The sequence below is a fragment of the Clostridium sp. AM27-28 genome (assembly GCF_003480955.1).
In the GTDB taxonomy this organism is placed as follows: Bacteria; Bacillota; Clostridia; order Lachnospirales; family Lachnospiraceae; genus Otoolea; species Otoolea fessa.
Map to the genome: position 1 here is coordinate 1 of NZ_QUJT01000007.1, position 57,671 is coordinate 57,671.

Here is a 57,671-nt window from a genome sequence, read left to right on the forward strand (position 1 = left end):
GGCAGAAAGTAGGGCTGCCGCCCAGCAAAAATATTTGCTAATGCGACAGCCCCGTATTTTCGCTTATTAGGGAAGGTCAAGTATCATTTTAGACACGTCATGGTCCATAACCATTTACCTATACGTCCATATTCGAAAGAGAGTTGGAACATTTTTGGTGGGAATGGTAAAGTAATGTCAGAAAGAAACAGAGAGCTTCAAGAGGTTGGGTTTCAGACGCTGAAACAAAATGAAAAGAAACAGACAAATAGAACTTCTGAAGAAGCAATCTCTGACAGATAAAGGAGGAAACCATATGAGATTTGCAACTATCAAAGTGAACGGAACAGAAAAAGCCGGTATCGTCTTAAAGAATGGAGTGCTTCCGATTGAGGCACTGAATGCAGCAAAGGGAACCGCATGGGCCGAGGATGTCATGAGTCTCATCCAGAAGCAGCAGATTCCGGGACTGACAAAATGGTATAACGCAGGCGGCAAGGAAGAGCTGGAAAGTATTCCGGGACTGGTTCCGAGCGAGAAAGTTGTATACGGACCGCTCTACCGCAACCCGAAACGTATCTTTGGTATCGGCCTTAACTATGCAGACCATGCCGGAGACATCGGTTCTGCAGCTCCGAAGGGATTTCCGGGAAGCTTCTTCAAGCAGGCAGACACCCTGATTGGTCCGGGCGATGAAATCCTGCTTCCGAAGTTGAAAGAAGCACAGAAAACCACCGCAGAGGCAGAGCTTGGAATCATCATGGGCAAGGATTGCAGAGATATATCCGAAGAAAACTGGCAGGATGCCATCGTCGGTTATACCACCATCCTTGATATGACTGAGGAATCCATCTTAAAGGGAAATGATTATGTAAGCGGCAACCCGAGATATTTAACCATCGTAAAGAACTTCCCGACCTTCTTCTCCTTCGGCCCGGAGCTGGTAACCCCGGATGAGGTACCGGATGTCAATGAGCTTCTGGTTCAGAGCGTTCACAACGGTGAAGTTCATGCAGAAAATGTAGTGGCAAACATGACCCACAGACCGCCACGTCTGGTATCTCTGCACAGCAGCATCCAGGGCTGGTACGCAGGAGACATCCTTTCCACCGGAACCCCGAGAGCGTTCCACATCCAGGATGGCGATGTAGCAGAGTGCCGCATCACTGGACCAGACGGATTCGAGATGACGCCGCTTGTAAACCCGGTTGTTGATTTAAAGAAACATCCGGAGAAAGAAGCGTAAAAAATGAGATTTCATCCGTGATGGATGGAGATAAAAATAGGCTGCATGGTGATTTCCCCCAAATAGAATCGCCTTGTAATATGTACCGGGGATGGCGTGAAAGCGCCATCCCAATTCCAAGAAACTGACACATATCAGATACATTTGGGAAATAAGATACTTCAAAAAAACGAAAAATTCAAAAAGAACATTCAAATCATTTTATATATTCATTTTAAGCAGGAGGTAGCAACATGGATTTAGGATTAAAAGACAAGGTAGTTCTCTGTATGGCATCAGCAGCCGGACTTGGCAAGGGAATTGCAACCGAGATGGCAAGAGAAGGTGCAAAGGTTATGATTTGTACCGCAGAACCGTTTAAAGATCAGCTTCTGGAAGCACAGGCTGAGATTGAGAAAGAAACCGGAAACCGTCCGGAGACCTTCCTCTGCGATGTCAACAAGGCGGAGGACATCGAGGCACTTGTAAAACACACCGTTGAGACACTGGGCGATATCTACGCACTTGTAAATATGTGCCCGGGACCGAAGCCGGGACCGTTCGTAAGCTTTGATGATGCGGCATGGGAGGGCGCTTTTGAGATGTGCCTGCTCTCCTACGTAAGAACCATCCGTGCGGTACTCCCGTCCATGAAACGTCTCGGCGGCGGCCGTATCGTAAACTCAACTTCTTCTTCCGTTAAGGATTGCCTGGATAACCTGATTCTTTCCAATACCATGAGAATGGGCGTTGTCGGCATGAGCAAGACCCTGGCAAGTGAGGTCGGCAAAGACAATATCTTAGTCAATGTCATTGGACCAGGTCGTATCGGTACCGCAAGAATCGAAAATCTGAACAAGATGCGTGCAGACAAGGCTGGCATCAGCGTAGCAGATTACGAGAAGGAAGACCTGAAGAAGTTCCCGATGGGACGCTACGGCACCATCGATGAATACGGACGTCTGGCTACATGGCTGTGCTCCGAGGCAAATACATACGTATCTGGTCAGACCATCCTGTTAGACGGTGCGATGACAAGAGCATACTAATTGCAAAACATGGCAAAGATGCATTTCCGGAATGCAGGACATCCGGAAGAGTTCACGGAAGGCATGTTTTGCAGGTGAATTGGGAAATTTACCCGGAACTGCAGATACCTCTCTCCCGGAGGACATTTGGGGAAATGAAATCTGGGAGAGAATATAGCATAGAGGAGGTTGTTTAAAGCAGGCACTTTTGAAATAGAAAGTGCTGTGAAACAACATGGTGGTCACATATGTGTGAACAGTAAGTGAGGGTATTGCATAAGAAGGGGAATATTCATGAAAGAAAAAAAGAAATTGAGCTTGGCGACAAAGACGTTCATCGGTTTTGGCCTTGGTATTGTCATCGGACTCGTATTTGGAGAAAAAGCAACCATTGTAAAACCTCTGGGAACCATCTTTTTAAATATGATTAAAATGATTGTCGTTCCGATGGTATTCTTTTCCATCACAGCGGGAGTCGCGAGCTTAGGAGACTTGAAAAAGCTCCGGAACATTGGCGTGAAGGTGGTTGGACTGTATGCGCTGACATCTGCACTCTGTGTAGGATTAGGGCTTATCATGGCAAACATCATCAATCCAGGAAAAGGATTTGATTTAACCGCGTTATCACAATCGACTGATTATGAGGCGCAGGCGATGCCGAGTATCATTGATACGTTAATTGATATGTTCCCATCCAACATTTTCACTTCTTTTACCAACACAAATATGCTGCAGATTATCGTATTTTCGGTATTCTTAGGCGTAGCACTTATCATGATGGGAAAAGAGGGGGAACGCCTTTTAGCAGGTGTACAGAGCTGTGCCAATGCAATGTATAAAATCACAGCCATTGTTATGGAGTTTTCTCCGATTGGTGTATGTGCACTGTTAGCAGATTCAGTTGGTGCATATGGTCTGAAAATCTTTGGACCGCTCGGAAAGCTGATTCTCACGGTTTATGCTTCCGATGTAATCCTTGTTTTACTGATGTATATTCCGATGGTAGCGCTTCTGGCAAAGTTCCCGGTAAAGAAATGGCTGCAGGGTATCTGGAAAGTATGGGTTGTAACGGCCAGCACCACCAGCAGCAGCGGTTCTCTTCCGATCACAACCTCTGTTACGAATGATGAGTTTGGCGTATCTTCCGAGTTATCATCGTTCTCCCTGCCGCTTGGCGCAACCATCAACATGAATGGTGGATGTATCTACTATGCAGCGGCTATCGTAATGACGGCACAGATTTATGGAATGAACCTGACACCGTCCGCATTGGTAAACATTATTATTTCTACTGTATTAGTAGCTATGGGCTGTCCGGGTGTTCCGGGAGGCGCGATCATCATGACCACGATTCTTCTGACGAACATGGGACTTCCGCTGGAGATTGTAGGTCTGATTGCCGGTATCTTCCGACTGATTGATATGGCAAATACAACCTTTAACGTAACCGGTGATGTGGTAACCACCATGGTGGTAGCACGTAGCGAGGGCATGATGCATACGCTGGGAACTGGTGCGGAAACCGAGACAAAGGCAGCGTAAGGGCTGGAGAACAGAAAAACGGAATTCCGGCCGGCTACCAGGAAAAATAAAATATTCTTGGAAAAGTGTCAGCAGATGCGGACCAATGAGAATCTGAGAGTATATGCAGAATGAAAAGGAGATTTTATTATGGATAAATTATTCGCAAAAAGAATGGATGAACTGGTTCCGTCTGGAATCCGTAAAGTAAACGAAAAGGCGCTGGCAATGGAGCGCGCAGGAGAGACGGTCATTCACTTTGAGTTAGGACGTCCGGATTTCGATACACCGGAATACATCAAGAATGCCTGCATCGAGGATATCAAAAAAGGCGATGTATTCTATACTTCCAACTTTGGTACCATGGAGCTGCGGGAGGCGATTGCCTGGAAATTAAAGACGCAGAACAATGTAGAGTACAAACCGACTGAGATCATCGTCAGTGTAGGTCTTTCCGAGGCAGTTTTTGATGTCATGGCAGCAATTCTCGACGAGGGCGATGAGGTTCTGGTTCCGAATCCGGGCTGGTTAAACTACTTAAATGTTCCGAAGCTTCTGGGCGCGGTTCCGATTACCTATACATTGAAAGAGGAGAATGATTACCAGATTGATCTGGATGAGATTCGTGCAAAGGTTACCCCACGGACCAAGGCACTCGTTCTTATCACTCCGAGCAATCCGACCGGCGGTGTGCTGGCAGAGGATGTGCTGAAAGAACTGGCAGAGATTGCTGTGAAGAACGATATCATGATTATATCAGATGAGGTATATGAGAGACTGTTATACGATGATGCAAAACACATCAGCATCGCTTCTCTTCCGGGCATGAAGGAGAGAACCATCACATTAAACGGTTTCTCCAAAGCATACTCCATGACCGGCTGGCGTCTTGGCTACGCAGCCTGCAGTGAAGAGATTGTCAAGACTGTCAATAAATTGCATCAGCATGTAGTTACCTGTGCGACTTCCTTCGTACAGAAAGCAGGTGTCGTAGCGCTGAAAGAAGAGAAGAACGAAGTAGCAGATATGGTCAAAGAGTATCAGAGACGCCGCGACTACGCAGTCAAAGCTATCAACGAGATCGACGGACTGAGCTGCCGCTGCCCGAAGGGTGCGTTCTACATCTTCATCAACATTGAAAAACTCGGCATGAGTGGACAGGAATTTGCCCCGCTGCTTCTTGAAAATGCCAAGGTAGCAATGGTACCGGGCGATGTATTCGGAAGCGAAGGCGACCACTATATCCGTATGTCCTTTGCAAACAGCTATGAGAATGTTGTTGAGGGATGCAAGAGACTGAAGGAATTTGTGGAGAAGATTCGTAAGTAATTTCAGAATTATAGAGAAATAGACTTCATACAACCTAATACACATATAAAAAACTTGAGCAGGTTGTCATATCCAGAAGGTGTGGCAACCTGTCCGAGTATTATTTTGCTTTACAGTTTGTCCTTTACAGATGTTTGTAAAGGACTGGAGACATGATCTTTCAACTTGAACAGTTCTTAAGAGGAAGAGAACTGCAAATGTTGTATAGGAGCAAGCTTATAGAAAGATCGCTTTGCAAAAAAATTATTATAATGACAAAACAGGAGGGGAACAAACAAATGAAAAAAGTCATGTATGTAGAACGAGAAAGAGACGAACACGGGATGTATGATGGCATTTCAGATGCGATGAAAAATCTGGATACAGAACTGGTTATTTCATTGGATCCGAAGGTGGTTGAAGAGTGCGATGGCATCTTGTTTCCAGGCGGTATTCCGGATGTGGACCCGGCTCTCTATGGGGAAGAGAACCAGGGCAGCAAAAATCTGGACCGGGAACTGGATGAGCTTCAGCTTGCAGTTGTGGACGCGGCCGTTAAGGCTAAAAAACCAATTTTAGCGATTTGCCGAGGAATGCAGCTTGTCAACATATATTTTGGAGGAACCATTATCCAGGATCTGGAAAAAGGCAGTATGCATACATATGAGTCAGATGAAATTAAGCTGCATAATACGATTAATATCCGGAGAACACCGTTTGAGCTGATGTATGGGGCGAGCGGAATTGTAAACTCTGCACATCATCAGGCGGTTAAGAAGCCGGGAAAGGGATTTAAGATTGGCCAGGTATGGTTTTCCAGAATCCTTTCAAAAGAAGAAAAAGAAGAATGGATGAGAAAAATTGAAAATGAAGAAAAAGTTGAAGTGGAGTGTAAACGAAGCTGCATTATAGAGGGAATGGTCCATAAGGAACTTCCGATTATCGCGGTTCAGTGGCATCCGGAACTGATGCATGCGGATCCGGTTAGTGGAACGTTGGATCAGGATCGGATGTTTGTATATTTTGCATCTATGTACGAGTAATAAGAAAGCAGAGCTTATTAAGAAGGGAGATACGTATGGCAATCTATAATGCAATTATGGCGTTTACTGGGTGGATGTGGACACTTCCGATGCTGATTGTTCTGATTGGCGGAGGTCTGGTTATCACGGTCGCCTGCGATTTTGTACAGATCAAGCATTTTGGACATATGCTTAAGACAACCTTTGGAGATGCAGCACATCATAAGGATGAATCAGGTATTTCCAGCTGGTCGGCTATGGTGGCTACACTGGCCAACACGATCGGAACAGGAAACATCATTGGTGTCGGCAGCGCAATTGCACTGGGTGGACCGGGAGCTGTCTTTTGGATGTGGGTGATTGGATTTATCGCGATGGCTTTAAAATATGCGGAGGCTCTGCTGGGCGTTTACACACGGCAGAAAGATGAAAATGGACAGTGGCGTGGCGGAGCCAATATTTATCTGGCGAAGATATGGAAACCGCTTGGATGGATTTGGGCGGTATCCTGTTGCTTTGGTATGGGAATTGGCTGCGGCGTACATACAGGAGCCATTACATCATCCGTTGCTACGTTTGGCGTCCAACCAATGATTACAACCATTATCTGCTGCGTGATTATTATTGCAGTTCTCCTGGGCGGATTAGGTGCCCTGGTAAAGGTAACCGATAAACTGGTCCCGACGATGGCATTTATTTACATGGCAGCGGGAGCAATCCTGATTATTTTAAATATTCAAAATTTTGTTCCAGCATTTGTATCTATCTTTACGAACGCATTTACCGGAACGGCAGCAACCGGCGGATTTGCAGGAGCGGCGCTCTCAGCTACGATTAAAAATGGATGCGCAAGAGGTGTTTATTCGAATGATGGCGGAAACGGAAGTGCAAGTATCCTTCATGCCCAGGCGAATACCAATGAACCGGTAAAACAGGGAATGTTCGGTATTTTTGAAGTATTTATGTGTACGATGGTTATCTGTACATTCAGTGCGATGGTTATTTTGGTAACTGGAACATGGACAACAGGTGCTCCGGGTTCTGTCCTTGCAATCAATGCATTTGGCACGATTGGCTTAATCGGAAGACTGGTAGCTTCCATCAGCTTGATTTTGTTTGCAGCATCCTCGGCGTTATCCATGTCAACTTCTTCCGGAATTCTGGCAGAGAACCTGCTCGGTAAAGCAGCCAGAAAAATAATGCAGGTGCTGGTAGTTGTATTTTGCTTCTTAGGCGGAACGGTTGGTGTAGATGCAGCTCTGCCGTGGGTAGATGTCGGAAATATGATTATAATTTTAGTTCATGTCATTGGCATTATGTTCTGGGTTCCGAAAATGCGGGAACTGACACTTGATTACTTTAAACGTCTGAAAAATGGGGAAGTAGAGGCGTAAGAGGATGATTTTGTGGATGGTTGCAGTGTAATCGGCACTATTGAAATACAAAAACGTGTAAACTTGAAAGTATTAGTATTAAATAAATGGTAGATGGAAAGATGACAAACTTTGTTGCAGTACTGACGATTAAAAGCGGGAAAAGAAGTGAATACGCAGCGGAACTCAGACGCTTGCAGCTGATTGAAAACTTCCGCAAGCAAAAGGGTAATATTTATTATCAGATTGGTGAATCGATCACGGACTCTGATAAAATGGTAGTATCCGATGCCTGGGAAAAGGAGGCTGATTTTAAAGCGCATTGCAGCTCTGAACTGGTTCAGAATGAGTGGAATGAGCTTTATAAAAAATATGTAGAAGCAGAAGTATCAGATGTCTATGAAAAATAAAGGCCGGTAAATGGTAAAGCTGAAGGGATGTGTTGCAGTAACGATTTAAAAATCGCTACTGCAACCCTTTTATTTTAAGGAAAAACGTTTAGATTTAGCTCTTTTCCCTACCCGTTGTTGATTTTGAGCATACTTACCCAGACCTTTCTCGAAGAAGGCCTGGGATTTCTTTCCTTTTTTGAATTATCAAAATTTATGCGGTTTCTTTCAGCTTAAACAGATGCTGTCCTGTCTTTTCGGTCTGTATTTTATTATGAAGTTTATTGATATTGTGTGCGATTGCAAGAATGACGCTTTGTGCAGTGACGTTTTCTTTTCCGCGGTACATATATCGTCTGAATTCCATATCCTGTTTTACAGAAGCGAAGGATCCCTCTGCTTGTATACTTCGATTTACTCGGAGCTGAATTCCGTATGGGCTGGTTATACGTTCAAGTTCTTCTGCTCGTTGCTGCTTCATGGTTTTTGAAACATACAGTGTTTTACTACGCTGTTCCATTGATGTTTTGCAATTATTGCCTTTAATGCAATCCGTTTTATAAGGACAACCACTGCAGTCGGAACATTTATAGACAGTTGTAGTTCTTCTATAGCCGGTTGCCGTTTTTCCCTTCTTTTCATACGGGACTGTCAATTTTTGATTGTTCTTACATATATAAAAATCATTCTCCTTATCGTAGTCCATGTTCTCCATTTTTCCGATATCTGTTTTGAATCTACGCTTTTTTGAGATTTCATAGTTGTTTGGCTTGATGAATGCCGTCTGCCCATTGGTCTCAATAAATAGATAATTCTCCTCACTTTCATAACCAGCATCAGCAACTATCTCTGTGTACTTGAATCCCAGGTTCTGTTCCATATCTTTCAAAAATGGGATCAGGGTTTTGGTATCTGTTGGATTTGGGTTTACTGTGAGCTAGGTGATATATTCCGAATCAACTCCATGCAGTATAATTTTTCTGTAATTTAATGTGTTTGGTCATACATTAATTTTACACCAAGAGCCCGACTTTTCGAAGCCGGGCTCTTAAATTTTTACAAAAAAGTGCTGCCGCACTAATTTTCACTTAGTGCGACAGCCCCTTTTGGCTGCTCCGGAAATAGGGGGCAGAGTATTGATATATATTCAAGCATGGAGGAAGAGTTTGTGAATAAGAAAATTGTAATTTTAAATGGAAGCCCGAGGGAAAAGGGAAATACAGCTGCATTAGTAAATGCATTTTCAAAAGGCGCCGAGGAGGCCGGAAATACCGTCCGGATTTTCCGGCTTGGAAAGATGGAGATCCATGGCTGTAAAGGATGTTTTGGAGGAAAAAATGAGGAAGAATATCCCTGCGTCCAAAAAGATGATATGCAGCAGATTTATCAGCCGGTGAAAGAGGCAGATGTCGTTGTTATGGCATCACCGCTATATTATTGGAATATGAGTGGGCAGCTCCGGACGGCAGTGGATCGTTTGTTTGCACTTGAAGAAGGAAATAAAAATTACCTTCGCGGCAATAAGTCATCTGCACTTCTGATGGCAGCGGAAGGAAATGGGTTTGAGGATGCGGTGGTATATTACGATCACCTGATGGAACATTTAAGATGGAAAAATCTGGGCCATGTCCTGGCGGGCGGCAATATGATGCCGGGAGACGTTGACGGGAAAAAAGAAGTGGAACAGGCATATGAATTAGGAAAAAGCATTTAATTTATGTCTATTGCTGCCCATTTTCGGAAAATAAATGGTTCAAAGGCATATTTGAATGGAAGAGCGGAGTGAAGAGCACAAACGCCGGCCATCACTTTTTAGAAGAAAAGCCAGGATGGCGTTTGTGGGTATGAAATTATAGCCGATGCTTGTCACCCCAGTCACACATTCCGTCTAAAATGGGAATCAGGGACTTTCCGCGCTCGGTTAAGCTGTATTCTACTTTTGGAGGAATTTGTGGGTATTCTTCGCGATGAATTAATTGATCCATTTCAAGTTCTTTTAGGGTAGAACTAAGTGTTTTGTAAGAAATTCCACCGATATACTTTTTCATTTCATTGAAACGGACGACACCAAATTCCATCAGGGTATAGAGGATGGTCATTTTGTATTTTCCGTTGATTAATGACAGTGTGTAGCTAAATCCAGTGGTTTCCAATTGTTCTTTTGATATGCAGCGGGCCCCCATTTTACACTCTCCTTTTAGTTAGTATTGCACTTTTATGTGCGTACTTGTCCTTTTGATTATTATTGATATAATTATAATATAGTTATTAAATAAAGTCAATTTGAACCGAAAAGAATGTGCGGATGGATGTCCTCTTACATGAACAGCTTGGACACCGCGAAAGAAAATAAACATATAAGGCAAATTGCTTTACATAAAATTAAAATGTATTCATTAAGGAGGAAACGATTATGAGAGCAGAATTAAAAGAGTACCAGGCGGTAGAAGAAGCAGCAATGAAATTTGTTAAGAGTGTCGCAGAGGGAAACAGTAAATATGCGAAAGAGCTGTTTACCGATGAAGCGGTTCTGTTTGGCTATCTGGATGGAAAACTGGAGCATGGTTCGATTGAGCAGTTTTATCATAATGTAGATACCGTTCCTGGTGGAGACAATTTTAAAGCCCGCGTTGATGTACTTCTGGTAGAGGAATCACTTGCGGTTGTACGTGTTTTGGAAGAAGGCTGGGGCAATCGGATTGATTTCACAGATGTATTGCTTCTGTTAAAGATGAATGGTGAATGGAAGTGCGTAGCGAAAGCATACAATCAGAATTCCAACACGATTCAGCGGTAATTAAAAATAGTTGTTTGGATTTGGCGCAGCGGTTCTTGTAACTGCTGCGCATATTTTGGATGATAGGAAACTTTTTAATCATACCGAAATAGAAAGTGAGGAAAAGATGAAAAAGCTTTGTAGTAAACCCATATCTATTTCTAATGCCAACCTATATGATGATTCAGTGGATATTATGATGATGGCATGGAAGAGCAGTGCAGGATTGATGAAAAAGTGATGAGCAGGCTGCCACATTGAGGGAGATGTGGCAGCCTGTTTGGAACATGGCAAAAGAGTATATTGACCTACTATATGAATTCGAAAATATGGTCAAAGGACTGGAGCTGGATCAAGAGGAAGTTTAAGCAGAAGAAGCAAATGCGAAAAGCACATGAAAGACATTTGGGAACAATAGAAGACTTTCATGTGCTTTTTGTGCTTAATAGAGCCTATGGCTTTATTCTTTTATTTTGTTTGCTTCCAGATTCCGGTAATACTCCTTCACCATATCGATAAAATCCTTCGCGTGTGGTGAAATAATGCTGTTCTTCTTATATAAAAGCAGCAGCGGCACGCTGAACGGTGGATTGTCTACGGTGAAGAATGCAAGCTGCTCCACGTGGGCAGTGTGGCGGATTCCGCCTTCCGGGAGGAAGGTGATGCCGAACCCTCTTGCCGCCAGGTTGACCGAAGTCGTACTGCTGGTGGTGTATAGGGCATCTTTTGGTTCCATATTCATCTTGGCAAAGAGGTTTTTCATGGCGTGTCCCATGACCTGATCCTCCTGCAGCAGGATGAAGCGTTCCCGGCGCAGCTTTTTCATGTCGATTGGAAGCGGATGGTCCGGAGTGCCTGCTTCCAGACCGCGGATAGCCGGATGGTCCTTGCTGGCTACCAGAAGGAGGCGCTCATTGAAGATGGTGTCATAGACGAAATCATCCAGATTGAGCGGCATATTCATCAGGGCAAAATCGATCTGATCCTCCTGTAACAGCTTGGAAAGCTGGGCAGTGTGGTGTTCACGTAAGGTGATGCGGACATCCGGGTGGCTTTCAGAGTAGCTTGGCAGGATATCCGGCAGCAGGACGGATCCGCGCCACAGCGTCATGCCGACATTCAGAGTACGGCTGCGTCCTGTTTTCAGCTCGCCGAGCTGTTCCTCAAACTGACCGGTCAGGACTCCGACACTTTCCAGATAACGCATATAGATTTTTCCTGCCTCAGTTAGTTTGAGCGGCATATGGCTGCGATCGAAGAGCTTGACGCCTAATTCCTTTTCGGTTCGTGCGATACACTGGCTTAAATATGGCTGTGACAGATATAATTTTTCAGCCGCTTTGGAAATGCTTCCCTCACGGACGGTGGTAATAAAATACTCCGGGTTTTTAATATACATTTTTCTGCCTCCATTTGGCTTAATTAGCCTTTGCTTTATAGGACTATTTTTAAATGCTTATATTATTGTAAAAAAACAATATTTATATTCTCGTTCCGGGGATGGCATTTCAAGTTGATGCGTGTTATATTATAACCATCAGGAAAAAACAAGAGTTTTCACTTAGAAGTATCCTAATAATATATAATAATATTACAATAGCGATATGTCAAGTGAAGAACCGACCTGATTCTATACCAATCCCTTTTATGTATAAGTATTGACAGGTATCCGTTACCAGTTTATTTCTTTTTATTTATGTAAACCCTATTGCATCAACCCTCCATGTGCGGTCAGAAGCCAATGACAGCACTACAGCAGTTATCCGAAGATTCCCTCTTGGAGGATAACATGCGTTTCCACGGAATTGCTGCCGATTGGGTAACGGATTTCAAGGCAGAAGTGGAGCAAAGATTTAATAAAAAACCGTTTAGTCAGGAGTTGACCCCTCCTAGCTGGACGGTTTTTTATTGTCTGGATAAGTAGGGTGGAATAGCTTGAGCACATTATATACCCCATTTTTAACTAGGTTTTTTCAAAAACCCGCTCATTCTTGCTTGTATTTTTTCAATTTTCCTATATAATAATAAAGAACGTAGATGAAGCTTTTACCTTTATTGCTACAAACTATGTACGCAGCAAATGTTTACAGGCGGGGAGTTCCTGCCGTGAGATTCCGTGTGATACAATCACAATAAAGGCAGGCGTGCATACACTAAGAAGAAAGGCGGATTTATTAGTTATGAAACAGTTGATTTATCTGGACAATGCGGCGACAACCAAAACGCGTCCGGAAGTAGTGGAGGCAATGCTCCCGTATTTTACGGAGTATTACGGCAACCCGTCTTCCGTTTATGAATTTTCGGCAGAGCCGAAGAGAGCGATTGCACAGGCTCGCGAGACGATCGCGAAAGCGCTGGGCGCAAAGTCCAACGAGATTTACTTTACCTACGGCGGCACGGAGTCTGATAACTGGGCGCTGATTTCCACAGCAGAGGCATATCAGGCAAAGGGCAAGCACATTATCACGACCAAGATTGAGCACCATGCGATTCTGCACACCTGTGAGTACCTGGAGCAGAGAGGTTTTGAGGTTACTTATCTGGATGTAGATGAGTTCGGTGTTGTTAAATTAGACGAGCTGGAGAAGGCGATCCGTCCGGACACCATCCTCATCTCTGTTATGTTTGCAAACAATGAGATCGGTACGATTGAGCCGATCAAGGAAATTGGTGAGATTGCGAAGAAACACGGCATTTTATTCCACACCGATGCGGTACAGGCATTTTGTCATGTTCCGATCAATGTAGATGAGTGCCATATCGATATGCTCAGTTCCAGCGCCCACAAGTTAAATGGACCGAAGGGAACCGGCTTCCTTTATATCCGTACCGGATTAAAGACTCGTTCCTTCATCCACGGCGGCGCACAGGAGCGTAAACGCCGCGGCGGTACCGAGAATACGGCTGGTATCGTAGGATTCGGCAAGGCAGTTGAGATTGCGATGGCGACGATGGAAGAGCGCACAGCAAAAGAAAAAGCGATGCGTGACCACCTGATCGAGCGTGTATTAAAAGAAATTCCATTTGCACGCCTCAACGGACATCCGTCCCAGAGACTTTCCAACAATGCAAACTTTGCATTCCAGTTCATCGAGGGTGAATCCATGCTGATCATGCTTGACATGGAAGGCATCTGTGGTTCCAGCGGCTCTGCTTGTACCTCCGGATCCCTGGATCCGTCCCATGTACTTCTGGCGATCGGACTGCCGCATGAGATTGCACACGGTTCCCTGCGTCTGACCCTGTCAGCCGAGACAACTATGGAGCAGATTGATTTCACGGTAGACTGCTTAAAGAAGATTGTAGAACGTCTTCGTTCGATGTCTCCGCTGTATGAGGATTACATTAAGAAACATCCGCAGCAGTAAGATTTAGACATTTTAAGCAAAATGAACATCCACAGTGAATGAAGATATAGAGAGGAAACACCCGATGTATTCAGAGAAAGTAATGGATCATTTCCAGCATCCGAGAAATGTAGGCGAGATTGAGAATGCCAGCGGTATGGGTACCGTCGGCAACGCAAAATGCGGTGATATTATGCGTATTTACCTGGATATCGATGACAACCAGATCATCCAGGATGTAAAATTTAAGACATTTGGCTGCGGTGCAGCCGTTGCGACCAGCAGCATGGCGACCGAGATGGTAAAAGGAAAAACCATCCAGGAAGCGATGGAAGTTACCAACAAAGCCGTTATGGAGGCACTGGACGGACTTCCGCCAGTTAAGGTACACTGTTCTCTGCTCGCAGAGGAGGCAATTCACGCTGCTCTCTGGGATTATGCTCAGAAGAATGGCATTGAGATCAAAGGACTCGTAAAACCGAAGACGGATATCGGCGAGGAAGACGTCGAAGAAGAGTATTGATGAAAAAGAAAAAAGTAGTAGTCGGCATGTCAGGAGGAGTTGACTCCTCCGTGGCTGCCTGGCTTTTAAAAGAACAAGGATACGATGTGATCGGCGTCACAATGCAGATCTGGCAGGATGAGACGAATGTAGAGCAGGAAGAGCACGGCGGCTGCTGTGGTCTGAGCGCTGTCGATGATGCCAGACGGGTTGCGGAACGGCTTGAGATCCCGTATTACGTGATGAACTTCAAAAAAGAGTTCAAAGAAAATGTCATGGATTACTTTGTACAGGAATATCTGGACGGACACACGCCGAATCCGTGTATTGCCTGTAACCGATATGTAAAATGGGAGTCCCTTTTGCAGAGAAGTCTGGAAATTGGGGCTGATTATATTGCAACGGGACATTATGCGCGCGTGAGAAAGCTGCCGAATGGCCGCTATGCGATCTGCAAGTCTGCGACGGCGGCGAAAGATCAGACCTACGCGCTTTATAACCTGACCCAGCATCAGCTTGCACACACTTTGATGCCGGTCGGCGAATATACGAAAGACAAGATTCGAGAGATGGCGGAGGAGATTGGACTTCCGGTGGCACACAAGCCGGACAGTCAGGAGATCTGTTTCGTGCCGGACAACGATTATGCAAAATTTATCGAGGAAAATAGTAATTGCCGGATTGCCGAAGGCAATTTTGTAGATAAGTACGGCAATATTTTAGGTCATCATAAAGGAATTACCCATTATACAGTGGGACAGAGAAAGGGCTTAAATCTGGCACTTGGTCATCCGGTGTTCGTGACGGAGATCCGTCCGGAGACGAACGAGGTTGTGATCGGGGAAAATGAGGACGTCTTTTCTAACCGCCTGACCTGCCGGAACCTCAACTGGATGGCGATTGAGGATCTGGGCGATCAGGAGATGCGCGTCAGTGCGAAGATTCGTTACAGCCACAAAGGGGCATCCTGTACGATCCGCAAGATTGGCGAAGATCGGGTGGAATGCGTATTTGATGAGCCGCAGAGAGCGGCGACGCCGGGACAGGCAGTCGTTTTTTATGACGGCGAATATGTCGTAGGCGGCGGTACGATCGAATAATTTAGAAATGAAAGAAGATTTTAATTGGGCAGAAATGTCTGTCGGCATCAAAGTTGTGCTGCGATGCGATTGATTGGAAACAGTGAGTGCGCGGATCATGGAGAGGTTAGAATCTTCTGTAAGATTGGAGTTTTTTATAAATGGCAAGAGGAGAAAGCAGAAAAAGAAAGCCAGGCACACCGGATTACCGGAAACGTTTCTGGGCGGCGGTAACCGCGATTGTGGTCGCGGCGGGTTCCATTGGCGTAAGCCATGCGGGATTTACCCTTCCGAATCAGGCACAGAAGCAGGTGCAGATGGCGGCTGCTGAGACAGAACCGGCGGAACAGACAGCGAAGAAACAGGTGCCGAATGCGGCAAAGCGAAGTCTGGAGCTGGAAGATGCACAGGGCATTCAGGAGGCGGATGCAGCGGCGGTTGCGGACCAGAGCGAGCTGGAGAGTGACAAAACGACGGCGAGCGGCTTCCGGAGTGTCGACGAGACAGTGTATGCGACTGAGAACCTGCTCAATGTGCGTTCGGGCTGTGGAACGGAGTATGAGATTGTGACACAGCTGAATCAGGGCGACAGCGTGCAGCGCGTCGGTATCGGAGACGGCTGGAGCGAGGTGCTTTATAAGGACAAGAGCTGTTTTATCCGTTCCGAATACCTGACGACGACCGAACCGGGCAGTGAGGAAGCGACGGTCACAGCGCAGGGGGCAGAAGCGGATGCACAGGGTGCACCGGTGTCCAACGGACGTATCGTAGCGATCGACGCGGGACATCAGGCAAAGGGCAATCCGGACAAAGAACCAGTTGGACCGGGCTCCTCGACCATGAAGGCGAAGGTGGCTTCCGGCACCGAGGGCGTATCGACGAAGCTGCCGGAATATGAGCTGACTTTATCAGTTTCGAAGAAGTTAAAACGGATTCTGGAAGAGAGAGGCTATCAGGTCGTCATGATCCGGGAGTCCAACGATGTCAACTTAAGCAATGCGGAGAGAGCGGAGATCGCCAACAAGAGCGGCGCCTCCATTTTCGTCCGGATTCACGGTAATTCGTTGGATAACACGACGGTCAACGGTACTCTTTCCATGTGCCAGACGGCGTCCAACCCGTACAACGGCGGGCTTCACGCGGCAAGCTATTCTCTTTCCAAGAAGATCACGGACTCTGTCTGCGCGGCAACCGGCTTCAAGAACCGCGGTGTGCAGGAGACAGACAGCATGAGCGGCATCAACTGGTGTAAGATACCGGTTTCCATTGTCGAGATGGGCTTTATGAGCAACCCGGAAGAAGACCAGAAGATGGCACAGGATGATTATCAGGAATTGATTGCCGGGGGAATTGCGAACGGAATTGATGCGTATTATCAGTAAATAGTGAAAAAAAACAGATGACAAAAGTCAAACTATCATGTATAATAGTATAGGTGTTTCGAAGAGAAACACCTAATATCTGGAGACGTAGCGAAGCGGCCGTAACGCGGCGCACTCGAAATGCGTTTGTCGGTTCATCCCGGCACGAGGGTTCGAATCCCTCCGTCTCCGCGTCCTGGGGATCCTTGTAAATACAGGGATCCCTTATTTTATTTCATAGGAAATTGCGTCCTATGAAACAAAAAATGCTCCGCGAGGATGCGCACTTGCGCGAAGCAGAAACATGTCGCAAGCGAAAAAGAGCTGCCACGTTTTGAGTGACAGCCCTTGATTGGCAAATTTATGGATTTTTACCGTACCTTCGTATCTTCCGCATAAAACTTCGCATAAGCATCCTGCAAAGTCTTCAGCGTCTTCGGATCTTTTCCTCCGATTGGTTTTCCATCGAGTTCAACGGCCTGGATGCAGAGCCCGCCGGAGCTGCTGACGATGATTTCGTCGGCGTCTGCCAGTTCCTGCATGGTAAATGGTGCCTCGCTGGTCGGGATGCCGTTTTTCTCAGCTAACATCAGCAGATGTTTTAACGTGATGCCCGGAAGAATCAGATTATCTCTCGGTGGGGTGCAGAGAACGCCGTCCTTGATGATTAAGATATTGCTGTGGGCGCATTCGGTGACGCGTTCGCCGCGGTGGAAGACCGTTTCCTGGCAGCCCTGTTCGATGCAGCGCTGGTAAGCGATGACACTTGGAATCAGGTTCAGCGTCTTGATGTTGCAGTGCAGGAAACGGGTGTCCTCCATCGAGATCAGGCGGAAAGTCTTATCAAATGGAATCAGGTCGCACGGAACAGTAAAAATCATCAGATTTGGTTTTACGGAAGCAGGTGGAAACTGATGTCCACGATAGGTAGTTCCGCGGGAACACTGCCAGTACAGCATACCGTGGTCAATCTCATTGGCATCGATGCATTTCTGCAGCTCGGCACGCAGTTCTTCGCGCGACATTTCAAACGGGATTTCCAGCAGCTTGCAGCTGTTGTAGAAACGGTCGAGGTGGTCGTCTGCGGCAAAAATGTTGTTGTTTGCAAAGGTGGTGGCATCGTAGCAGCCATCTCCAAAATAAACGGCGCGGTCCAACATCGGGATTTTCATTTCCTCGAGGGGGCCGATTTCTCCATTGTAATATCCGACATATTTCATTGCATATACTTCCTTTCTATGTTGATTCGAAAATACCTCGTCAAGTGTTTACATTATACCACATCCGTCTATAAGATGAAATCTCCCACAGGCGGATGTGTTCTTATCATTACATATTTATTTGTCTTTATGTTTAATAATCTTATATCCGCCTACCAGCAGCGTCGGCAGCAGGTAGAAGAGGATAAATCCGTAAGACAGGTACGAATAGCCCTGCTCGATCAAGGTGACAACGCCGACGCGGGATAATACGAGTGCAGCGATCAGCGTGATGACCGTAATCAGACCGCGGTTTGTATCGGACAGCTTGGCAGCGCCCTTTTCCTCCATGGCAACGTCGAAACGGTCGATGATCATGTGGATGCAGCCAGTTGCCGTCTCAACCAGCGTCCAGCCCATAACGAGACTGAACAGTGCCATCAGTGCCGGTCCGCCGTTGACTGCCTTGATCATTTCCATCCACGGGGTTGTGACATCCGCGCCGACGATGGAGGTGTCACCGTAGAAGCACATCATCGCAAAGTAAGACAAAAACCACGGAATAACCATCAGAAGACCGGCGATCAGACCGGAAATAAAGGTTTCTTTCCGTTTGGTCTGGCGTGTCAGGGAGAACATGCCCATCGGGATGGAATTGATGTTGTAGGCAACATACAGAATACCGGTGTAAATGCACAGCGGAACAGTGACAGAGCCGTCGTAGGTGCTGGTGTCCATCGTGCTGAATACATGGGAAATGTTGCCGCCCTTGTTGACGAGTACCAGAATTGTAAACAGAATATAGCCGCCATACAGTAAAATAGTACCGATCGATTCAAATTTCTCGATCATCTTGGAACCCTTAAAGTTCAAGAGTCCGCAAATCAGAACGATCACAACGGAGCCGAGAATATTCGGAAGTCCGACCTGCTCGAAAATACTTCCAGTTGCGGCTGCCATAACGGCAATCAGCAGAATCGCGATGAGGACAGTTAAAATATCCATCATCGGCCAGAGCGGTCCAATGACCTGCTTGATATAGTTTTTATAATCGTAAACCTTGTAGATCCGGCAGATCTCAAAGGTCAGGAAGGCAAACAGGGCAAAACCGATGCCGATCGTCAGTCCGGAGATCCAGCCCATCGCTCCGAATTTCGCACCGTAAGAATAAATCTCACGTCCGGTTGCATAGCCGCCGCCAATCAGAACCGATTGCAACAGGACGCCCGGCAGAATGTACTTGGCGTATGTGCCTTCGTAGAAATTTTTGAATTGTTTCATACCTTTCACTCACTTTCTTTTGTTGACTATTAAAAATTATAAAGGATGAATGAAAAACTTGCCAATAGAAAGAACAGATATTATAATAAGGGAAACTTATAACAAAACAGGAAAAGCCAGATCGAAAGCCCGTAAATTGGGCGGCATGATTCATTTTTTTTGCTCGATCGAAAAGACGCGATTACATATAGGATCATAGAAATGGGGAAATGAGATGAATTTAAAACAAATGGAATATTTTGTGGCGGCGGCGGAGCAGCTGAATTTTACGCGGGCGGCGAAAAAATGTTTTATTTCGCAGACAGCGATGACGCTGCAGATTCAGTCGTTGGAGGAGAAGATCGGGGTGCCGCTTTTTGTGCGGGACAAGCACCATGTCGAGCTGACGGCGGCGGGAAAGGTATATCTGAACGAGGCGCGGGCGATTCTGGTCCGCGCCGAGGAGGCGGCAAAGCTCGCGCGGACGGCAGCGGAAGGCGTAGCTGGGGAGCTGACGATCGGATTTATCCGGGGATATGAGCAGAGCCGTTTTTCGGAGACGCTCAGAAGTTTTCATGAGGCGTACCCGAATATTTCGATTCATCTGCTGCGGGAAAATATGAGCGCGCTCTATGAGCTGTTAGATAATGGAACCTGCGATCTTGCGTTTAATCTGTCTCTGTACACGCAGAATTACGAGGATTTAAAGCATCGGTTCCTCAAACGGTTTCCGATGATGGCGGTTCTTTATCCGGGGCATACGCTGGCGGGAGAGAGCCATCTGATGTACCGTGATCTGGCGCGGGAAGACTTTATCATCATGCAGCCGCAGGGGCGTTCCAACGATGAGGCGGAAGAAGTATTGATTTGTTACAATAAGGGCGGTTTTATACCGAATATCGTGGCGCGTGAACGGGAGGTACAGACGGTGCTTCTGGAGGTGTCAGCGGGATTTGGCGTGGCGATTCTCCCGGAATATGCCGTCCGCCATTATCGGAATGCGCGGAATCTGGTGGTGGTTCCGCTTCTCCGCGCGGACGGCAGTACGGAAGAACTTGATTTTGAGATCGCATGGCGTCAGAGCAACCCGAATCCGGCGATTGAAAAGCTGCTGCAGTGGGTGGAAACGCATGAGTACGTGGAGTAAGTAATTGGTTTTAAGATAATTAGTAAAAATAAAAACGGGCATATCGCAGAGTCTTTGTTTGAAGGGATTCAAGAATCTTGCGGTATGCCTGTTTTTGGATGGATGATAAGATTTTTAGTAAAATGGGAAAATAACCGTCAGCATCCACTTAAATGCCTCTGGCGCAAACACCGCGTGCGGCTTTTTCGCCGGCATGACGAGCACTTCACCGGCATGAACGAGATGCTCAACGCCGTCAACGGTAAAACGTCCGGTGCCTTCCAGAACCGTTACCATCGCATCGCCGGTGGAATCGTGGGTGGAGATCTCCTCGCCCTTTGCGAATGCGAACAGGGTAACGCTGACCGCCTCATTCTGCGCCAGTGTCTTGCTGACGATCTGACCGTCTTCGGCATTTACCAGACTGGTTAAAGTCTGAACTTTTTCATGGGTGATGTTTTTGATATATGGGTATTCCATGGTGTTCCTCCTCCATAATAAAAGATTTATAGTTGTTTATAATGTGCAGATTCTCAGAAAAAGGGTTAATCTAAGATCCTTCCATCAATCGAAATCGTCGTCACCTGCCACGGAATGAATTTTCCGCTTGCCTGCAGGGCTTTTTTCACGGCGTGCTCGATACCGCCGCAGCACGGAACCTCCATGCGGACAACGGTCACGCTCTTGATGTCGTTGCTGCGGATGATTTCGGTCAGCTTTTCGGAGTAGTCGATGCTGTCAAGCTTTGGACATCCGATCAAAGTTATTTTACCATGGATAAAGTCCTGATGGAAGCGGCTGTATGCGTAAGCGGTACAGTCGGCAGCGACCAAAAGTTTGGCACCGTCGAAATACGGGGCGCGGATCGGGGCTAATTTGATCTGAACCGGCCAGTTGGACAGAGCGCTTATTGGGGTGTTTTCTGAATGGTCACAAGCAGCGGATTCAGAAAAATTGTCATGTGTGATAGCGGAAGCAGCACTGCCAGGACCGCCTGTGGATGTGGCTGCTGAGGATGCATGGGAAGCAGCTGTGTCAGGACGTTTCAGGAAACGGCTCATGGATCCAGGACATCCGCCAAATGCCGGTGTCGCCGGTTTTGCTTCGGAACGTGCGGATGTGTTTGCCGCTGCGTTTGCCTCTAATACCTGCTTTGCTTTGCGTGCTGCCATGTGGACCTGGACTGCCGCCTCATCGTAAGCTGCCGCCTCGCGCTCGACAAAGGAGATCGCGCCAGTCGGACAGGCTGGCAGACAGTCGCCCAGACCGTCACAGTAATCATCTTTTAAAAGGGTTGCTTTACCGTCCACCATGCCGATCGCGCCCTCATGACAGGCGGAAGCGCAGAGACCGCAGCCGTTGCATTTTTTCTGATCAATTTCTACAATTCTTCGTACCATATAAATTCCTCGTCTTTCTTATTCATGTGCATCTGACCGATCTTCATACATGAAAGGATGAGATATGTCAGAACATCTATTTTGATTTTTTTTGTTTTCTTAAGTACATGATAAGTATAATCGTCCGGCATAGAAAAGTCCGTTGTTTTTACAACATTTTTGAAAAGTTATAATAGCTGGCGAGAGCTGTTATCCTCCCTTTACTTTCCCATATCCATGTACTATAATTAATACTTATATAGCCTGAGGATGCAAAGCTGGATTGATAAGATTCAGCGAGGGCAGTTCGATATGATTTGGTGGAATTGGTTGAATAAGTCATTTGACAGAGTGATCGGGCGGATGGGAATTATTAGAGTTTTAAAGAGGATTCATAGAGATAAAAATAGAAATAGAAAAGGAAAGAAAATCGGAGATTTCTTTCAAGAAAGGACAACACAAGATGAAATTTGCAAATAGAATGGACCGGTTTGGCGAGGGTGTGTTCTCTATGCTGGCACAGATGAAGAAGAAAAAGCTGGCGGAGGGAGAGACGATCGTCGATCTGAGCATCGGCGCACCGAATATTGCCCCCGCACCGCATATTTTAAAGGCGCTCAGCGAAGCCTGTCTGGTACCGGAAAATTACCTGTATGCAATTCAGGATCAGCAGGCACTTTTGGAGGCAGTGTCCGACTGGTATGCGCGCCGCTATGGAGTGGAGCTGAACCCGGAGACAGAGATTTGCTCTTTGCTCGGTTCCCAGGAGGGACTGGCGCACATCGCACTTTCGATCGTGGACGAGGGCGATGTGGTTTTGGTACCGGATCCGTGTTATCCGGTGTTTGCGGATGGTCCGTCTTTGGCGGGGGCAGAGCTTTACTATATGCCGCAGCGCGAGGAAAATCACTACATCATTGATTTGAAGGAAATTCCGGAGGAAGTCGCTCAGAAAGCGAAATTTATGATTGTTTCCTACCCGAACAATCCGACGGCGGTGCTGGCTCCAGACAGTTTCTATGAGGAATTGATTGCATTTGCAAAGAAATATGATATTATCGTTCTTCACGACAACGCCTACAGTGAGCTTGTGTTTGACGGAAGAACCTGCGGAAGTTTCCTGCGTTTTCCGGGCGCACGCGAGGTCGGCGTGGAGTTTAATTCGCTGTCAAAAACGTACGGATTGGCGGGCGCGCGCGTCGGCTTCTGTGTGGGAAATGAGGAAGTGGTCAGTCATCTGAAAACATTGAAATCCAACATGGATTATGGTATGTTCCTGCCGATTCAGAAAGCGGCGATCGCGGCGATCAGCGGTGACCAGAGCTGTGTGGCTTCGACGAGGGCGGCATATGAGAGACGGCGCGACTGTCTGTGCGACGGACTTGCATCCATCGGCTGGAAGATGGAAAAACCGGAAGGCACGATGTTTGTGTGGGCGCCGATCCCGGCAGGATTTACGGATTCACTGGAGTTTGTAAAGGCTTTATTTGAAAAAGCAGGTGTTCTGGTAACACCGGGCAGCGCATTTGGACCGTCGGGCGAAGGTCATGTGCGGATGGCGCTGGTGCAGGATGAGGATGCGATTGCGCTGGCGGTGCGCCGGATTGCAGAGAGCGGCATTTTACAATCCAATCAGTAAAGATATAAATCAATAGAAGATAGAATGGATACAGGAATTTATAGATGAATGTGGAAAAAAATATCCGGGGAAGACAGAGAGTCCTGGTGACGGTCTGGATCTGGCATATTGTTTTAATTTTATATATTTTGTTTATCTACTCCAATTCCATGCGTCCGGCAGTACAGTCATCGGCGGAGAGCGGACGGATCCTCCGGTTTTTGCAGAAGCTGGCAGCAGAGTCCGGAGTGGCTGTACCATGGCTGACCGAACATATTGTGCGCAAATGTGCTCATTTTATTGAATATACAGGGCTGGGAATGCTGCTTAGACAGAGTGATGCCTGTGTGCGCAGGAACCGGACTGTCTCAGAAAAAATGCGGATAGAGGATTTGGTTGATCGGGGAGATGGGACTGGGAGAATGTGTGCGCTGACACCGGACGGACATATATGGCTGGAAATCCATCGTATCGCTATTTTTGCGGTCCCGTTTCTGGATGAGACGATTCAGCTGTTTACCGAAGGACGTTCCGGGCAGATCAGCGATGTATGGCTGGATATGGCGGGAGCACTGACTGGAACGGTGCTGTATCTGGCAGCGAGGCGGATATATTTGCGAATAAAGAAAGAATGAAGATAGATAACACATGGAGAAAAAATATGTCGGATCGAAATATAAAAATTACCCTGCAATATGACGGAAGCCGTTATGACGGCTGGCAGAAGCAGGGAAACACGGACAAGACGATACAGGGAAAACTAGAACAGATTCTTGAAAAAATGGCAGGTCAGCCGGTTGAAGTGCACGGTTCCGGACGGACAGATGCAGGCGTCCACGCATGGGGACAGGTGGCGAATTTCCATCTTCCGGCGTCCTGTGCCGGGATGAGCGCGGAGGAGTTGAAAGCGTACCTGAACCGCTATCTTCCAGATGATATCGCTGTCTTATCGGCGCAGGAGGCAGGAATGCGTTTTCACAGCCGTCTAAATGCCGTTTCCAAGACCTACTGCTACCGGATTGAGACGGCAGCGAAGAAAAATGTATTTGAGCGCCGATATGTGTACGGTCTGGGGGAACCTCTGGACATAGCGGCCATGAGGCGGGCGGCTGCGTATCTGACAGGTGAGCACGATTTTAAAGCATTCTGTTCGTTGAAACGGATGAAAAAATCGACGGTGCGGAATCTCACTGCTATTGAGCTGACCATGCAGGAAAGTGTGTGCGAACTGCATTTTCGTGGCAATGGCTTCCTATATAATATGGTAAGAATCCTGACCGGTACACTGATCGAGGTAGGACTTCATAAGCGGACACCGGAATCAGTGGCGGAGGCGCTTTTTTCCTGTGACCGAGCGCTGGCAGGTTTTACGGCGCCGCCGGAGGGGCTTTTTCTGGAACGGGTCGAGTATGAATAAAGCTGCATTGATTTTTGCCAGCTGCCGTGAGGAGCTGGACAGAAATCAGAAAAAATTCATAACAAATGCAATAAGAACTGGTTTCTTTGCATTAAGTTATATAGAAAGGAAATTTCGTCCATGTTTTTGACGGGGCTTTTAACGACCATGGAAGAGCCGGTCGCCTATGATAAGATGAGCGATGAAAAGCTGCTTCTGCGAGTGGCAGAGGGAGATAAGGCGGCATTTCAGCAGCTTTATCAGAATACGGATAAAACTATATACGGTTTTATTCTATCGATTTTGCGGAATCCGCAGGACTCTGAGGAGGTCATGCAGGAGCTTTATTTAAAGGTCTGGACTTCGGCTGGAAGCTATCAGTCGCAGGGCAAACCGCTGGCGTGGATGTTTACGATCGCTAGAAATCTTTGCTATATGCGCTTCCGTGACCAGAAGCATGAAGCGGATATCGGGCTTTCGGATCTTTCTGAGATGGAGACAGGGGAATTCTGTCCCCAGATAGAGGATGCTGCGGATAAGATGGTATTACACGCAGCACTCAAAATATTAAATGAAGAAGAACGGCAGATTGTACTTCTGCGGACATCAGCGGGGTTAAAACATCGTGAGATCGCGGCAGATTTGGAGATGCCGCTGGCAACGGTGCTTTCCAAGTACAACCGTGCTATGAAAAAACTGAAAAAACACCTGAGAGAGGAGGGAGTACATTGACCGATCACTCTGAAACAGCGTGGGAACAGGATGAGATTGAGTCACATCTGCGATCGGCGATGGACGCCCTGACTCCCAACGTATTCGATAAAATCGATCTCTCGACGCCACAGGAGATCTATGTAAAACCATCCCGCCGTGTACGGATGTACCGCCGGATGCGGACCGTGGCGATGGCAGCAGCCGCCTGCTTGTGTGTGGCTGTGTTAGGAGGCGGTGTTTCATTTTACCAGAATCACCGTGTCGATTCGGTGATTGGCATCGATGTCAATCCGAGTATTGAGCTTTCCGTCAACCGGAACGAGAAAGTATTGCAGGCGAATCCGCTTAATGAGGATGCGGAGACGATCCTGGATGATATGAATTTGAAAAATGTAGACCTTGATATTGCGGTCAACGCATTGATCGGTTCGATGGTCCGGAACGGTTATCTGGATGAACTGGACAATGCGATTCTGGTTACCGTGTCCAATGAGAATGAGAAAAAGGCATCATCTTTGCGTCAGGATGTCGTAGGGGATGTAGAGTCTTCCCTGCAGGAACACGCGGTACAGGCGGTTGTCTATGACCAGCGGATGAAGGTAACCGGGGAGATTCAGGATCTGGCGGAGAAATACAATATTTCTTATGGAAAAGCGTATTTTCTGCGAGAGCTGATTCGGGATAACGACCTGACCGAAAATGATATGAAAAAATTTGCCGGTATGACGATGGAAGAGATTGCGCGGGAGATCGCGGATCGTGCTTATACGGTAGGTTATTCGAAGACGGACAGCACCATTGAGACGGATGCGGCTCTGGTTCGTGAGGTGACATTGCCGCAGACCGAGGAAGAAACCTTAGCGGAGACGACCGTGGAAAGCACCGGTCAGCCGGAAAATGAACCGACGCCGGCAGAACAGCCATCGACTGCAGTACGCCCGGTGGAGACAACCGCCGCAGCAGATGAGGACGAGGAAGAAGTCGATTCGGGAGGCAAGAAAGCGAAGATTGACTATGTAGATTACGAGAGCGGTTCGCTGAACATCGTTTTTAAGGAAAAGGTTAAATGGAAAAATCCGACCGTGTCGGTGGTAGATCCGGACGGTCAGAGCTATTCGGCGAGAATCACGGACACAGGCGGAACCTCCTGTGAGATTCACGTCAAAGGGCTTCCAGCCAATACGGAGTGCACGTTTACGCTCGGCGGAGTGGCAGTGCGGGACGGCGGCTCCTTTGGTACGGTAAAAGGCTATTTCGAGACGCCGGATATTGCGGATGATCTGATTGATGAGGGTGACGACGATGCGGATGATGAGACAGTGGAGACAAAGCCGTCCGAGACATCCCGCGCGCCGGAGACACTGACAGAAGTAGTAAAAGAGAGCACGCACTCGGAGACAGAGTACAGTCAGATGGAGACAAAGCCGACGGAAAAAGAAACGAAGACAGATGCGGAGTCAGCTAATTAAAGCGGAGTGTATGAGGATATATGATTCCTGCTGCCTGAACCATGATATGTCTGGAGTTACCAGAAGTTGGATTCGGGCAGCAGGAATTTTAAGAATCATTAGAATTATTTGCAGGAAGCCTCGTGACGGAAAAATATCCGGGGCATTACGAGACTGTAAAATGTTTCGAACTGGTAAATAATTATAATTGTTCAAAAAAACATAAGTGTTTGAAAAAAATACTTGACGAAACAAAAATTTATGATATAATAATAAATGTGGCTGAGACAGCTATGAAATAAAAGATTGGGCTATCGCCAAATGGTAAGGCAACGGACTCTGACTCCGTCATTTTCAAGGTTCGAATCCTTGTAGCCCAGCTATTTTGAGACAGTGAGGATGATTCATCCTTGCTGTTTTTCTTTTATCTTTTCTATTTTTTTTCTGATTGGTAGATTCTTAAAGATTCCAACGATTGACAAATTCCCTAAAGTACAATAGACTTATCTGGAAACATAATTGAGAAAAAGTTTCAATAGTATTTTTCTCTCTATGCTTTGCTTCAAAATCAGGCGGATGTAGAAGTCTGATGACATACAATGAGTTTGACTAATGAAGAGAGATGGAGGCAGAGAATGACATTAAAGGATTTACCAATAGGAAAAACTGCAACCGTTCGGACAGTTGGCGGAGAAGGTGCACTGCGGCATCATTTTCTGGATATGGGATTGATTCCGACTGCATCGGTTACGATGGTAAAATATGCGCCGATGGGCGATCCGGTTGAGGTGCGGATTCATAGCTATGAACTGACGTTGCGCCTGGCGGATGCAGAGAAGATAGAGATTGAGAATGTACGCGAGGCAGGAACCGAAGCAGCGGACAAAAAGGAACATGGGATTCCGATGGCGCGCGCGATCGATCACCCTGGACTCGGAGAAGGTGGAAAATACCATACAAAGGCGGAGGAACACCCATTGCCGGATGGCACCGTTCTGACGTTTGCCCTGGCAGGTAATCAGAACTGTGGCAAAACGACGCTTTTTAACCAGCTGACCGGATCCAATCAGCATGTGGGGAATTTCCCGGGTGTGACGGTGGACCGGAAGGATGGCACGATCCGCGGACATGAAAATACGAAAGTGACCGACCTGCCAGGAATCTATTCCTTATCGCCATATTCGAATGAGGAGCTGGTGACGCGTCAGTTTATTTTGCAGGAGCACCCGAAGGGAATCATCAATATCGTGGATGCGACAAACATTGAGCGCAACCTGTATCTGACCATGCAGCTTCTGGAACTGGATATTCCGATGGTTCTGGCGCTTAATATGATGGACGAGGTGCGCCAGAACGGCGGTTCTGTCCGTGTCAACGAACTGGAGGAAGAACTGGGGATTCCGGTTATCCCGATCTCAGCGGCAAAGAATGAAGGAATCGGAGAGCTGATCGATCATGCGCTTCATGTAACGCATTTTCAGGAGAAACCGGGACGGCAGGATTTCTGTGATGCGGATTATCACGGTGGCGCGGTGCACCGCTGCCTGCATGGTATTATGCATCTGATCGAAGATCACGCGCAGAATGCGGGTATTCCGGTGCGCTTTGCTGCATCGAAGCTGGCAGAAGGCGATGAGGAGATTGAGGCGCGTCTGAATCTGGACACGAATGAAAAAGAGACGCTGGAACATATTATCTGCCAGATGGAGAAGGAACGCGGGCTGGATCGGGCAGCTGCGATTGCGGATATGCGGTTTGGTTTTATCGAAAAAGTCTGCAGGCAGACAGTCGTCAAACCGAGGGAAAGCCGGGAACACCAGCGAAGTGTGAAGATTGACCGTCTTCTTACTGGAACCTACACGGCGATTCCGGCATTTATTGCAATCATGGGTCTGGTATTCTGGCTGACATTTAATGTGATTGGCGCGGTCCTTTCAGATGGTCTGGAACTGGTGATTGGATGGCTGACAGAGCGGGCAGACGCAGCGCTGACAGCGGCAGGTATCAATCCGGTGCTCCATTCCCTGATGATCGATGGTGTGTGCAATGGTGTCGGAAGTGTTTTGAGCTTTCTGCCGATCATTGTGACGCTGTTTTTCTTCCTGTCGCTTTTAGAGGACAGCGGTTATATGGCACGTGTGGCGTTTGTGATGGATAAACTGCTTCGAAAGATCGGTCTTTCCGGACGGAGCATCGTGCCGATGCTGATTGGCTTTGGCTGCACGGTACCAGGAGTCATGGCAAGCCGGACGCTTTCTTCGGAGCGGGATCGAAAAATGACGATCCTGTTGACTCCGTTTATGAGCTGTTCCGCCAAGATTTCGATTTATGCGTTTTTTACCGCTGTCTTTTTCCCGCATCATGGGGCGATTGTTATGATTGCACTTTATCTGTTGGGAATCCTGATGGGAATTTTGATGGCAATGCTTCTTAAAACAACTTTATTTAAGGGTGAAGCCGTTCCGTTCGTCATGGAGCTTCCGAACTACCGGATGCCGGGGGCGCGCAATGTCGCCCAGCTTCTCTGGGAAAAGGCAAGGGATTTCCTGCAGAAAGCATTCACAGTTATTTTTGTGGCGACGATTTTAATCTGGTTCCTTCAGACATTTGATCTGCACCTGAATGTTGTGTCCAATTCCCAGCAGAGTCTTTTGGCGGTTATTTCTGGTGTGATTGCACCACTGTTTGCGCCGATGGGATTAGGCGACTGGCGTGTCTGCACGGCACTTCTGACCGGATTTATGGCAAAAGAGAGTGTTGTATCAACGCTGTCGGTTCTGTTCGGGACGACTCAGAGCCTGCGTGACATTCTGACCCCTCTTTCAGCGGTCAGTCTGCTGGTTTTCTGCCTGCTCTATACGCCGTGCGTGGCAGCGATTTCATCGGTCAGACGCGAACTGGGCGGAAAATGGGCTTGCTTTGTCGTGGTGGCGCAGTGCGTGATTGCGTGGATTGTAGCGTATGCGGTCTATCTTTTGCTAGGGATGGTAATGTAGGTTTTGACTGAAAGTGAACCAAGGAAAAATTTCAAGCAACAAAAGGAGCTGCTGTTTTATTCTTTTTATGGGTTTACAGTAGACAACATTTTAGAAAAATGTTTATAATAGTAGGAAGTGAAAAAATAGACAGGAAAGTAACCGGATGGACAGTCATTCGAAAAAATGGATCTGTTTTTATCGAATAGAACCAGGAGGCGGGGACGGAGTTAATGCAGACGATCAATGAAGACATCAAAAATGGCACATTTAAGCCGGTTTATCTGCTATACGGCGAAGAGGCGTTTTTGAAGCAGAGTTATAAAAAGAAGCTGCGGGCGGCGATCTCGGGCGATGATACGATGAACTACAATTATTTCGAGGGAAAAGGGCTGGATGTGAACGAGCTGATCAGTCTGGCGGACACGATGCCATTTTTCAGCGAGCGGCGTCTGATTCTGATCGAGGACAGCGGATTTTTCAAGACTTCTTCGGAGGCGCTGGCGGAGTATCTGCCGATGATGCCGGACACGACCTGCATCGTATTTGTGGAGGAGGCGGTCGATAAGAGAAACAAACTCTACAAAAAGGTCAAGGATCTGGGTCACATTGCGGAGATGAAGCGGCAGGACAGCGCGCAGCTCGCCAGATGGGCGGCGACGATCCTGGCGCAGAATGGGCGGAAGATCACGCCGTCCACGATGAATCTCTTTTTGGAGCGCGTCGGCGATGATATGGAAAACATCCGGATGGAGCTGGAAAAACTCATTTCCTACACGATGGGCAGTGAGGTAGTGACGGCAGAGGATGTGAAAGTCATCACGACCGTGCAGATCACGAACAAGATCTTCGACATGGTAGCGGCGATCACGGCGGGAAAGACGAAGCGGGCGATGGATCTGTACGAAGACCTGCTGACACTCAGGGAGCCGCCGATGCGGATCCTGTTCCTGATTGCCAGACAGTTTAACCAGCTTTTGCTGGTGCGAGAATTGCAGGCGTCCGGCGCAGACCGGGGGACGGTTGCCTCGAAATTGAAAGTACCTCCGTTCGTAGCCGGAAAGCTCAGCAGCCAGGCGGCGGCATTTACGAAAGAACAGCTCATTTCCTATGTGCAGACCTGCGTGGATGCCGAGGAGGCAGTCAAGACCGGGCGGATGGGCGACCGGCTGGCGGTGGAGCTGCTGATCAGTCAGCCCAGAAGTTCCGTGCGCTGATTCTAAAGGGCAGTGCCAGCATCAGAATCAGCGGTTCTTCGGACGGATCCGGCTGGAAAAGAAGTAACAAAAAACCATTATTCTGTCACACCCACAGAATAATGGTTTTTTAATTTGGGTTAATTTTTAATATATAATTCGAAAGATCCGCTCTGGATAATTAAGCCAGAGTATTTACAGCCTTGGAAAGACGGGATACTTTGCGGGAAGCTGTATTCTTGTGGTATACGCCCTTGGAAGTAGCCTTGTCGATCTCGCTGGTAGCAGCTAATAATGCAGCCTGTGCAGCAGCCTTATCTTTTGCAGCAACAGCAGCTTCTACTTTCTTAACAGCAGTTTTAACTTTGGATCTGATAGCCTTGTTTCTTGCAGCTCTTGTCTCTGCAACTAAGATTCTTTTTTTTGCGGATTTAATGTTAGCCAATGTAGTGTACCTCCATCATAAATTCTTTTATTTTGATTCGTAATTCATTTTGTATTTGGTTTGCATTAAAGCCTGGACACGGACAGTTCAATGTAAACATACTATTACATTCTATCGAATAAAGGCAGTATTGTCAATATCTATTTGCCTGTTTTTAGGGAAAAATTCGGAAAAAATGAAAAGGGAGCTGAAAAAGCAGCTCTTGTCAAGTTGCATAAGCGGAATAAAAAATAGAAAAAATTGATCGTTCAATATGATGAAATTGTGAAAAAATAAAAAAAGTGCTTACACGAATGGAAAAAAGACGTTATAATAGCGAACCGTAACCCAAGTTGAATATAGTAAAAAAAAACGCAGTGAGATTGCATACAGCAGTAGAGATCGAAACGAGTTTCCGATTTCTGCTGCTTTTTATTTTGTGAAATTTATCACGGACAGCATCTTGCGCGTGGGTGTGCCGGACTGATTTGCCGATGCATCTGGATAGAAGCAATTATTTTATAGGAGGAGAATGAAAATGCCAAGAAATAAGAGAGAAAGTTTTATCTATTCCGTTATCATGTGTTTCACTATGGTACTCTGGATGAGTATGTACAATGTAACCCTTCATATGGGACATTTATCCTTGGAAACGATCCGCGAAGGATGGATCGGATTCCCGTTTGCATTCGTGTATGCGTTTCTGTTTGACTGGTTCATCGTGTCCGGTCCGGCGAAGGGAATTGCGTTCCGTTACTTTGTATCACCGGAGAGCAGCACACTTCGTAAAGTAATCACGATCTCCTGCTGCATGGTCGTTCCGATGGTATTTGTTATGTCCTTATATGGCGGTCTGGAAGCCTGCGTGAAATCCGGCGCATGGAGCCAGCTGCTCATCATCTGGCTGACCAATATTCCGAAGAATATCATCATGGCGCTTCCGTTCCAGCTCATCGTAGCAGGTCCGCTGGTGCGCCGCGTGTTCCGTACCGCATTCCCGGAGGGAACCGTGCTGCAGGAACCGGTTATGTAGGGAGATAGCAGAAAATTTATATTATATAAAAAGAGGATATCTGGTTTTTGTATCATTATGGGTTCAGCAATACCGAAGCATAAAATACGCCGTCCCGCCATTCAAACCGTGCATCGCCGTGGTACTGTTCGGCGATCATGCGGATCGATTCGGTTCCGATGCCGCTTCCGGCAGGTTTGGTCGATACCAGTTTTTCATTCATCCAGGTAGGGCTGAATGCGCTGGTGTTGTCCGTGGTGATGGACAGGGTGGAGGTACCCGTCTGCACCGCGGAGAGACGGATGAAAGGCGGCGTGTTTTCAGAGCCGGAACATCCGGTCTGACAAGCGTCCAGGGCATTTTCCAGCAGATTTCCGAGAAGCACGCACAGTTTCGTCTCCGGGATGACCGGGTGATCGGACAGCTGAATGTGGATGTCAAACTGGATTCCGGCGCTTTCCGCCTTATCTGCATAGAAGGAAAGAATGGCGTTGAGCGCATAATTGTTGCAGTATACGCGGTCCGAATGAGTCGGATGTTGTTTTTCGTAGTTTGCGAGGTATGACTTCAGATCCTCTAAATCGCCGCGGTTGGCACAGTCCTGAATCACCCGAAGATGCTGGCGGAAATCGTGGCGCGCCCGGCGGTTTTCGATGATCCGGGACTGGAGCATTGTGTACTGGTCACGCTGGATCTGCAAAAGACGTTCCATCGCCTCACTGCGGGCATTGGCTTCCAGCTGTTCCCTGAGCTGTTGGATAAACAGGATCATGAAATGACTGATTAAAAACATGCAGATCAAAAGCATGAACCGCGCCAGCAGTGCGGCGACTGTGATGGTACCGCTTCGGATATTTCCAGTTAAAAGCAAAAGAATCAGGGTCACAGAAGCGGGGAGCAGCCACGCTGTATTCCAGAAAGACGGGATTGATACGGAAGAAAGCCCCTCGACGGTCCGGGTCATTGCTTTTGCCATGAAATAGATACTGCACAAAACGAGGAGAAAGGTAACCAGCCCGGTCTCCCAGGAGAAAAAGTTGTAGCCGAAGAGCGCCTGACAGATGCAGAAAGCGGCGGCACGCACGACCAACAGATAATCGATGATAAATAAATATAGAAATAAAATCATTCCGATCTCGGCGTCTACCATCAGCTTAAATAAAACGCCAAAGCAAGGGAGCGCGAGGTATTGCACCCATACACTGGACAAACCGCTTTGAATCAGGAACAGAAACAGAAGCAGATAGCCCAGTTCGAATCCACAGACCCAGAGAAAAGTTTTCCACGGAGAATGGCGGAGTTTTTTGTGAAATGGAACACATGCCAGAATATGAAACGGAAAAGTGCTCAAAAATTCATTAAAAAATAATTCAATCATAGATGCGGACCTCCCCGGACTAAATGGTACGAATATTGGATATATTGTTCCCGGACATCCCGGTATTTCAGGCGGCTGATGGGAATGGAGGCGCCGCTTTTCATCAGAAAACGGTCTTCCAGAAGCTTATCGACATCCTCCAGGTTTACTAAAACCCCCTTGATGCAATCACAAAACCAAGGATAGGACAAAAGCAGGGCAGAAAAATCCCGCTGATTCATGGAAATTTCATGCTGGGTCCGATCCCGCATGTGCACCAGAATCCGCCGCTTCAGATATTCTGTGTACGATATCTGATGCAGAGGCAAGCGAAGCTCTGTTCCCTGGCAGGGAACCAGAACGGAAACCTCCGCCTCGGCGGCGGAAAGATGGCATCGTTCCAGCGCCTTTGAAACGCGCTCCATCGTAACCGGTTTTAGCAGATAAAAAGCCGCGTTCACATCGTAACTGTCCACCGCAAAATCCGGCGAAGTAGTGACAAAAACGATCCGGCAGGAAGCATCCAGCGCGCGGAGTTTTTGGGCGGTTTCCATTCCGCTCAATCCATCCATATAGATATCTAAGAAGACAATATCGAAGGAACCGACGGTAAAGCTGGCGAGAAATGTTTCACCATTTGGAAATATTTCTGGTGCAGCCGTAGGAATACGGTGCTCCTTCATATAAGTAAGAATCAGATGCGACAACTGTTCGGCATCCAATTTCAAATCATCTACAATCGCGATTTTCAAAACAAAATCCCTCTTTTCTTCTGATTGTCTGGAAAAAGGCTGCTTACGCATGTTTCGAACCTTTTGATCCTAATATCATAAAAGTATCATAACATAAAAAGAAGCAAAAAAGGCATAGTTTTTACATCTTATGAAACAGACTTGATACGCTCTGCCGATCATGCGAAAATGTGTGATCGGCAGAGCTCTTTTTTGATGTCTGACAATCCCTTACAAATTTATGAAAAACCTATGAAAAATCCCCCCGCCCCCTCGCCAAGAGAAAAAAGTTATGTTATAATTTATGGAAGAATGCGTTTTTGGCGCAGCGGTTTCAGAAACGGGACGTATTGAACCGGAAGCCGCGGCATATATAAAAAAGGAACCATGTATGCTCAACGAAGACAAGATAAAATTAATGACCGAACTGGCACTGTTTGAGAAGAAGCATGCTTCCCAGATGAAAACAGTCAATCAGTATTTTAAAAGCGACTATATCAGCCGCAATCTGCTCCGGGGATTTATAAGCTATACATTGTGCAGCATACTTCTCTTTGGAATGTGGATATTATTTAATGTAGAAGTAGTTCTGAGTTCGATAGGAATGGATGAACTGAAGGGACTGGCTTTTCGAGGAGGAGCTTTATACCTCGGGGGGCTTTTTCTGTATGTCGTGCTGACGATCATCGTGTATGGCGGGCGGTATGAGTACGAGGAAAAGATGAACCGGATCTACATAGCGAAACTGAAACATCTGGATAAGCGCTACGATATACACCGGCGCGCCAGAAAAATGGAGAGAGAGAGGAGAGGCAGATGAGAGGACTCCTTGCAGGGAAAGAAGCACTCAAGGCTTTCTATGCGAGATACAGTGCATTTGTGAATGCATTCCTGCGTTTTATAACTGCCTTTGCGGCGGTGTTTCTGATTAACCAGAACATCGGACTGATGCCGAAACTGAGCGGCGGTCTGGTGCCGCTGTTTGCGGGAATTATATGTGCATTTCTCCCATTTGGAGCCATTGCGTTTCTGATTGGGATTTTTTTGCTGGCACAGCTCTTTGCAGCATCGATGGAAGTGGCGCTCATTACCTTGGTGTTCCTTCTGATCGTGGTGCTGCTGTATTACGGATTTCAGCCGGGTGACAGCGCGTACCTGATTGTAACGCCGATCTTGTTTTTTCTGAAGGTGCCGTTTGCAGTCCCGATGATTCTTGGACTGACTGGAAGCCTCGTATCGGTGATTCCGATGAGCTGTGGGATTTTTCTGTACTACGTGATTCTGTATGTGAAGCAGAACGGAAGCTTCCTGGCAGGCAGTGAGCAGACTGAGATCACGCAGATGCTGGCGCAGGTCATCAAAAACATGCTGGCAAACCCGGCGATGCTTGTCATGATTGCGGCATGCTGCCTGGGGGCGCTGACGGTCTGTGTGCTCAAGAAACTGTCGATCAACTACTCCTGGGGGATCGCGATCGGAGCTGGCCTTATTTTACAGATTCTGGTTGTGTTTATCGGCGATTTCCGCTTTGGCGTTCCGGTGTCCGTGCCGGAGCTGATTGTAGGAATGATTGGTGCGGTTATTGCATCGCTGATCTATCAGCTGTTTGTTTTTTCGGTCGATTACAGCCGGACTGAGTACACGCAGTTTGAGGATGACGATTATTATTACTATGTGAAAGCGGTTCCAAAGATTGCGATCTCGAGGACGGATGTAAAAGTACAGGAAATCAATAAAGTAAAGAGAAGATAGACTATTTTATAAAAGAAACTTGTTGTTAAAAGAAATGCGTGACGGGTCATATGTACGTGACTGGTAACAGAAACGCAGCCCGAAAGGGAGGGAAAAGAATGGCAGAGATACTGGCGGAGATTTATTCGTGGATCTCGTTCGTACCGAAGATAACCTTTAAAAATTTAATAGAGATCGCGATTATAGCAATTCTGGTATATGAAATGCTGATCTGGATCAAAAATACGCGGGCGTGGACGCTTCTGAAGGGTATTATTTTTATTCTTGCATTCTTTCTGGCAGCTGCGATCCTGGAACTGGATACGATTCTGTGGCTTCTGGAAAAGACGTCGTACATTGCGGTAACGGCGATCATCGTTATTTTCCAGCCGGAGCTGCGGAAAGCACTGGAGCAGATCGGAAGCCAGAACGTGCTGACGACGCTGTTTTCAACGGATGATACGAAGAAAAATGAGGATTTCAGCGAAAAGACGATTGCAGAGCTGGTGCGTGCTTGTTTTGAGATGGGAAAAGTCAAGACGGGCGCCCTGATCGTCATCGAGAGGGGCACGCCGCTCGGAGAGATCGAGCGGACGGGCATCGAGGTCGATGGTATCGTGACGAGCCAGCTTCTGATCAATATTTTTGAGCACAACACACCGCTGCACGACGGCGCGGTCGTGATTCGCGGTAACCGTGTGACGGCGGCGACCTGTTATCTGCCGCTCTCGGACAATATGGATATCAGCAAGGCATTGGGAACCAGACACCGTGCGGCAGTCGGAGTCAGTGAGGCGACCGATAGCGTGACGCTGGTTGTATCGGAAGAGACAGGGCGTGTGTCGGTGGCTGTGTCCGGACGGCTTAAGAGTGTCAAGGATGGAGATGAACTGAGAGATATATTGTCAGTTCTGGTAAAACGGGAAACGGAAAACACAGGTCGTTTCAGAATATGGAAGGGAAGACGCAGAAATGAAAGAAAAGCTGACGAATAATCTTGCGATCAAGCTGATTGCCCTGTTCTGTGCTTTCTTTGTGTGGCTGGCGGTCGTGAATGTGGCGAACCCGATCAAGGTATCGACGAGGGAGGTTCCGGTCACGATCACGAACGATCAGGTGCTGGAGCAGGCGGATCTTGCCTATGATGTGGTAGGCAAAAAAACGGCGACGATCAGTTTCAAGATCCGGACGAAGGATGATTATAAGGTAAAGGCGTCGGATTTCAACGCCTATGCGGATTTATCGGAAATGTATGATGTGACGGGTGCGATCCCGATCCGAGTGGAAGTGGTGAACAATGAGGAACTGCTGGAGTCCACGCCGGTTGTGAAGTCCCCGGAGGTCATCAAGATCACGACCGAGGCGCTGCAGACCAAGGCATTTACGCTGAAAGCGTATCCTCAGGGCAAGGCGGCAGAGGGTTACGAGGCGGGTGAGGTGACAATGGTGCCATCCCAGGTGACGGTTAAAGGACCAACCTCCCTGATCGGACAGATCAGCAGCGTGGGTATCCGTTTTAATATTGACGGTGCTGCGGCGGATGTCGGTGGAACAGCAACACCGGAGTATTTTGACGCCAATGGAAATGTGCTGTCAGATTTGGGAGATTCTGTCAAGACGGTTGGCGGAGATGTCTCTTATACGATGCAGATCCTGAAAGTAAAAGAAGTACCGCTTGATTTTGACGTCAGTGGTGAAGTGGCGGATGGATACCGCTATACGGGTCCGAAGACGGATATCAAGTCGGTGTCTGTGGCGGGGCTTAAGACGGATCTGGCATCGGTCAGCACGCTCACGATTCAGGGACCGTCCCTTAATGTGCAGGGCGCGACGAAGAATGTGGAGTGCGAGATCGATCTGGATGATTATCTGCCGTCCGGGCTTACGATCGTGGGACTGGATAGCACGACGATCAACGTGACACTACAGGTCGAGAAGTTGATAGAGAAGACCTTTACGGTCAAACCGGAGGATGTGACTCTAAACGGAAAGAACAGCAGCTACAGCTATACCGTCGAAGATACGAAGATGGAAGTCAAGGTACAGGGACTTGAGGAGGATTTAAGCAGCCTGTCGGCGGCGAAGATGAATATCCGGGTCGATGTATCAGGCATGGGACTGGGCGAGCACACGGCAGCGGCGCAGTTCCAGCTGGGGGACGCGTATAAGATGCTGTCGGCGCCGGCTGTGACAGTGCGGGTCAGCGAACATGGAAGCTCCAGTGCCCAGACGACGGAAAGCATCGAGAGTGACCGTGGAGACACGGGCAGCCAGAGCAGTTCCAACCGGGAGAGCGGGGCAAGCTCGGCAAAAGAAAATGTGGATGCAGAGAGCGGCAATGCTGCATAAAGCATGGCATGCCATCCACAAATGAGGAGAAAGAAGTTAAACAATGGTAAAAGCAAAAATTAAATTAAAAAACCCGACTGGTCTGCATTTGAGACCGGCGGGAATCCTGTGTAATGAGGCGGTAAAATTCGATTGTTCTGTCCAGTTCCAGTTCCGTGGCACCGTGTCCAATGCAAAGAGTGTCCTGAGCGTGCTTGGGGCGTGCATCAAGAGCGGTGATGAGATCGAGTTTATCTGTGATGGAAAAGACGAGGAGGAAGCTCTGTCGGCGATGCTGAAAATAGTTGATGACGGGCTGGGCGAGTAGGGAAAACCGGTGCGGTAAAAGAATGTGTACAGACGTACAGATAGGATGAAACTATGATCGTTTATTTGGTTTGCTATGCGGCTTCGCTGCTTCTGGCGCTTGGCCGCCATTATCTTTTATCCGGCGCAGGGCTTCTGGCGGCGGCGGCGTATCTGTATGCGTCAGACTATATCCGGAGTGGAAATCTTCTGCATCTGCGGGGGATTTTCGCTCTTTCCTTTGTAGGTGGACAGGGACTGGCGTGTATGAAGCTTAGTTATTTAAGTCAGGCATGGAGTGCGGGAACGTGGCTGGGACTTTTGGCGGCGTTTGCGGGCTTTTATCTGGCTTTTTATTATCTGGAAGCATTTTCCGGTGAGGCGTCCGTCCGTGTGGGCGGTCATTCCGGCGCGGTGCAGCGCCGGGGGTTGGAATCTTATGCCGGAACCGTCTTTTTCTGCGCGGTGGCGCTGGCGGCGCTATCGGCAGGCTGTTTCGCGATCGAGGCGGTCTATATGGGCTATATTCCGCTGCTGCTCCGGGGCGTTCCGCATGCTTATTCCTATTTCCATGTGACCGGGCTTCATTATCTAACGGTGTCCTGTGTGCTGGTTCCGGCGCTCTCTGTGATCTATTTTTGCATCGAGGGCGGTCGCAGCCGGGGACGGCTGGTATGTATGCTTCTGGCAGATGCAGCGGCGGTGGCGATTCCGCTTCTGTGCGTGTCGCGCTCCCAGCTTCTGTTTGCGGTACTGCTGGCATTGATTACCTACATACAGATGGAACACCAGCTGAATCCGATTTATGTTGTTTTTGCGCTGGCAGGGCTGATTGTGCTCTACATTCTGCTGACGATCGCGCGCAGCCATGATACTGCCTACTTGAATACGGTTTTTGAGATGAAACGGCACCTGCCGATTTTTGTGACGCAGCCGTATATCTATATTGCAAACAATTACGATAATTTCGACTGTCTGGTCAAGGGACTTGTGAAGCACAGCTGGGGCATGAAGATGCTGGCACCGTTCTGGACGCTGACGGGACTCAAGTTTCTGGTTCCGTCGTTGACGGCATTTCCGTATTATGTGACGAAGGAAGAGCTGACGACGCTGACGATGTTTTATGATGCGTACTACGATTTCGGCATAATTGGCGTGTTCATCTTTTCTGCCATATTAGGAGCGGCGGCGTATCTGCTGATGCGGATGATGCGCCAGGTGCAGAATCCGATTACCTATCTTCTGTACGCACAGTTTGCACTTTACATGCTGTTATCGTTTTTCACAACCTGGTTCAGCAATCCGTCCACATGGTTTTATTTCGCGGTGACAGCGGTTGTGGCCTTTCTGGTATCGCATAAGGTTGCAGGGCGGTAAAAATATATGGATTAAGATATAAAAATGAAATAAAATCTGCTATAATAACAAAAAGACGACAATTCAGTAAGTTAAAGTGCTGCTTGTATACAGATAGAGTTGCCGCATGGATCAGTTTTACAGAAAAGAGGGCAAGCCAATGATTTCAGAAAAAATGATACCGCTTATGAAAAATAACTCCGCCATCCGTATGATGTTTGAAGAGGGCAATAAGCTGGCGGCGAAATATGGACGTGAGAATGTGTTTGATTTCAGCCTTGGAAATCCGAGCGTACCGGCTCCGGCAGAGGTAAATCAGGCAATTCAGGATATCGTAAAGGAAGAAGATTCCCTGTTTGTACACGGATATATGTCCAACGCAGGCTATGAAGATGTGCGCGAGACGATCGCTCAGTCGTTAAACCGCCGGTTCGGCACCTCCTTTCACGCAGGCAACATCCTGATGACGGTCGGTGCGGCAAGTGGTTTGAATGTCATTTTAAAGACCCTGTTAAATCCAGGAGAGCAGGTCATTACCTTTGCACCATACTTTGTAGAGTATGGTTCCTATGTCCGCAACTATGACGGCGAGCTGGTGGTTGTATCTCCGAATACGGTGGATTTCCAGCCGAATCTCGTTGAATTTGAGGAAAAGATCAACGAAAAGACCAAGGCAGTGATCATCAACACCCCGAACAACCCGACCGGCGTTATTTATTCCGAGGAAACACTGCAGAAGATTGCAGCAATTCTGGAAAAGAAACAGAAGGAATTTGGCACATCGATCGTGCTTCTGTCCGATGAGCCGTATCGTGAGCTGGCTTACGACGGCGCGGTTGTACCGTATGTGACAAAATATTACCGCAATACAGTGGTTTGCTACTCTTACAGTAAGTCTCTGTCCCTTCCGGGCGAGCGTATCGGTTATCTGGTAATCCCGTCTGAGATGGATGAGAGCGCAAACGTATTCCAGGCGGCAACGATTGCGAACCGTGTTCTGGGCTGTGTCAATGCGCCATCCCTGATGCAGAGAGTCATCAAGCGCTGCGTAGATGCGAATGTGAATCTGGAAGCTTACGACCGCAACCGTAACTTGCTTTACAACGGATTGAAAGAGTGCGGATTTTCCTGCATCAAGCCGGAGGGCGCGTTCTACCTGTTTGTGAAATCTCCGGTGGAGAATGAGAAGGAATTCTGCGAGGTATGCAAACAGTACAATGTACTGGTAGTACCGGGAAGTTCATTCGCGTGCCCAGGTTATGTGCGCATTGCATACTGCGTATCATATGGACAGATCGAGAGATCGCTTCCGGCATTCAGAAAGATTGCGGAACACTATAATCTGGTATAGCGAAATTGTATCATCGTCTTGGAAAGGAAAAGGATGAGATGAAACGATGTTTTAGAATGATTCTGAATATTGTGATTCCGTTCCTGGGTCTATGTCTGGTCATCTTTTTAGGTCCCAGGCTTCTGCGCTTTTTCATGCCGTTTGTGGTCGGATGGATTCTGGCACTTTTAGCAAATCCGCTGGTGCGGTTTCTGGAACGGCGCGTGAAGCTGGTGCGGCGCCACGGCTCGATGCTGATCATTATTGCGGCGCTGGCGATTGTGATCGGTCTTTTTTACGGGGCGGGTCTTCTGGTTTACCGGGAAATGGGAAGTTTTCTGGCGGATGCACCGGAAATATATCAGAGTGTGATCGCTGAGATCGGGGATGCATTGCAGAATGGGCGCAAGCTTGCAGAATATTTTCCGCAGAATTTACAACCGCCGCTGCTGGCATTTTCGGATAATCTGGATGGTCTGTTTGGAAAACTGGTATCGCGGGCGGCGGAACCGACCGTGCAGATCGCCGGACATGTGGCGAAGAGTATTCCGAATCTTCTGGTAAATATGGTCATTATTATCCTGTCTTCGTACCTGTTTCTGGCGGACCGGGAGTCCATCATGCGGTGGCTGAAAGAGCATCTTCCGGCATTTGTATTCCGCTATATCGAGTATATGAAACGGGACGCAAAGGGACTGATTGGTGGATATTTTCTGGCACAATTCCGTATCATGTGTGTGGTGGCGCTGATTCTCGCGGCAGGATTTTTGGTGCTGGGTGTCCGCTACGGTGTCCTGTTGGCGTTTTTGACGGCGATTCTGGATTTTCTGCCGATCTTTGGAACGGGAACGGTGCTGTTCCCATGGGCGGTTGTGAAACTGTTTGCGGGGGAGTATGCGTATGCGACCGGGCTTATCCTGCTCTACATCCTGACGCAGGTCGTCCGTCAGATCATCCAGCCGAAGATCGTCGGGGAGTCGATGGGATTGCCGCCTCTGATGACGCTGTTTCTTTTGTATCTGGGATTTAAGCTGCGCGGGCTGACAGGCATGATTCTGGCGGTGCCGGTGGGGCTTGTCTTTATCAATTTTTATAAATATGGGGCGTTTGATTCGATGATCCGGAATTTCAGGATGCTGATGGAGGCGATTCAGAAATTCCGGAGGGAAGAATAGGGGAGGTTTCCTTCTATATAGTAAAATTCTCTTGGTAATTTAATCTGGATAAATTATGCGGCGTATCGCGATATTTTTTCTTATATGCCCGGAGGAACGCAGCATAATTGCGGAATCCGGATTGATAGCAGGCTTCTGTGACGGGGGTGCCCCGGCGCAGGAGCTCGTTTGCGTTTTGGAGGCGTTTTTCGGTCAGGTATTCGGTAATGGTGTAGCCGGTTTCCTGGCGGAAGAGACGCATCATGTGGTATTTGCTTATGTAAAAGCGGGCGGCGAGCTGGTCGATCGTATGGTCTTCTTCCGGGTGTTCAGAGAGGTAGCGCATGAGTTCCAGGATTTTTTCGCCGGAAGGGGAGGTCGGAACGTATTCCCGATGGTTTTCGGAGGCGGCGCGATCAAGGTGTACCATAAATTCCAGGAATAATAAACGCAGAAGAAGCCCGGAGCCATAACTGCTGCCACCAAGGGATTCAAAGTTAGCATTGTCTGTGCCATTGTCATTTGTACCACCTGCCTGATAGGCATTTTCCAGTCTTGACAGCGCCTCTAAGAGCGGCGTCATGGTAAGGGAACCGAGGCGCAGAACATCGGACTGCTGTTCTCTGGCAAGCTGGAAACAGAGGTCGAGCGCACAGTCAGCACAGGAGAATGCATCCAGACATTTCGGCGACAGGTAGAGGATGATGCGCTCATATCGGCTGTGGTATGGCACGACCGGCTTGTGCAGGCAGTGTGCGCCGACGAGGACGATGTCGAGCGGGCGGAGGTGGTAGGAACGGCCTTCCACGATGTAGTCCGCTTCGCCATTTAACAGGATCAGGACTTTGTGGAAATCATGATAGTGGTAGGCAACCGGTGTATCCATCTGCCCGCGCAGGTGGAAAAGGCGGAATTCGTGGTTGAGGTAGCCGCGTTTTTCGTAGGCGGGGGATTCGTGGGTGGTATTTTCTGACATAAGGGGACTCCTTTTTTGAGTGTATTGCAGGTTGGTTGTTGCGGGAAATTATATCTTGTATAAATGCATTGAGTTTGTTGTTTTCCTCTGAGATAAATATGTTTTGAAACACAGACATTTCATTTCTTAGTTCATATTATATAGCATTATATGCAATATTTAAAGCATAATTCTTCTATTAAAAGCTGCTATATTTTCCTAAAATTAAAGAAAGCATAGATGGAATATTATGAAAATGCAGACATATTCAAAACATAAATGGATATGCATGATAAAGTGATTTCAAGAACGGAAGTAGAATAGAAATCATTGTGAAAGATTTTTATGGTATTGATTAAAAGGGGCAGGAGGTATCGCGATGAAACAGGTTGTGCTTGAAAAATATCACTGTATGGGAAATGATTACCTGGTGTTTGATCCAAATAAGAATGATCTGGAATTGAATGTGGAGAATATCAAGAAGATGTGTAGCCGTCATTTTGGCATCGGCGCGGATGGCATTCTGGCGGGTCCATATCTGGGGGAAAATGATTTTTATGTACGCATCTACAACGCGGACGGCAGCGAGGCGGAGAAGAGCGGCAACGGCATGGGTATTTTTGCAAAATATCTGCGGGACGCGGGATATGTGCAGAAAACGACAATCTCCTGGAAAACGCTGGGAGGCGAGGAGACAGTCTTTTATCTCAACGAGGATGCGACCCGTGTGAAAATTTCGATGGGACATCCGACGTTCTGGAGTGATGAGATTCCGGTGACCGGCGAGCGGCGGGAGATGGTAAACCAGACGATGGTATTTGGAAAGATTCCATATGTCACGACTTGTCTTTCAATGGGAAATCCGCACTGTGTTATCTGGATGAATGAGATTTCGAAGGAAATGGTGTGCCGGATCGGCGAGCATTCGGAAACATCCGAATATTTCCCGGAAAAGGTCAATACGCAGATTTTAAATGTCCTTGATCGGACGAATATCCAGATCGAGATCTACGAGAGAGGCGTTGGATATACGCTGGCGTCCGGAAGCTGCGCCTGCGCGGCGGCGAGTGCGGCATACCGCCTGGGACTTGCCGATCCGCATATGTACGTCCATATGCCGGGCGGCACGCTGGAAGTGGAAATCAAGGAGGACGGCATGGTTTACATGGTCGGCGAGGTCGGCTATGTGGGACATATCCAGTTGGGAAATGAATTGAGCGAACAGCTGCGGATTAAATAAAAAAGTATTTGACAGAAAAATATCGGACTGCTATATTTTATTTATAAAAATTGTGAAAAGAATGACAGGGGCATTCTCACACAGCAAAACGATCATAAACGTATGCTTGAAATTTTGGGGGCTGTATAGGCAGGAAAATTCTGGGCGTATATGAAAAGAGGGCGAGGGGGCTGACTGGAAGCAGAGACAGCTGCCTCGTTTTTTATAGGAGGAAATGGCGATGGGAGAGAATACGAACCGATCCGAACCTTTTTTTGATGAAGATGTTGATTTGGTAAAGCTGCAGTTTACCGATATTTTTGGACAGTGCAAAATGGTCCAGATGACGCGGAGGCAGGCGGAAAAAGCGATGAAAGAGGGGTATGCAATCAACCGGTTTGCGCTCGGCGGCTTACAGAAAGCTGGGATCGAGGGCGCGGCGGCGCCGGAGTATCTGACGGACCAGAGCGAGAGTGTGGAGTTGTACTTGAAGCCGGATGCATCAACGTATCAGGTTCTTCCGTGGGATTCCGGGCAGGAAAATGTAGCGCGTGTGATCTGCCAGGTCTGCAATGCGGATGGGACACCGTCCTGGACGGATTCGCGTCATATTTTACAGGAAACGGTAAAACGTGCCGAGAAGATGGGACTGGACTTTGATTTTAATTTCCAGTGTGAGTTTTATCTCTTTCACACGGATGATGACGGGAGACCGACGACGGTGACGCATGAGGTTGCCGGATATTATGACGCGGGTCCGATCGATCTGGCAGAGGGCGTCCGCCGGGACATGATTCTGAGCCTGGAGGAAGCGGGATTTGCGGTCGAGAGCACGCATCATGGTCTGACTGCCGGACAGCACAGCTTCGTCCTTCCGGCGCGCCGGGGCATTGAGGCAGCAGATTATTTACAGACGTTCAAGGCGGCGGTCAAACGGATTGCGAAACGCCACGGTCTGCATGCGACTTTTATGCCGAAGCCAAACATGAGCGGCGACGGCTCGGGGCTTCATGTGGGCGTGTCGATCTCTTCCAGACGGGGCGCCGAGGCGATGGCGCAGGCGAAGCAGTTTGCGGCAGGCGTGCTTAAAAATCTGAGCGATATGATGATTTTCACGAATCCGACCGTCAATTCATACAAACGTCTGGCGGCGGAGCGGAGCACGGTGTTCCAGCCGGAGTTCCCGGCGGCTGTGTGGGAAAAAGGAAGTGAAAAGGCAGTTCATGTGAAGGAAGACCGGAACGGACGTATTTCCGTGGAAGTGCAGTTCCCGGATCCGTCTGCGAATCCGTATCTGGCGCTGACGGCGATCCTGGCAGCAGGACTGGAAGGAATCGAGAAGGCGCTGGTGCTGGATGAAGAAGCGGGCGATGAGAATGCGCCGCGGTTCCCGGAGACATTGGGGATATTGCTCCAGAAGCTGGATCAGAATGAATTTGCACACCGTGTATTTGGGGAAAAGTTCTGCCGGATGTACGGCGAGGGCAAGAAAGAGGAGTGGGAACGCTTCTGTGCCTATGTGACGGATTGGGAGACAGCGGAATATCTGTATCGTTGTTAGGGGGTACGAAATCGCAGTGAGGTGAGACCACGTGGGAAACATCATAGTAGCATTTTCGAAGCCGCAGGACGGACGAAATATTAGAAATATACTCGTAAAACATGGAATACAGGTCACAGCCTCCTGCACATCGGGCGCGCAGGTTTTAGCGTTAACCGATGATTTGCGAAGCGGGATTGTGGTGAGCGGCTACCGGTTTGGTGATATGACCTGCCGGCAGCTTGCCGACCAGCTGCCGCCGGGATTTGATTTGCTTCTCATTGCTTCCCCGAGCCGGTGGAGCGGCGAAGCGATGGGAAGGATTGTCTGCCTGCCGGCGCCGTTTAAAATGGGAGATTTAGTTTCGACGGTCCGCATGATTGAGCAGACGCAGGCGGAAAAAAGACGGCGGATGCGCCGCCAGCCGCCGCAGAAGCGCAGGGAAGAGGATCAGAAAGCGATCGACACCGCAAAGGCTATTTTGATGGAGCGGAACCGGATGACGGAGCCGGAGGCGCACAAATATCTGCAGAAATGCAGCATGGACAGCCAGGTCAGCCTTATTGAGGCGGCACAAATGGTAATCAGTCTTTACAAAATGGCGTAAGATCCTTTACAATAGGATCAAAAAGGCAGAAGGAGCAGCAAAAACGATGAAATTTACAAAAATGCAGGGACTTGGCAATGATTATGTCTATGTCAACTGTTTTGAAGAAACGGTAAACGATCCGGAGAAGCTGGCGATTGCCGTCAGTGACCGCCATTTTGGAATTGGTTCCGACGGATTGATTCTGATTACCCCATCCGAGGTGGCAGACTGCCGCATGGAAATGTACAATCTGGACGGTTCCCGCGGCGCGATGTGCGGCAACGGCATCCGCTGTGTGGGAAAATATGCGTATGACCACCATATCGTGGACAAGCCGCAGATTTCTGTTGAGACATTGTCCGGGATTAAATATCTGGATATGAAGGTTGAAAATGGCAAAGTAACGGCGGTCACCGTCGATATGGGAGAGCCGGAGCAGACTTCCGAGCTTCCGGAGAAGATCGAGGTAGATGGAACGGAATACGAATTTACCGGAATTTCCATGGGAAATCCGCACGCCGTTCTGTTTATGGATGAGATTGATTCCCTGGAACTGGAGACGATCGGACCGAAATTCGAGTTTCATAAGCGTTTCCCGGACCGTACCAACACCGAGTTTGTCAAGGTCATTGACCGCACACACGTAAAAATGCGTGTCTGGGAGCGCGGATCCGGCGAAACGATGGCATGTGGAACAGGTGCCTGCGCGGTTGCCGTTGCATCTATTCTGGCAGGGCATACGGAGGATGAGGTTGAGGTCGAGCTGCTGGGCGGCTGCCTGCAGATCCGCTGGGATCGCGAGAAAAACCGCGTGTTCATGACTGGACCGGCGGTGGAAGTGTTTAGCGGGGAGTATGAGGGATAATTAAACAGGAAACTTTGGGACTTCTTTCACATATGGTAGTAGTACAACGATATGTGAGAGGAGTCTTTTCTTTTGGAAGAAAAAAAGAAAGTGATGATAGATGCCGGGCACGGCGGAACGAAAGATCCGGGAGCAGTATTTGAGGATCGGATGGAAAAGGACGATACCCTGCGTCTGGCGCTGGCAGTAGGGAGGATTCTCGAGGAAAATGGGGTGAATGCCGTCTACACGCGGTCAACGGACGTCTATGACACGCCCTACCAGAAAGCAGAGATGGGAAATGAGGCGGGCGCGGACTATTTTGTTTCCCTGCACCGCAATGCGGCGAGTGAGCCGGGAAAAGGTTCGGGCGTCATGACGCTGGTGTACAAGACAGGCAGGGAATCAGAACAGCTGGCGGATTCAATCCAAAGAGAGCTGGCGCGCACCGGATATGTGGATCTCGGCGTGATCGAGCGGCCGGATTTGATTGTGCTGCGGAAAACGCAGATGCCGGCGGTTCTGGTTGAAGCCGGATTTATCGACAATCCGGAGGATAACAAGCGGTTTGACGCGCAGTTTGACGAAATTGCGGCGGCGGTTGCATCTGGGATTCTAAATGTAATCGATGACGACATGGATCGCCGTCCGGTGGAAGAGAGCGACTATTATTACCAGATCCAGACGGGGGCGTACCGCATCCGATCGCTGGCAGAGCAGCAGTTAGAAGAACTGCGCCGTATGGGATTCCCTGCATTTCTGGTGTACGATGGGACGTATTTCAAGCTTCGGGTCGGTGCGTTTAAAAATCTTGACAACGCTGTGCGGATGGAACAGGAACTGAGGAAGGCGGGATTTCCGACGGTGCTTTTGTATGAGAGGGAGGTGAAGTAGGGGAGAAAAGCTGAAAAACAGGCACTATCTGAAAATAAGAATAGAATGACTTATTTGATTGATTTTTACTATGCTTTTTGTAAAAATGAATGGAAAAAATCCCCTCATTATGGTATGCTGAAGATAGAAAGCAACATGCATTTTCTTGTAGATAAAGGGAGGGGTTTGGTATGTCAGAGAAGAAAAAAATTATCATCACGATTGCGAGGCAGTATGGAAGCGGCGGTGCGGATACGGGTAAAAAGTTGGCGGAAGATCTGGGGATCAGTTTTTATGATAAGAACATTCTCCGTATGAACTCAGATGAGAGCGGTATCAAAGAGAGCTATTTCCATCTGGCAGACGAGAAGGCGGGCAACCGGCTTTTATACAAGATTATCAATACATTGACACCGGAAAAGGGCGCACCGTCGTTCGGTTCCGATCTCATTTCAGCCGACAATCTGTTCCGCTTCCAGTCGGAAGTGATCCGGAAGCTGGCGGCGGAGGAATCCTGCGTCATCATCGGTCGCTGCGCGGATTACGTGCTGGATGGCACCGAGGGACTGATCCGCGTGTTCCTCTACGCGGATATTAAAGTGCGTGAGGAGCGCGTGCGTGAGCGGAATCTCTACGCGGACAAAGACGTTCTCAAAAATATCCACCGGATCGACCGGGAACGTCGCGATTATAATCGTTATTATGCAGGGCGCGACTGGGAGAAACCGGAGAATTACGACCTTTTGATCAATACGACGCAGATTGGTGTGGACGGGGCAGTTCAGTTGATTAAGGATTATTTAAAAATGAGGGGGCTTTTGTAAGGGAAAAAGAATGACTTCCACTTGCAATTCAATATAGTATCGTGTAAAATGGCACATGCAGCCGGGCGAATACGAGAGTGTTTGGACGGCTGTATGTGCTGTTTTGCTATTATTACAAGTAAGGGGAAAATATGAAATATCAAAATGATATTGACAAAATGAATACGAACCGGAATTTATTTCTGATGTCGCTGCCGATTTTCGTGGAGCTGTTATTGCAGCTTTTGGTCGGAAACGTCGATCAGATGATGGTAAGCCGGGTGTCGCAGCCCTCGGTGGCGGCGATTGTCAATGCGAACCAGATCATGAACCTGGTGATTATCGTGCTGAGCATGGCATCGACGGCGGTTACTGTGATTTTGTCCCAGTATCTGGGCGCGCAGGATGAAAAAAATGCATCCCGGACCTGCATGGTCTCGATCGTGCTGATCGGCGGCGTCAGTCTTGCGGCAACGATTCTGGTTTTTGCCGGGCACACGCCGCTTTACCGGGCGATCCATGTGCCGGAGGAAGTTTTTGATGAGGCGTCGCTGTATCTGCTGATTGTCGGCGCATTTATTCTGGTGCAGGGACTTTATCTGACCTTCTCAGCGATGATCCGCGCATTTGCCATGGTAAAGGAAGTCATGATTATATCAGTTATCATGAATGCCATGAATATTGTGGGAAATGCGATTTTAATCAACGGCTGGTTCGGAATGCCGCAGCTTGGGGCGGTCGGAGCGGCGATCTCGACGGATATCAGTAAGTTAGTTGGTCTGGCATTGATGATCGGAATGTTTTTCAAGAGCCACCGCGTCAAAATGGGAATGAGTTATCTGCGTCCATTTCCGGTGCAGATTTTAAAAAATCTCTGCCTGTTGGCAATTCCGACGGGGGTCGAAAGTTTTTCGTACAATCTCTCCCAGATGATGATTCTGGGAATTGTTAATTCCTTTGGCACTCTGGTTACTGTAACCAAGGGATATTGTACGATTTTTGCCAATATTGATTATGTTTATGCGATGGCGATCGCGACGGCAACCCAGATTGTGCTGGGCTACCTGATCGGAGCGCGCCGTCTGAATGATATACAGAAACGAGTGAATGCGACATTGAAGGTTGCGATTGCGGCGTGTGTCGGGATGGCGGTGCTGATGTGCCTGGGGGGTAAATACATTTTCCTGATTTTCACAGACAACCCGGAGATCATTGCGCTTGGACGGAGGATTCTGGTGATTGAGATTGTGCTGGAGATCGGGCGCGCGGTCAACATTGTTATGACCAAATGCCTGATTGCGGTCGGCGATGTCCTGACCCCGACCACGGTCGGAATCACCTTCCAGTGGGTCGTAGCTGCCGCCGGCTCCTGGTTGCTCGGCAGCAAGCTCGGCTGGGGGCTGGAAGGCGTCTGGATTGCAATGGCAGCTGATGAATGCGTGCGCGGACTCATTTACGCGGTGCATTTTAAGAAAGAACGTTGGAAGAAGAATTTTAAGGGCGTGAAGACGGAAGCAGAGTTGGGAGAGGCGTAGAAGATAAGCGAAGAAAGAAAGTGTGAGAAAAAATGAAAGAAACAGGATGGAAGAAGACGGCAGGGAATGGTTCTGATGGAAAAAGAACGGAAGGAAAGAAATCGTTTGGCCGGGGGGAGAAAACAACTGGATTTTCCAAGAATAGTGCAAAAGTGGGAGTCAATGGGGAAAAACAGGGAAAAGCTGCTCGTAAAGTGTCTGGAGTTGAGGATAAATGGGGCACACATGGGGACAGGAAACGAAATGTAGGGGAAAAAGACGGTCAGGAAACGGTTCGTGGTGGACAGCGTGGAAAAACAAAATGTCCGATTTACCGTGAGTGCGGTGGCTGTCAGTATCTCCATTTAACCTATGATCAGCAGTTAAAAGAAAAACAGAAGCGCATGGAAGAACTGCTGGGCGGTGTCTGTCCGGTTCGTCCGATCATTGGAATGGAAGAGCCGTATCATTACCGCAATAAAGTTCATGCGGTATTTGGATTGGATCGGAAAAATAATCCAATTTCTGGCATTTACAAAGAGGGGACACATCGGATTCTTCCGGTGGATTCCTGTCTGATTGAGGATCAGAAAGCAGACGAGATCATCGTGACGATCCGGAGTATGCTTCGTTCGTTCAAGATTCGTGTTTTTGATGAGGACACCGGATACGGTCTGCTGCGTCATGTATTGATTCGCCGCGGCTTCACAACCGGCGAGATTCTGGTCGTTTTGGTGACAGCATCCCCGGTATTCCCGTCGAAGAACAATTTCGTCAAGGCGCTTCGTGAAAAGCACCCGGAAATTACTACGATTGTCCAGAATATCAACGGCAGAAGCACCAGTATGGTACTGGGGGACAAAGAACATGTACTGTATGGAAAAGGATATATCGAAGATGAACTCTGCGGACTCCGGTTCCGTATTTCGTCCCGTTCCTTCTATCAGATTAACTCAGTTCAGACTGAGAAGCTGTACGGAAAAGCGATGGAACTGGCAGGACTTACAGGCAAGGAGACGGTACTGGATGCTTATTGCGGTATTGGTACGATCGGTCTCATTGCCAGCAAACACGCGGGCAAAGTTATCGGCGTAGAGTTAAATCAGGATGCAGTGCGGGATGCAGTGCAGAATGCGAAGAAGAACGGCATCACCAATGCACAGTTCTTCTGCAATGACGCAGGCCGGTTCATGTCTCATATGGCAGCCCGCAGCGAGAGCGCCGACGTCGTTTTCATGGATCCGCCGAGAAGCGGAAGTACCGAAGAATTTATCGACGCGGTAGCCCTTATGCAGCCGAAACGGGTGGTATACATCTCCTGCGGTCCGGATACATTGGCACGCGATTTGAAAGTATTCGCAAAGCATGGTTATCGGGCGAAAGAAGCATGGCCGGTGGATTTGTTTGGGTGGACGGGGCATGTGGAGACGGTAGTTCTTTTGTCCCACAAAAAAGCCGACAGTTATATCCACATTGATGTGGAGTTTGGAGAGGGCGAGGGCAAGATTCCGGTAGATAGTATTGCTAAAAGAGCCGAAGCGTACAAGCCCAAAGAAAAAGTGACCTACAAAATGATTAAGGAGTACATAGAAGCGAAATACGGCTTCAAGGTACATACCGCATATATCGCAGAGGTAAAGCGAAATTTGGGATTGCCGATGTATGATGCTCCTAATGCGGTAGAAGAATTGAAACAGCCGAGGAAACATCCGACACCAGAAAAGGTAGAAGCAATCAAAGATGCACTTCGTTATTTTGCAGTGATATAAAACTTTACTTACAATCGAATATTTCTTACATAGCCGTTTATTCATTTATTTGAGTAAGCGGCTTTTTTCATCCCTATTTTTCGGAATAGGGATATTTTTTGTAGAAGGAGGAGGTTTATTTGAACACGCAAATCATCGCCATCGCCAACCAGAAAGGCGGTGTTGGCAAAACAACAACCTGTGCGAACTTGGGAATAGGTCTGGCACAGGCCGGAAAGAAAGTGCTTCTGATTGACGGGGACCCGCAAGGAAGCCTGACAATCAGCTTGGGAAATCCGCAACCAGACAAGCTGCCATTTACACTGTCGGATGCAATGGGCAAAATTCTGATGGATCAGCCTATACGCCCCGGAGAAGGTATTCTGCATCATGCAGAAGGCGTTGACCTGATGCCTGCGGACATCCAGTTATCCGGTATGGAAGTATCCCTGGTAAATGCCATGAGCCGTGAGACTATCTTGCGGCAATATCTGGACACGCTGAAGGGGCAATACTCCCATATCCTCATCGACTGCCAGCCCTCCCTTGGGATGCTCACAGTCAATGCGCTGGCCGCTGCAAACAGGATCATAATTCCCGTTCAGGCGGAGTATCTGCCCGCAAAAGGGCTGGAACAGCTGCTCTCCACGGTAAACAAGGTAAAGCGGCAGATCAACCCAAAGCTTCAGATAGACGGTATCCTGCTGACAATGGTGGACAGCCGAACCAACTTTGCCAAAGAGATCTCCGCTCTCCTGCGGGAGACCTATGGAAGCAAGATCAAAGTATTCGGCATAGAGATCCCCCATTCTGTTCGGGCTAAGGAAATCAGCGCCGAGGGAAAAAGCATTTTTGCCCACGATCCCGGCGGCAAGGTGGCAGAGGGCTACAAAAATCTGACGAAGGAGGTGTTGAAACTTGAAAAGCAGCGCGAAAAAAATAGAGCTGGCCTCGGTAGATGATCTGTTCTCCACCGAAGAAGGCCGTGCCGACGCACAGCGGGAACGGGTGTTGGAAATCCCACTGTCTGAACTGCACCCTTTTAAGAACCATCCGTTCAAAGTCAAGGATGATGAATCCATGATGGAGACCGCCGACAGTGTTCGGCAGTATGGTGTGCTGGTTCCGGCGATTGCAAGACCTGACCCGGAGGGCGGCTATGAATTAGTAGCCGGACACAGGCGGCACAGGGCCAGTGAACTGGCTGAGAAAGAAACCATGCCGGTCATTGTCCGGGATTTGGACGATGACGCTGCCACCATCATTATGGTGGACAGCAACTTGCAGCGTGAAAGCCTGCTCCCCAGTGAGAGAGCTTTCGCTTATAAGATGAAGCTGGAGGCTATGCGACATCAGGGAGAACGCATGGATTTAACTTCCGCCCAAGTTGGGCGGAAGTTGGCTGGTAAAGAATCCAGAGAAATTTTGGCAGAACAGGTCGGCCAAAGCCGTAACCAGATTTCTCGCTATATCCGCCTCACCGAGTTAATTCCCGAACTGCTGGATATGGTGGATGAAAAGAAAATCGCCTTTAATCCAGCCTATGAGCTGTCGTTCCTGAAAAAAGAGGAACAGGTACAGCTTTTGGACGCGATGGACAGCGAACAAGCTACCCCTTCTCTCTCCCAGGCTCAGCGGCTCAAGAAATTCAGCCAGGAGGGACATTTATCCATTGATGTGATGCGGGCCATCATGGGAGAGGAAAAGAAAAGCGATCTGGACAAGGTGACCTTCACATCTGACACTCTGCGGAAGTATTTTCCCAAGAGCTACACGCCCCAGCGGATGCAGGAAACCATTATCAAGCTGCTGGAACAGTGGCAGAAAAAACGCCAACAGCAACATGAACGCTGAGAAAGGAGCAGCCTATGAGGGATATTTCAGCCCGTGAGCTGAAAGGACACAACATTCTTGCCGTGGAGCGTTTTCAGGATAATACCCGCCGGATGATTGAGTTTTCTGTCCTGCGTTCCTGTGCCTACGGCAGTCCCGGTGATGAAATGCGGCTGTTTCTTACGGAGGACGGCTATCAGACCGCCCTGCAAAGCCAGCAGCGCCGGGAAATCAAAATCAAGCGGTACGCCCGTGTGATTGAGGGACATATCCTCGATTTTAAGCCGGACAAGCGCCGCCGCCACTCATAAACAAGTTATTATTGCGAAAGGAAAGGATTGAAATGTGTACTGTAAAGGAAATCCGGGAAGCAATCCGGGAGGATTGCCATTCCCAGCATGATATGGAATCTATGGAGATTGACCGTGTTCTGCAAACTCTGCCATTCTCTCAGGGAGATGACCTGTTGGACAAACCGCCCATTCCCAAGCGCCCCTACCGGCGCAGAAAAAGTGAACAAAACAGCTGACTGCCACAATTCTTTTTACAGGATTGTGGCTTTTTTCATACCCTGAGAAATTTGGAAGGAGTGAGGTCAATGGCCGTATTTCGCATTGAACGAACCAGAGATTATACCGTGATGAGCAATCACCATTTACGCAACGGGAAACTGTCCCTGAAAGCCAAGGGGCTGCTTTCCATGATACTGTCCTTACCGGAGGACTGGAACTATACCACCAGAGGGCTTGCCGCCATCTGCAAAGAGGGCGTGGACGCTATCGGCGGCGCGCTGCGGGAGCTGGAAGCTGCCGGGTACATTGTCCGTCATCAACTGCGGGACAAACAGGGTCGGATCAGTGATACCGAGTATGTTATCTACGAGCAACCACAGCCGAAGAACCCGGATACGCCCCAGCCGGATACGGCTTCACCAGATACGGAAAACCCGGATATGGTGAAACCGGATACGGAAAAGCCCGCAGAATTAAATATAGAGAAATCAAATACTCAAAAATCAATTACCCATGGATCAAGTACCGATTCCATTCCCTTCCGGGAAACAGCGGCGGCAAGACCGCCGGAACGGAAAGGAAGGGATGCGATGTCTGTCTCCGAGATAGAAAATTATCGGGAATTGATTTTAGAGAACATCGAGTATGACTACCTGTGCAGGGAGTTTGCCACCTATCGGGAGGATTTGGATGAGATCGTGGAGCTGATGGTAGAAACTATCTGTGCAAAGCGCAAAACCACCCGGATTGCAGGCAGCGACTTCCCCCATGAGGTGGTGCGCTCCCGGTTTTTGAAGCTGGACAGCGAGCATATCCGGTTTGTCATGGACAGCTTGCAGAAAAATACCACCGAGGTCCGCAACATGAAGCAGTATCTGCTTGCGGTGCTGTTTAATGCGCCTACAACGATCAGCAATCACTACACCGCACAAGTCAACCACGATATGTACGCAGGCGGCTGGTAAACAGCCGCTTTTCTGCTGCCCGGACACACCGGGAGAAAGGATTTTGCCATGAAACGACCTCTTGCCTACATTACGGCTCCCTGGAGCAACAGCCAGTATGAGAACGCCGAGAGCGCTGCGGCCTACTGTCGTCAGGTGTACGACGCCGGGTATTCGCCCATCTGCCCGGTGCTGTTCCTGCCTACCTTCCTCAAGGACGAGATTCCCCAGGAACACAAGGACGGGCTGGATATGGCGCGGGACTACCTGCGCCGGTCCCATGTGCTGGTGGTCTGCGGCCACGGCATCGACGAGACCGTGAAGAATGACATTGCCACCGCCGAGCGCCTGCGGATCACCGCCACCACCCTGGACGGTATCCTGACCGTGAAGGGCCAGGGACGCGGGAAAGGAGGCGCACGCCATGCCTGAGCGTAAGAACGTGGGCCAGCTGATGGAGGAAATGCGCCTCAAAGCCGGGGCGCAGAACTACCACGGCCATGAGTACATGGATTTGGAGCGGTTTGCCGATGACACCCGGCACATGATTATCTTCGATGTGCTGACCGACGATTCCCCGGTGGGCTGGAAAGGTGAACGAACCCGCCTGTTTCTGACGGAGGCCGGATACCAGAAAAGCCTGGAGAACCAGGAAAAGGGCCACATCAAGATTCTCAGCCATGCCAAAGTGCGCCAGGGCCATCTGTACTATGAACGCTCCGACCAGCTGCGCTGAAAGGAGCCTGCCATGCTGAAATACCTGCTGCGGCGGCTGGTGGTCCCGCCTTAGTATCAAGCGCCACCCCTGCAAAATCCGTGGAAAGGAGGCGATGACCTATGCAGGAGGAAGTGGAAAACAGGACTTTGACGCTGGTAGTCAGCGGAACAAAGTTTACCGGGCGGTTGATGAAAGCCGCCATCACCAAGTACCTTGCCCACCGCAAGGAAAAGAAGCTGCAAAAGCAGAGAAGCCGTGACGCGCCTGTGAAGCCCCAGGGCAAGCAGACGGTGAAACAGCTGATTGGTCAAAACCAAGGGGTTTCCAACATCGAGATCACCGACCCCTCCATCAAGGAGTTTGAGAAGATCGCCCGGAAATACGGCGTGGACTATGCGGTGAAGAAGGACCGCAGCAGCTCCCCACCCAAGTACCTGATCTTTTTCAAGGGTCGGGACGCGGATGCCCTGACCGCTGCTTTTACCGAGTACACCGGGAAAAAGGTCAGAAAGGCGGAGAAATCCGAGCGCCCGTCCGTGCTGGCAAAGCTGAGCCAGTTCAAAGAACTGGTAAAACACGCCGTCGTGGACCGGAACAAGCGGAAGGAGCTGGAACGATGAAAAAGCAGC

57 protein-coding genes, 2 tRNA genes and 1 pseudogene (1 of these 60 running past the window's edge) are annotated in these 57,671 nt (G+C 48.4%); 49 read left to right on the forward strand and 11 right to left on the reverse strand.

What is annotated here, in order from left to right; translation table 11 throughout:
• The first annotated feature begins 295 nt into the window (after nt 1-295).
• The 7 genes from DW720_RS08720 to DW720_RS08750 all read left to right on the forward strand — a co-directional run bounded on the left by DW720_RS08720 (nt 296) and on the right by DW720_RS08750 (nt 7,866).
• Complete coding sequence (locus DW720_RS08720) at nt 296-1,225, forward strand: fumarylacetoacetate hydrolase family protein (RefSeq protein WP_118749546.1); 930 nt, start codon at nt 296-298, stop codon at nt 1,223-1,225.
• A gap of 233 nt (nt 1,226-1,458) precedes the next feature.
• Complete coding sequence (locus DW720_RS08725; RefSeq protein ID WP_107001269.1) at nt 1,459-2,253, forward strand: SDR family oxidoreductase; 795 nt, start codon at nt 1,459-1,461, stop codon at nt 2,251-2,253.
• Between the two features lie 273 nt (nt 2,254-2,526).
• Nucleotides 2,527-3,774, forward strand: a complete 1,248-nt coding sequence (locus tag DW720_RS08730; protein ID WP_107001268.1) for a dicarboxylate/amino acid:cation symporter — start codon at nt 2,527-2,529, stop codon at nt 3,772-3,774.
• Between the two features lie 129 nt (nt 3,775-3,903).
• Complete coding sequence (locus tag DW720_RS08735; protein WP_118749547.1) at nt 3,904-5,082, forward strand: pyridoxal phosphate-dependent aminotransferase; 1,179 nt, start codon at nt 3,904-3,906, stop codon at nt 5,080-5,082.
• Between the two features lie 278 nt (nt 5,083-5,360).
• Nucleotides 5,361-6,104 carry a gamma-glutamyl-gamma-aminobutyrate hydrolase family protein gene (locus DW720_RS08740; protein WP_182436538.1) on the forward strand — a complete coding sequence of 248 codons (744 nt, stop codon included), beginning with the start codon at nt 5,361-5,363 and terminating at the stop codon, nt 6,102-6,104.
• 35 nt (nt 6,105-6,139) lie between these two features.
• A complete protein-coding gene (locus DW720_RS08745; protein ID WP_118471822.1) occupies nt 6,140-7,477 on the forward strand; it encodes an amino acid carrier protein in 1,338 nt (445 codons plus the stop codon).
• Nucleotides 7,478-7,578: 101 nt separating this feature from the next.
• On the forward strand, nt 7,579-7,866 hold the full coding sequence (locus DW720_RS08750) for an antibiotic biosynthesis monooxygenase family protein (protein ID WP_182427973.1): 288 nt from the start codon (nt 7,579-7,581) through the stop codon (nt 7,864-7,866).
• Between the two features lie 193 nt (nt 7,867-8,059).
• Here the strand turns inward: DW720_RS08750 and DW720_RS08755 are convergent.
• Nucleotides 8,060-8,761, reverse strand: a pseudogene (locus DW720_RS08755) (transposase); the annotation flags it as partial.
• A 252-nt stretch (nt 8,762-9,013) separates the two neighbouring features.
• Between DW720_RS08755 and DW720_RS08760 the strand changes: the two are divergent.
• Nucleotides 9,014-9,559 (forward strand): NAD(P)H-dependent oxidoreductase, encoded by a 546-nt coding sequence (locus DW720_RS08760; protein ID WP_118652971.1) that lies wholly within the window; start codon nt 9,014-9,016, stop codon nt 9,557-9,559.
• A 136-nt stretch (nt 9,560-9,695) separates the two neighbouring features.
• Here DW720_RS08760 and DW720_RS08765 read toward each other — a convergent pair whose 3' ends face one another.
• Entirely contained in the window at nt 9,696-10,028 is a 333-nt protein-coding gene (locus DW720_RS08765) for a helix-turn-helix domain-containing protein (protein ID WP_118471826.1), read from the reverse strand.
• Nucleotides 10,029-10,258: 230 nt separating this feature from the next.
• On the opposite strand from DW720_RS08765, the gene DW720_RS08770 reads away from it, so the two are divergent.
• The gene (locus DW720_RS08770) at nt 10,259-10,642 is read left to right on the forward strand and encodes a nuclear transport factor 2 family protein (protein ID WP_118471828.1); all 384 of its coding nucleotides are present in this window, start codon (nt 10,259-10,261) and stop codon (nt 10,640-10,642) included.
• Nucleotides 10,643-11,081: 439 nt separating this feature from the next.
• Here DW720_RS08770 and DW720_RS08780 read toward each other — a convergent pair whose 3' ends face one another.
• Nucleotides 11,082-12,020, reverse strand: a complete 939-nt coding sequence (locus DW720_RS08780; protein ID WP_118749549.1) for a LysR family transcriptional regulator — start codon at nt 12,018-12,020, stop codon at nt 11,082-11,084.
• Nucleotides 12,021-12,801: 781 nt separating this feature from the next.
• Here DW720_RS08780 and nifS point away from each other — a divergent pair.
• The 5 genes from nifS (at nt 12,802) to DW720_RS08805 (ending at nt 17,102) form a co-directional block, all read left to right on the forward strand.
• Entirely contained in the window at nt 12,802-13,989 is a 1,188-nt protein-coding gene (gene nifS / locus DW720_RS08785) for a cysteine desulfurase NifS (protein ID WP_022358754.1), read from the forward strand.
• 64 nt (nt 13,990-14,053) lie between these two features.
• Nucleotides 14,054-14,491 (forward strand): Fe-S cluster assembly scaffold protein NifU, encoded by a 438-nt coding sequence (gene nifU / locus DW720_RS08790; RefSeq protein WP_022358753.1) that lies wholly within the window; start codon nt 14,054-14,056, stop codon nt 14,489-14,491.
• Nucleotides 14,491-15,570, forward strand: a complete 1,080-nt coding sequence (mnmA, locus tag DW720_RS08795) for a tRNA 2-thiouridine(34) synthase MnmA (protein WP_118749550.1) — start codon at nt 14,491-14,493, stop codon at nt 15,568-15,570. The genes nifU and mnmA overlap by 1 nt, the downstream gene beginning before the upstream one ends.
• A 140-nt stretch (nt 15,571-15,710) precedes the next feature.
• Complete coding sequence (locus tag DW720_RS08800) at nt 15,711-16,931, forward strand: N-acetylmuramoyl-L-alanine amidase (RefSeq protein ID WP_118684937.1); 1,221 nt, start codon at nt 15,711-15,713, stop codon at nt 16,929-16,931.
• Between the two features lie 81 nt (nt 16,932-17,012).
• A tRNA-Ser gene (locus DW720_RS08805) sits at nt 17,013-17,102 on the forward strand.
• 179 nt (nt 17,103-17,281) lie between these two features.
• Here DW720_RS08805 and DW720_RS08810 read toward each other — a convergent pair.
• Nucleotides 17,282-18,130 (reverse strand): aminotransferase class IV, encoded by an 849-nt coding sequence (locus tag DW720_RS08810; RefSeq protein WP_118570466.1) that lies wholly within the window; start codon nt 18,128-18,130, stop codon nt 17,282-17,284.
• Between the two features lie 117 nt (nt 18,131-18,247).
• Entirely contained in the window at nt 18,248-19,390 is a 1,143-nt protein-coding gene (locus DW720_RS08815) for a hypothetical protein (protein ID WP_107001263.1), read from the reverse strand.
• Between the two features lie 214 nt (nt 19,391-19,604).
• Between DW720_RS08815 and DW720_RS08820 the strand changes: the two genes are divergently transcribed.
• Nucleotides 19,605-20,516, forward strand: a complete 912-nt coding sequence (locus tag DW720_RS08820) for a LysR family transcriptional regulator (protein WP_118742975.1) — start codon at nt 19,605-19,607, stop codon at nt 20,514-20,516.
• 114 nt (nt 20,517-20,630) lie between these two features.
• On the opposite strand, the gene DW720_RS08825 is transcribed toward DW720_RS08820, so the two are convergent.
• Both DW720_RS08825 and DW720_RS08830 read right to left on the reverse strand, forming a co-directional pair.
• Nucleotides 20,631-20,975: a cupin domain-containing protein gene (locus DW720_RS08825; protein ID WP_118493210.1), complete on the reverse strand. Its 345-nt coding sequence runs from the start codon at nt 20,973-20,975 to the stop codon at nt 20,631-20,633.
• A 65-nt stretch (nt 20,976-21,040) separates the two neighbouring features.
• Complete coding sequence (locus DW720_RS08830) at nt 21,041-21,895, reverse strand: 4Fe-4S binding protein (protein ID WP_118742976.1); 855 nt, start codon at nt 21,893-21,895, stop codon at nt 21,041-21,043.
• 442 nt (nt 21,896-22,337) lie between these two features.
• Between DW720_RS08830 and DW720_RS08840 the strand changes: the two genes are divergently transcribed.
• The 8 genes from DW720_RS08840 to holA all read left to right on the forward strand — a co-directional run bounded on the left by DW720_RS08840 (nt 22,338) and on the right by holA (nt 31,242).
• The gene (locus tag DW720_RS08840; protein WP_118742978.1) at nt 22,338-23,513 is read left to right on the forward strand and encodes an aminotransferase class I/II-fold pyridoxal phosphate-dependent enzyme; all 1,176 of its coding nucleotides are present in this window, start codon (nt 22,338-22,340) and stop codon (nt 23,511-23,513) included.
• A gap of 44 nt (nt 23,514-23,557) precedes the next feature.
• The gene (locus DW720_RS08845) at nt 23,558-24,127 is read left to right on the forward strand and encodes a VanZ family protein (protein ID WP_118742979.1); all 570 of its coding nucleotides are present in this window, start codon (nt 23,558-23,560) and stop codon (nt 24,125-24,127) included.
• A 26-nt stretch (nt 24,128-24,153) separates the two neighbouring features.
• Complete coding sequence (truA, locus tag DW720_RS08850; RefSeq protein WP_118742980.1) at nt 24,154-24,909, forward strand: tRNA pseudouridine(38-40) synthase TruA; 756 nt, start codon at nt 24,154-24,156, stop codon at nt 24,907-24,909.
• 120 nt (nt 24,910-25,029) lie between these two features.
• On the forward strand, nt 25,030-25,620 hold the full coding sequence (locus DW720_RS08855) for a sigma-70 family RNA polymerase sigma factor (RefSeq protein ID WP_117795989.1): 591 nt from the start codon (nt 25,030-25,032) through the stop codon (nt 25,618-25,620).
• On the forward strand, nt 25,617-27,071 hold the full coding sequence (locus DW720_RS08860) for a hypothetical protein (RefSeq protein ID WP_118742981.1): 1,455 nt from the start codon (nt 25,617-25,619) through the stop codon (nt 27,069-27,071). Before DW720_RS08855 ends, DW720_RS08860 begins: the two co-directional genes overlap by 4 nt.
• Nucleotides 27,072-27,357: 286 nt before the next feature.
• Nucleotides 27,358-27,430 (forward strand) — tRNA-Gln (locus DW720_RS08865).
• Between the two features lie 255 nt (nt 27,431-27,685).
• Nucleotides 27,686-30,046: a ferrous iron transport protein B gene (feoB, locus tag DW720_RS08870; RefSeq protein WP_118749551.1), complete on the forward strand. Its 2,361-nt coding sequence runs from the start codon at nt 27,686-27,688 to the stop codon at nt 30,044-30,046.
• A gap of 212 nt (nt 30,047-30,258) precedes the next feature.
• A complete protein-coding gene (gene holA, locus DW720_RS08875; protein WP_107001255.1) occupies nt 30,259-31,242 on the forward strand; it encodes a DNA polymerase III subunit delta in 984 nt (327 codons plus the stop codon).
• Between the two features lie 160 nt (nt 31,243-31,402).
• Here the strand turns inward: holA and rpsT are convergent, their stop codons facing one another.
• Complete coding sequence (gene rpsT, locus DW720_RS08880) at nt 31,403-31,666, reverse strand: 30S ribosomal protein S20 (RefSeq protein ID WP_022358531.1); 264 nt, start codon at nt 31,664-31,666, stop codon at nt 31,403-31,405.
• 517 nt (nt 31,667-32,183) lie between these two features.
• Here rpsT and DW720_RS08885 point away from each other — a divergent pair.
• Nucleotides 32,184-32,678 carry a DUF2798 domain-containing protein gene (locus DW720_RS08885; RefSeq protein WP_117795985.1) on the forward strand — a complete coding sequence of 165 codons (495 nt, stop codon included), beginning with the start codon at nt 32,184-32,186 and terminating at the stop codon, nt 32,676-32,678.
• A gap of 55 nt (nt 32,679-32,733) precedes the next feature.
• Here the strand turns inward: DW720_RS08885 and DW720_RS08890 are convergent, their stop codons facing one another.
• Nucleotides 32,734-34,035: a GHKL domain-containing protein gene (locus DW720_RS08890; RefSeq protein WP_118652825.1), complete on the reverse strand. Its 1,302-nt coding sequence runs from the start codon at nt 34,033-34,035 to the stop codon at nt 32,734-32,736.
• On the reverse strand, nt 34,032-34,766 hold the full coding sequence (locus tag DW720_RS08895; RefSeq protein WP_118742985.1) for a LytTR family DNA-binding domain-containing protein: 735 nt from the start codon (nt 34,764-34,766) through the stop codon (nt 34,032-34,034). Before DW720_RS08895 ends, DW720_RS08890 begins: the two co-directional genes overlap by 4 nt.
• Before the next feature lie 283 nt (nt 34,767-35,049).
• On the opposite strand from DW720_RS08895, the gene DW720_RS08900 reads away from it, so the two are divergent.
• The 8 genes from DW720_RS08900 (at nt 35,050) to ytvI (ending at nt 42,971) form a co-directional block, all read left to right on the forward strand.
• Nucleotides 35,050-35,565 carry a hypothetical protein gene (locus tag DW720_RS08900; RefSeq protein ID WP_243023758.1) on the forward strand — a complete coding sequence of 172 codons (516 nt, stop codon included), beginning with the start codon at nt 35,050-35,052 and terminating at the stop codon, nt 35,563-35,565.
• A complete protein-coding gene (locus DW720_RS08905) occupies nt 35,562-36,497 on the forward strand; it encodes an ABC transporter permease (RefSeq protein WP_118742986.1) in 936 nt (311 codons plus the stop codon). Before DW720_RS08900 ends, DW720_RS08905 begins: the two co-directional genes overlap by 4 nt.
• A gap of 98 nt (nt 36,498-36,595) precedes the next feature.
• Nucleotides 36,596-37,471 (forward strand): diadenylate cyclase CdaA, encoded by an 876-nt coding sequence (gene cdaA, locus DW720_RS08910; protein WP_117795982.1) that lies wholly within the window; start codon nt 36,596-36,598, stop codon nt 37,469-37,471.
• Complete coding sequence (locus DW720_RS08915) at nt 37,449-38,825, forward strand: CdaR family protein (RefSeq protein WP_107001250.1); 1,377 nt, start codon at nt 37,449-37,451, stop codon at nt 38,823-38,825. Before cdaA ends, DW720_RS08915 begins: the two co-directional genes overlap by 23 nt.
• A 43-nt stretch (nt 38,826-38,868) precedes the next feature.
• Nucleotides 38,869-39,132: an HPr family phosphocarrier protein gene (locus tag DW720_RS08920; protein WP_107001249.1), complete on the forward strand. Its 264-nt coding sequence runs from the start codon at nt 38,869-38,871 to the stop codon at nt 39,130-39,132.
• Between the two features lie 53 nt (nt 39,133-39,185).
• Nucleotides 39,186-40,487 (forward strand): O-antigen polymerase, encoded by a 1,302-nt coding sequence (locus tag DW720_RS08925; protein WP_118684823.1) that lies wholly within the window; start codon nt 39,186-39,188, stop codon nt 40,485-40,487.
• A gap of 139 nt (nt 40,488-40,626) precedes the next feature.
• Nucleotides 40,627-41,817 carry a pyridoxal phosphate-dependent aminotransferase gene (locus DW720_RS08930; protein WP_107001247.1) on the forward strand — a complete coding sequence of 397 codons (1,191 nt, stop codon included), beginning with the start codon at nt 40,627-40,629 and terminating at the stop codon, nt 41,815-41,817.
• Nucleotides 41,818-41,855: 38 nt separating this feature from the next.
• Nucleotides 41,856-42,971 carry a sporulation integral membrane protein YtvI gene (ytvI, locus tag DW720_RS08935; protein ID WP_118749552.1) on the forward strand — a complete coding sequence of 372 codons (1,116 nt, stop codon included), beginning with the start codon at nt 41,856-41,858 and terminating at the stop codon, nt 42,969-42,971.
• A 13-nt stretch (nt 42,972-42,984) separates the two neighbouring features.
• Here the strand turns inward: ytvI and DW720_RS08940 are convergent, their stop codons facing one another.
• Nucleotides 42,985-43,926, reverse strand: a complete 942-nt coding sequence (locus tag DW720_RS08940) for an AraC family transcriptional regulator (protein WP_118742987.1) — start codon at nt 43,924-43,926, stop codon at nt 42,985-42,987.
• Between the two features lie 358 nt (nt 43,927-44,284).
• Between DW720_RS08940 and dapF (DW720_RS08945) the strand changes: the two genes are divergently transcribed.
• The 17 genes from dapF (DW720_RS08945) to DW720_RS09025 all read left to right on the forward strand — a co-directional run.
• A complete protein-coding gene (dapF, locus tag DW720_RS08945; RefSeq protein ID WP_118742988.1) occupies nt 44,285-45,145 on the forward strand; it encodes a diaminopimelate epimerase in 861 nt (286 codons plus the stop codon).
• A 220-nt stretch (nt 45,146-45,365) separates the two neighbouring features.
• Nucleotides 45,366-46,685 (forward strand): glutamine synthetase family protein, encoded by a 1,320-nt coding sequence (locus DW720_RS08950; protein ID WP_118742989.1) that lies wholly within the window; start codon nt 45,366-45,368, stop codon nt 46,683-46,685.
• Nucleotides 46,686-46,716: 31 nt separating this feature from the next.
• On the forward strand, nt 46,717-47,271 hold the full coding sequence (locus DW720_RS08955; protein WP_022358539.1) for an ANTAR domain-containing protein: 555 nt from the start codon (nt 46,717-46,719) through the stop codon (nt 47,269-47,271).
• Between the two features lie 46 nt (nt 47,272-47,317).
• The gene (gene dapF / locus DW720_RS08960) at nt 47,318-48,118 is read left to right on the forward strand and encodes a diaminopimelate epimerase (RefSeq protein WP_118482003.1); all 801 of its coding nucleotides are present in this window, start codon (nt 47,318-47,320) and stop codon (nt 48,116-48,118) included.
• A gap of 72 nt (nt 48,119-48,190) precedes the next feature.
• Nucleotides 48,191-48,991, forward strand: coding sequence for an N-acetylmuramoyl-L-alanine amidase (locus DW720_RS08965; RefSeq protein ID WP_118482004.1), 801 nt, complete (start codon nt 48,191-48,193; stop codon nt 48,989-48,991).
• Nucleotides 48,992-49,161: 170 nt separating this feature from the next.
• Nucleotides 49,162-49,794, forward strand: coding sequence for a cytidylate kinase-like family protein (locus DW720_RS08970; RefSeq protein WP_022358543.1), 633 nt, complete (start codon nt 49,162-49,164; stop codon nt 49,792-49,794).
• A 131-nt stretch (nt 49,795-49,925) separates the two neighbouring features.
• A complete protein-coding gene (locus DW720_RS08975) occupies nt 49,926-51,308 on the forward strand; it encodes an MATE family efflux transporter (protein ID WP_118482005.1) in 1,383 nt (460 codons plus the stop codon).
• A gap of 32 nt (nt 51,309-51,340) precedes the next feature.
• Entirely contained in the window at nt 51,341-53,056 is a 1,716-nt protein-coding gene (rlmD, locus tag DW720_RS08980; protein WP_118696246.1) for a 23S rRNA (uracil(1939)-C(5))-methyltransferase RlmD, read from the forward strand.
• A gap of 119 nt (nt 53,057-53,175) precedes the next feature.
• Entirely contained in the window at nt 53,176-53,997 is an 822-nt protein-coding gene (locus DW720_RS08985) for a ParA family protein (RefSeq protein ID WP_118667540.1), read from the forward strand.
• On the forward strand, nt 53,954-54,889 hold the full coding sequence (locus DW720_RS08990; protein ID WP_118667541.1) for a ParB/RepB/Spo0J family partition protein: 936 nt from the start codon (nt 53,954-53,956) through the stop codon (nt 54,887-54,889). Before DW720_RS08985 ends, DW720_RS08990 begins: the two co-directional genes overlap by 44 nt.
• A 14-nt stretch (nt 54,890-54,903) precedes the next feature.
• The gene (locus DW720_RS08995) at nt 54,904-55,179 is read left to right on the forward strand and encodes a DUF5720 family protein (protein WP_118667542.1); all 276 of its coding nucleotides are present in this window, start codon (nt 54,904-54,906) and stop codon (nt 55,177-55,179) included.
• A 32-nt stretch (nt 55,180-55,211) separates the two neighbouring features.
• Nucleotides 55,212-55,397 (forward strand): hypothetical protein, encoded by a 186-nt coding sequence (locus DW720_RS09000; RefSeq protein ID WP_118667543.1) that lies wholly within the window; start codon nt 55,212-55,214, stop codon nt 55,395-55,397.
• A 69-nt stretch (nt 55,398-55,466) separates the two neighbouring features.
• Nucleotides 55,467-56,345: a DUF6017 domain-containing protein gene (locus DW720_RS09005; RefSeq protein WP_118749553.1), complete on the forward strand. Its 879-nt coding sequence runs from the start codon at nt 55,467-55,469 to the stop codon at nt 56,343-56,345.
• 48 nt (nt 56,346-56,393) lie between these two features.
• Nucleotides 56,394-56,756 carry a hypothetical protein gene (locus tag DW720_RS09010; protein ID WP_015527912.1) on the forward strand — a complete coding sequence of 121 codons (363 nt, stop codon included), beginning with the start codon at nt 56,394-56,396 and terminating at the stop codon, nt 56,754-56,756.
• Nucleotides 56,749-57,060, forward strand: coding sequence for a DUF5720 family protein (locus DW720_RS09015; RefSeq protein WP_118749554.1), 312 nt, complete (start codon nt 56,749-56,751; stop codon nt 57,058-57,060). The genes DW720_RS09010 and DW720_RS09015 overlap by 8 nt, the downstream gene beginning before the upstream one ends.
• A gap of 101 nt (nt 57,061-57,161) precedes the next feature.
• On the forward strand, nt 57,162-57,662 hold the full coding sequence (locus DW720_RS09020; RefSeq protein WP_050005939.1) for a PcfB family protein: 501 nt from the start codon (nt 57,162-57,164) through the stop codon (nt 57,660-57,662).
• A protein-coding gene (locus DW720_RS09025) for a VirD4-like conjugal transfer protein, CD1115 family (protein ID WP_118667675.1) crosses the window boundary here: on the forward strand, nt 57,659-57,671 show its 5' portion. Its footprint extends 1,817 nt past the window's final position; 13 of the gene's 1,830 nt are visible here — the first part of the coding sequence; it begins with the start codon at nt 57,659-57,661; the stop codon falls past the right edge of the window. Before DW720_RS09020 ends, DW720_RS09025 begins: the two co-directional genes overlap by 4 nt.

What these genes read in the sequence shown, in the direction of transcription:
- DW720_RS08855 (WP_117795989.1), top strand. Translation starts at nt 25,030, where the DNA reads ATGTTTTTGACGGGGCTTTTAACGACCATGGAAGAGCCGGTCGCCTAT.
- DW720_RS08750 (WP_182427973.1), top strand. Translation starts at nt 7,579, where the DNA reads ATGACAAACTTTGTTGCAGTACTGACGATTAAAAGCGGGAAAAGAAGT.
- DW720_RS08950 (WP_118742989.1), top strand. Translation starts at nt 45,366, where the DNA reads ATGGGAGAGAATACGAACCGATCCGAACCTTTTTTTGATGAAGATGTT.
- DW720_RS08820 (WP_118742975.1), top strand. Translation starts at nt 19,605, where the DNA reads ATGAATTTAAAACAAATGGAATATTTTGTGGCGGCGGCGGAGCAGCTG.
- DW720_RS08915 (WP_107001250.1), top strand. Translation starts at nt 37,449, where the DNA reads ATGAAAGAAAAGCTGACGAATAATCTTGCGATCAAGCTGATTGCCCTG.
- DW720_RS08900 (WP_243023758.1), top strand. Translation starts at nt 35,050, where the DNA reads ATGGAAGAATGCGTTTTTGGCGCAGCGGTTTCAGAAACGGGACGTATT.
- DW720_RS08970 (WP_022358543.1), top strand. Translation starts at nt 49,162, where the DNA reads ATGTCAGAGAAGAAAAAAATTATCATCACGATTGCGAGGCAGTATGGA.
- DW720_RS09005 (WP_118749553.1), top strand. Translation starts at nt 55,467, where the DNA reads ATGGCCGTATTTCGCATTGAACGAACCAGAGATTATACCGTGATGAGC.
- rlmD (WP_118696246.1), top strand. Translation starts at nt 51,341, where the DNA reads ATGAAAGAAACAGGATGGAAGAAGACGGCAGGGAATGGTTCTGATGGA.
- DW720_RS08740 (WP_182436538.1), top strand. Translation starts at nt 5,361, where the DNA reads ATGAAAAAAGTCATGTATGTAGAACGAGAAAGAGACGAACACGGGATG.
- mnmA (WP_118749550.1), top strand. Translation starts at nt 14,491, where the DNA reads ATGAAAAAGAAAAAAGTAGTAGTCGGCATGTCAGGAGGAGTTGACTCC.
- DW720_RS08720 (WP_118749546.1), top strand. Translation starts at nt 296, where the DNA reads ATGAGATTTGCAACTATCAAAGTGAACGGAACAGAAAAAGCCGGTATC.
- DW720_RS08735 (WP_118749547.1), top strand. Translation starts at nt 3,904, where the DNA reads ATGGATAAATTATTCGCAAAAAGAATGGATGAACTGGTTCCGTCTGGA.
- feoB (WP_118749551.1), top strand. Translation starts at nt 27,686, where the DNA reads ATGACATTAAAGGATTTACCAATAGGAAAAACTGCAACCGTTCGGACA.
- DW720_RS08770 (WP_118471828.1), top strand. Translation starts at nt 10,259, where the DNA reads ATGAGAGCAGAATTAAAAGAGTACCAGGCGGTAGAAGAAGCAGCAATG.
- holA (WP_107001255.1), top strand. Translation starts at nt 30,259, where the DNA reads ATGCAGACGATCAATGAAGACATCAAAAATGGCACATTTAAGCCGGTT.
- ytvI (WP_118749552.1), top strand. Translation starts at nt 41,856, where the DNA reads ATGAAACGATGTTTTAGAATGATTCTGAATATTGTGATTCCGTTCCTG.
- DW720_RS08845 (WP_118742979.1), top strand. Translation starts at nt 23,558, where the DNA reads ATGAATGTGGAAAAAAATATCCGGGGAAGACAGAGAGTCCTGGTGACG.
- cdaA (WP_117795982.1), top strand. Translation starts at nt 36,596, where the DNA reads ATGGCAGAGATACTGGCGGAGATTTATTCGTGGATCTCGTTCGTACCG.
- DW720_RS08800 (WP_118684937.1), top strand. Translation starts at nt 15,711, where the DNA reads ATGGCAAGAGGAGAAAGCAGAAAAAGAAAGCCAGGCACACCGGATTAC.
- nifS (WP_022358754.1), top strand. Translation starts at nt 12,802, where the DNA reads ATGAAACAGTTGATTTATCTGGACAATGCGGCGACAACCAAAACGCGT.
- DW720_RS08920 (WP_107001249.1), top strand. Translation starts at nt 38,869, where the DNA reads ATGGTAAAAGCAAAAATTAAATTAAAAAACCCGACTGGTCTGCATTTG.
- DW720_RS09015 (WP_118749554.1), top strand. Translation starts at nt 56,749, where the DNA reads ATGCCTGAGCGTAAGAACGTGGGCCAGCTGATGGAGGAAATGCGCCTC.
- DW720_RS08885 (WP_117795985.1), top strand. Translation starts at nt 32,184, where the DNA reads ATGCCAAGAAATAAGAGAGAAAGTTTTATCTATTCCGTTATCATGTGT.
- DW720_RS08925 (WP_118684823.1), top strand. Translation starts at nt 39,186, where the DNA reads ATGATCGTTTATTTGGTTTGCTATGCGGCTTCGCTGCTTCTGGCGCTT.
- DW720_RS08890 (WP_118652825.1), bottom strand. Translation starts at nt 34,035, where the DNA reads ATGATTGAATTATTTTTTAATGAATTTTTGAGCACTTTTCCGTTTCAT.
- DW720_RS08810 (WP_118570466.1), bottom strand. Translation starts at nt 18,130, where the DNA reads ATGAAATATGTCGGATATTACAATGGAGAAATCGGCCCCCTCGAGGAA.
- DW720_RS09020 (WP_050005939.1), top strand. Translation starts at nt 57,162, where the DNA reads ATGCAGGAGGAAGTGGAAAACAGGACTTTGACGCTGGTAGTCAGCGGA.
- DW720_RS08940 (WP_118742987.1), bottom strand. Translation starts at nt 43,926, where the DNA reads ATGTCAGAAAATACCACCCACGAATCCCCCGCCTACGAAAAACGCGGC.
- DW720_RS08815 (WP_107001263.1), bottom strand. Translation starts at nt 19,390, where the DNA reads ATGAAACAATTCAAAAATTTCTACGAAGGCACATACGCCAAGTACATT.
- DW720_RS08995 (WP_118667542.1), top strand. Translation starts at nt 54,904, where the DNA reads ATGAGGGATATTTCAGCCCGTGAGCTGAAAGGACACAACATTCTTGCC.
- DW720_RS08730 (WP_107001268.1), top strand. Translation starts at nt 2,527, where the DNA reads ATGAAAGAAAAAAAGAAATTGAGCTTGGCGACAAAGACGTTCATCGGT.
- DW720_RS09000 (WP_118667543.1), top strand. Translation starts at nt 55,212, where the DNA reads ATGTGTACTGTAAAGGAAATCCGGGAAGCAATCCGGGAGGATTGCCAT.
- DW720_RS08840 (WP_118742978.1), top strand. Translation starts at nt 22,338, where the DNA reads ATGAAATTTGCAAATAGAATGGACCGGTTTGGCGAGGGTGTGTTCTCT.
- DW720_RS08905 (WP_118742986.1), top strand. Translation starts at nt 35,562, where the DNA reads ATGAGAGGACTCCTTGCAGGGAAAGAAGCACTCAAGGCTTTCTATGCG.
- dapF (WP_118482003.1), top strand. Translation starts at nt 47,318, where the DNA reads ATGAAATTTACAAAAATGCAGGGACTTGGCAATGATTATGTCTATGTC.
- truA (WP_118742980.1), top strand. Translation starts at nt 24,154, where the DNA reads ATGTCGGATCGAAATATAAAAATTACCCTGCAATATGACGGAAGCCGT.
- DW720_RS08765 (WP_118471826.1), bottom strand. Translation starts at nt 10,028, where the DNA reads ATGGGGGCCCGCTGCATATCAAAAGAACAATTGGAAACCACTGGATTT.
- DW720_RS08975 (WP_118482005.1), top strand. Translation starts at nt 49,926, where the DNA reads ATGAAATATCAAAATGATATTGACAAAATGAATACGAACCGGAATTTA.
- DW720_RS08725 (WP_107001269.1), top strand. Translation starts at nt 1,459, where the DNA reads ATGGATTTAGGATTAAAAGACAAGGTAGTTCTCTGTATGGCATCAGCA.
- DW720_RS08745 (WP_118471822.1), top strand. Translation starts at nt 6,140, where the DNA reads ATGGCAATCTATAATGCAATTATGGCGTTTACTGGGTGGATGTGGACA.
- DW720_RS08825 (WP_118493210.1), bottom strand. Translation starts at nt 20,975, where the DNA reads ATGGAATACCCATATATCAAAAACATCACCCATGAAAAAGTTCAGACT.
- dapF (WP_118742988.1), top strand. Translation starts at nt 44,285, where the DNA reads ATGAAACAGGTTGTGCTTGAAAAATATCACTGTATGGGAAATGATTAC.
- DW720_RS08930 (WP_107001247.1), top strand. Translation starts at nt 40,627, where the DNA reads ATGATTTCAGAAAAAATGATACCGCTTATGAAAAATAACTCCGCCATC.
- DW720_RS08780 (WP_118749549.1), bottom strand. Translation starts at nt 12,020, where the DNA reads ATGTATATTAAAAACCCGGAGTATTTTATTACCACCGTCCGTGAGGGA.
- nifU (WP_022358753.1), top strand. Translation starts at nt 14,054, where the DNA reads ATGTATTCAGAGAAAGTAATGGATCATTTCCAGCATCCGAGAAATGTA.
- DW720_RS09010 (WP_015527912.1), top strand. Translation starts at nt 56,394, where the DNA reads ATGAAACGACCTCTTGCCTACATTACGGCTCCCTGGAGCAACAGCCAG.
- DW720_RS08830 (WP_118742976.1), bottom strand. Translation starts at nt 21,895, where the DNA reads ATGGTACGAAGAATTGTAGAAATTGATCAGAAAAAATGCAACGGCTGC.